This is a genomic window from Rathayibacter sp. AY1C6 (assembly GCF_002931535.1).
In the GTDB taxonomy this organism is placed as follows: Bacteria; Actinomycetota; Actinomycetes; order Actinomycetales; family Microbacteriaceae; genus Rathayibacter.
Window position 1 is genome coordinate 111,182 of record NZ_PSWC01000007.1, and the last position, 42,083, is coordinate 153,264.

The following is a 42,083-nucleotide window of genomic DNA, read 5'->3' on the forward strand; positions in this document are numbered from 1 at the left end:
GGAGCCGCCCCCCGATCCGTCGGAGGGCGGCTCCTCTCGTTGCGGGGCTCCGGTCCGCCCCGGGCGAACACGGGCGACTCCCGCTCCGCCCCGGGCGAACACGGCCGGATCGGCCTGGCGGCGTCCGATAGATTCGCCTCCGAAGCGACAACTGAAACGGAGCAATACATGGCCGACATGGTTATGCCCAACAGTGTTTTCGACCGCCTGCTCAAGGACCGGATCATCTGGCTCGGTTCCGAGGTGCGCGACGAGAACGCGAACGAGATCGCCGCGAAGCTCCTGCTCCTGGCAGCCGAGGACTCCGAGCGGGACATCTACCTCTACATCAACTCGCCCGGCGGCTCCATCACCGCGGGCATGGCGATCTACGACACGATGCAGTTCGTCCCGAACGACATCGTGACCGTGGGCATCGGGATGGCGGCCTCCATGGGCCAGCTGCTCCTCACCGCCGGAACCCAGGGCAAGCGCTACATCACCCCGAACGCGCGGGTGCTCCTCCACCAGCCGCACGGCGGCTTCGGCGGCACGGCCTCCGACATCCAGACCCAGGCGCAGCTCATCCTCGACATGAAGAAGCGCCTCGCCGAGATCACCGCCAAGGCGACCGGCAAGACCGTCGAGCAGGTCAACGAGGACGGCGACCGGGACCGCTGGTTCAGCGCCGAGGAGGCCCTCGCCTACGGCTTCGTCGACCACATCCGCTCGTCGGCGACCGACGTGGCCGGCGGTGGCGGAACCGCCATCGACGAGTAGTCCAGCGAACGCGCCGAGAGATCAGGAACAGACAATGACCACACCCACCTTCGGCGGAACGGCGTTCGGCTCCGGAGCCGCACCGTCCTCGCGCTACATCCTCCCCACGTTCGAGGAGCGCACGGCCTACGGCTACAAGCGCCAGGACCCGTACGCCAAGCTCTTCGAGGACCGCATCATCTTCCTCGGAGTCCAGGTCGACGACGCCTCCGCGGACGACATCATGGCCCAGCTCCTCGTGCTCGAGAGCCAGGACCCGGACCGCGACATCGTCATGTACATCAACTCGCCCGGTGGATCCTTCACCGCGATGACGGCGATCTACGACACGATGCAGTACATCCGCCCGCACATCCAGACGGTCGTGCTCGGCCAGGCCGCCTCGGCCGCCGCCGTGCTCACCGCCGCGGGAACGCCCGGCAAGCGCCTCGCGCTGCCGAACGCGCGCATCCTCATCCACCAGCCCGCCGTGCAGCAGGGCGGGGGCCAGGCCTCGGACATCGAGATCCAGGCCGCCGAGATCATGCGCATGCGCGAGTGGCTCGAGGAGACGCTGTCGCACCACTCGAACCGCTCGATCGAGCAGGTCAAGAAGGACATCGACCGCGACAAGATCCTCGGCGCGAGCGACGCGCTCGAGTACGGGCTGATCGACCAGGTGCTCACCAGCCGCAAGAGCCTCCCGGCTCTCACGGCGTAGGGCGTCCAGGAGGGGCCGGGTGGCGGAGCGATCCGCCGCCCGGCCCCTCTGCGTCCTCCGTCGCCGTAGCAAAGCGCCACACGAGGCGCAAGGCACGGCGAATCCGGCCCGCCTGCCGAGCCCTCGCGGCTCAGCGGCTAGGCTCGGAGCAGTGTCAGGGGGCTCGTCCCGCTCGCACCGGCCGGAGCTCCGGGCTCCGTTGCACGACCGACCGACGCACGACAGACGCACGACAAGGAAGTGGGGCATTCCCGTGGCACGTATTGGCGAAAGCGCCGACCTGCTGAAGTGCTCCTTCTGCGGCAAGAGCCAGAAGCAGGTCCAGCAGCTCATCGCGGGACCGGGCGTCTACATCTGCGACGAGTGCGTCGAGCTCTGCAACGAGATCATCGAGGAGCGCCTCTCCGAGTCGAGCGAGGAGACGAGCCACGAGTTCGACCTCCCGAAGCCGAAGGAGATCTTCGGCTTCCTCGAGGAGTACGTGATCGGGCAGGAGCAGGCCAAGAAGGCCCTCGCCGTCGCCGTGTACAACCACTACAAGCGCGTGCGGGCCCGCAACACCATCACCGCCGCCGACGCGATCCACGACGAGGTCGAGATCGCCAAGAGCAACATCCTGCTCATCGGCCCCACGGGCTGCGGGAAGACCTACCTCGCCCAGACCCTCGCGAAGCGCCTCAACGTGCCCTTCGCCGTCGCGGACGCCACGGCCCTCACCGAGGCGGGCTACGTCGGCGAGGACGTCGAGAACATCCTCCTCAAGCTCATCCAGGCCGCCGACTACGACGTCAAGCGTGCCGAGACCGGCATCATCTACATCGACGAGGTCGACAAGATCGCGCGGAAGGCCGAGAACCCCTCGATCACGCGCGACGTCTCGGGCGAGGGAGTGCAGCAGGCACTGCTCAAGATCCTCGAGGGCACCGTCGCCTCCGTGCCCCCGCAGGGCGGGCGGAAGCACCCGCACCAGGAGTTCATCCAGATCGACACGACGAACGTCCTCTTCATCGTCGCCGGCGCCTTCGCCGGACTCGAGGACATCATCTCGTCGCGGGCGGGCAAGCGCGGCATCGGCTTCGGCGCCCCGCTGCACAACAAGGAAGACGAGATCAACATCTTCAGCGAGGTCCTCCCGGAGGACCTGCACAAGTTCGGGCTGATCCCCGAGTTCATCGGGCGCCTCCCGGTCGTCACGACGGTCACGCAGCTCGACCAGGTCGCGCTCATGCAGATCCTCACCGAGCCGCGCAACGCGCTCGTGAAGCAGTACCAGCGGATGTTCGAGATCGACGGCGTCGAGCTCGAGTTCGACCGGGGCGCTCTCGAGGCCATCGCGGACCTGGCGGTCCTCCGTCAGACCGGCGCCCGCGGTCTGCGCGCGATCCTCGAGGAGGTGCTCGGCCCGATCATGTTCGAGGTGCCCTCCTCGGACGAGGTGGCGCGCGTCGTCGTCACCCGCGCCGCGGTGCTCGACAACGCGGCCCCGACGATCGTCCCCCACGCTCCCCGTCGCCAGGAGAAGAGCGCCTAGTCGCTCCCCGCCCGCTCTGCCAGTTCACCGCGATTGGCCCGGCGGATCGTCGGGCGAGGCGCTCCCGCTTCCCTAACCTGGCGGAGCGCGCCGACGGCGCGTCCGGTCGCCTCGGTGCTGGTCGATCCTCCGGGAGGCTCCGCCATCGTCCAGCCGCTGCTCGCCGGGATCGTCGCCGCCCTGACCGGCTTCTCGAGCTCGTTCGCGATCGTGCTCGCCGGGGTGGTCGCGGTGGGCGCCACCGACGTGCAGGCAGCCTCGGGCCTCCTCGCCGTCTGCGTGCTGCAGGGGGTCCTCTGCATCGTGCTGAGCATCCGCTACCGCGTGCCGATGACCTTCGCCTGGAGCACGCCGGGAGCCGCCCTGCTGGCCGCGACCGCGACGCTCCCCGGTGGCTTCGACCGCGCGGTCGGGGCGTTCCTGGTCGCCTCCGCTCTGCTGGTGGTCACCGGGCTGTGGCCGGCGCTCGGGAGGCTCGTCGCGCGCATCCCGCGGCCGCTCGCGAACGCCATGCTCGCGGGCATCCTGTTCCCGCTCGTCCTGGCGCCGGTGCGCGCGGCGGTCGAGATCCCCGCGCTCGCGCTGCCGGTGATCCTGCTCTGGCTGCTGCTCCTGCGGCTCCTGCCCCGCTGGGCGGTGCCGGCCGCGATCGCCCTGGCGATCGTGCTGCTGATCGTGACGGACGGCGCGGCACTCGCCGGTGCGCCGCTGCTCCCCGTGCCGCAGTTCGTCGCTCCGGTGTTCGAGATCGGAGCGATGGTCGGGATCGGCCTGCCGCTCTACGTGGTCACCATGGCCGGGCAGAACATCCCGGGCATCGCGGTGCTGACGAGCTTCGGCTTCGCGGCCCACTCGCGTCCCGGGATCGTCTCGACCGGTGCTCTCTCCGGGGTCTCGGCGATCTTCGGCGGCGTGCCGATCAACTACGCCGCGCTCAGCGCCGCGCTGACCGCGGGTCCCGAGGCCTCGCCGCGGCCGGAGCAGCGCTGGGTCGCCTCGGTCTCGGCGGGCGCCTCCTACCTCGTGCTGGGCGTGTTCGCCGGAGCGGCCGCCGCGCTGGTGTCCTCCGCGAGCCCGCTGCTGATCGAGGCGGTCGCCGGTCTGGCGCTGCTGGGGGTGTTCGTGTCGGCGGTGCAGGCCGCTGTGGAGGACGCGCGGCTGCGGCTGTCGGCGGCGGCGACGCTCCTGGTCACCGCCTCCGGCACGACCATCGCGGGGATCGGATCGGCGTTCTGGGGCCTGGTCGTGGGACTCGTCCTCCTCGCCTGGCTCGTCCCCCGGCGCCGCTAGAGGAGGCCGCGGCGCGCGAGCAGCGGCTCGGTCCGCGCATCCCGCCCGCGGAACGCGCGGTACGCGTCGAGCGGATCGCGGGAGCCGCCGAGCTCGAGCACCCCGCGGCGGAAGCGCTCGCCCGCCGAGCGGTCGAGGCCGCCGTTCTCCTCGAACCACTCGACCGTGTCCGCGTCGAGGATCTCGCTCCAGATGTAGGAGTAGTAGCCCGCGGAGTAGCCGCCGGAGAAGACGTGCGCGAAGTACGTGCTGCGGTAGCGGGGCGGCACGGCGGGGAGGAGGAGGCCCGCGCCGTCGAGCACGTCGCGCTCGAAGGCGGCCGCGTCGCGCGGCTCGACCGGTGCCGGCAGGGAGTGCCAGGCGAGGTCGAGCAGGGCGGACGCCAGGTACTCGCTCGTCGCGAAGCCCTCGCCCCACAGCGCGGACGCCTCGAGGCGCTCGACGGTCCCCGCGGGCAGGGCCTCGCCGGTCTCGACGTGGCGGGCGTAATCGGCGAGGAGCCCGGGGCGGCGCACCCACGTCTCGTTCACCTGGCTCGGGAATTCGACGAAGTCCCGGAACACCGCGGTACCGGCGAAGCGCGGGTACCGCGTGCTCGCGAACAGGCCGTGCAGGGCGTGCCCGAACTCGTGGAACAGCGTCTCCACCTCGTCGAGGCTGAGAAGGGCGGGCTCGCCCGCGCCCGGAGCCGACAGGTTCAGGTTGTTCACGACGACGGCGGAGTCGCCGAGCAGCGAGGTGCGGCTGGACAGGGAGTTCATCCACGCCCCGCCGCGCTTCGAGTCGCGGGTGAAGGGATCGAGCAGGAACAGGCCCAGCGGCGTCCCGTCCTCCTCGTGCACCTCGAACACGCGGACGTGCTCGCTGTAGCCGGCCAGGTCGCTCCGCTCCGAGAAGCGGACGCCGTAGAGACCGGTGGCGGCGGCGAACACGCCGTGCTGGAGCACCCGCTCCAGCTCGAAGAAGGGACGCAGTGCGCTGGAGTCGACGGAGTAGCTCTCCGACCGCACGCGCTCCTCGTAGTAGGCGCGGTCCCACGCCTCGATCGTGAAGCGCGGCGCTCCGGCGGCGTCGTGCTCGGCGTCGGCGGAGGCCTGCATCCGCTCGAGCTCGATCCTCGCGTTCCGGGCGGCGGGAGCGGCGAGCTCGCGCAGCAGCGACAGGACGCGCTCCGGCGAGCCCGCGGTCTGGCCCGAGATCACGAACTCGGCGTGCGAGGCCGCGCCCAGCAGAGCTGCGCGCTCGGCCCGCAGCGCGACGATGCGCTGCAGGGTCGCGGTGGTGTCGTGCGGCCCGCCTTCCGCACCGCGGCCGACAGAGGCGCGCAGGACGCGCTCGCGGACGCCGCGGTCGCGCAGACGCGCGAGCCAGGGGTGGCCGGAGTAGAGGGGCAGGGTGATCAGCCAGCCGTCGACACCGCGGTCGGCGGCGGCGCGCGCGGCGGCCGAGACGTCGGACTCGTCGAGCCCGTCGAGGCCGGCGACGTCCTCGAGGAGGACCGCCCGGTCGTTCGACTCGGCGAGCAGGTCCTTCTCGAAACGCGTGGTCAGGGTCGAGAGCTGCTCGTTCAGCTCGCCGAGCCGTGCCTTCCCCACGTCGTCGAGGAGCGCACCGGAGCGCTCGAACCCGGTGATCCTCCGCTCGAGGAGGTAGGCCGTCTCGGCGTCGAGGTCGAGCTCCGACGACTGCTCGGCGAGGGTGCGGAGCCGGGCGAACAGGCGCGGGTCGAGGCTGATCGCATCGCTGTGGGCCGAGAGCAGCGGAGCGAGCTCGGCCTCCAGAGCGTCGGTGAGCGGAGTGCGGTCGGAGGCGGCGACGGTGAAGAAGACGGCGCTCACCCGGCGCAGCTCGCGCCCCGCCCGCTCGAGGGCGACGAGGGTGTTCTCGACGGTCGGCGGCTCGGAGGCGCCGGCGATCGCGTCGATCTCGGCGCGGTGCCGGCGGAGGGCCTCGAGGAACGCCGGGCGGTAGGCCTCGGGGTCGACGGCGGCGAAGTCGGGGAGCCCGTGGGGGAGTCCGCTCGGCTCGAGCAGGACGGCGACGGGATCGGGAGCGCTCATCCTGCGAGCCTAGAGCTCGAGCGAGGGAGAGGGCTCCGGCTCAGGATCGCAGGACGCGCGCGCTCACCGGGCTCGGCGACCGCGCCGCGAAGGGGCGTCAGCCCCAGTCGTCGTCGTCCTCGCCCTCCACGCGGCCCTGCGGCTGCGTGATGTAGGCAGCGTCCTCGTCAGGACGGTAGGTGATCGTCGTGCCGTCGTCGAGTTCGAGGACGGGCCTGCCCTCGAGCCAGGTGAGCGTCCAGCGCCAGTCGGCGGTCGCCGTGCCGGCCGCGGTGAGCTCGCCCTCGACGTCGCCGATGGCGGTGACGACGATCTCGGGGAGGGTCTGCGGCGGCACCTGGCCGACCGACCAGCGGGTTCCGAGCTGCATGGGAGGGGTCCTCTCGACGGTGGGGAGGGAGGCGGGACCATTCCCGCCTCCCGGGAGCGGCGCTACGCCTCGGTCTCGAGCTCGATGCCGACCGCGAGGGCGTCGCCCTCGGCGAAGTCGAGCGTCGCGATCCTGCCGACGGCCGCGAGGTCTCCCGCGGCGAGTCGGAGAGACGCGACGAGCTCGGCGGGCGCCGTCACCAGGGCGGAGCGGGCCGGCGTCTTCTGCGAGGCCTTCGCATCGGTCTTCGCGCGCCGGATGGCCGTGAGGACCGAGCTCGCCGCGGCCAGGACGGCGGGGTCGCCGCCCAGGCCCTCGACGGCCGGCCAGGGGCGCAGGTGCACCGAGTCGTCGTGCGACCACGACCAGGTCTCCTCCGTCGCGAACGGCAGGAACGGCGCGAACAGGCGCTGGAGGACGTCGAGCGCCCGGTGCAGGGCGGCCGCGGCGGACGCGCCGTCCTCGCTGTACGCGCGCTCCTTCACCAGCTCCAGGTAGTCGTCGCAGAACGTCCAGAAGAACGCCTCCGTCGTCTCGAGGGCGCGGGCGTGGTCGTAGTTCTCGAGCGCCGTCGTCGCGTCGGCGACCACGGTGTCGAGGGTGGCCAGCATGCTGAGGTCGAGAGGGTCGGTGACCTCGGCGCCCTCGGCGAGAGGGAAGCCGTGGATGAACTTCGCCGCGTTGAGGATCTTGATCGCCAGTCGGCGGCCGATCTTGATCTGCGTCGGGTTCTGCGGATCGAAGGCCGCGTCGGTGCCCAGGCGCGAGGAGGCGGCCCAGTAGCGGACCGCGTCCGAGCCGTGCTGCTCGAGCATCGCGGCGGGAGTGACCACGTTGCCCTTCGACTTCGACATCTTCTTGCGGTCGGGGTCGACGATGAAGCCGGAGACGGTCGCCGTGCTCCACGGGGCGCGGCCGTCCTCGAGCTGCGAGCGCAGGAGGGTCGAGAAGAGCCAGGTGCGGATGATGTCCTGGCCCTGCGGGCGCAGGTCGTAGGGAGCGACCAGCTGCCAGAGCTCGTCGTCCCGCTCCCAGCCGCCCGCGAGCTGCGGGGTCAGCGAGGAGGTCGCCCAGGTGTCCATCACGTCGAGCTCGCCCTGGAAGCCGCCCGCCGCTCCGCGCTGGTCCTCCGTGTAGCCGGGGGCCGGGTCGCTGGAGGGATCCACCGGCAGCGCCGCCTCGTCCGGCACGATCGGGGAGTCGAAGACGGGGTTGCCGTCGCCGTCGAGCGGGTACCACACCGGGATCGGCACGCCGAAGAAGCGCTGGCGCGAGATCAGCCAGTCGCCGGAGAGGCCGTTCACCCAGTTCTCGTAGCGGACGCGCATGAACTCCGGCACGAAGCGCACGTCGCGGCCGAGCTCCAGCAGGCGCTCCTTGAGCACCGCGTCGCGAGCGCCGTTGCCGATGTACCACTGGCGGGTCGACACGATCTCGAGCGGCTTGTCGCCCTTCTCGAAGAACTTGACCTGGTGCGTGATGGGGCGCGGGTCGCCGACCATCTCGCCGGACTCCTTCAGCAGCGCCACGACGGCCTGCTTCGCGGAGAAGACGGTCTTGCCGGCGAGCTGCTCGTAGGCGGCGCGGCCCGCGTCGCTCGTGATCGCGGCGGGAGCCTCCGAGATCAGGCGGCCGTCGAAGCCGATGATCGCGCGGTTGGGCAGGTCGAGCTCGCGCCACCAGACCACGTCCGTGATGTCGCCGAAGGTGCAGATCATCGCGATGCCCGAGCCCTTGTCCTTCTGCGCGAGGTGGTGCGCGAGCACCGGGACCTCGACGTCGAAGAGCGGCGTGCGGACGGTGGTGCCGAACAGCGCCTGGTAGCGCTCGTCGTCGGGGTGCGCGACGAGGGCGACGCAGGCGGGCAGCAGCTCGGGACGGGTCGTCTCGATGAAGACGTCCTCGCCGCCGTCGCGGTGGAAGCCGAGGCGGTGGTAGGCGCCGGGCTGGTCCTTGTCCTCGAGCTCCGCCTGGGCGACGGCGGTCCGGAAGGTGATGTCCCAGAGCGTCGGGGCCTGCGCCTGGTAGGCCTCGCCGCGGGCGAGGTTGCGGAGGAAGGCGCGCTGCGAGGCGGCCTGCGACTCGTCGCCGATGGTCCGGTAGCTCTGCGACCAGTCGACGGACAGGCCGAGTGCGCGCCAGACGTCCTCGAACTGCTTCTCGTCCTCGACGGTGAGGCGCTCGCACAGCTCGACGAAGTTGCGGCGCGAGATCGGCTTCTGGTCGGCGGCCTTGCTGCTCTTGTTGTCGCCGCCCTCGAACGGAGGTGTGAAGCCGGGCTCGTAGGGGAGCGTCGGGTCGCAGCGCACACCGTAGTAGTTCTGCACGCGGCGCTCGGTGGGCAGGCCGTTGTCGTCCCAGCCCATCGGGTAGAACACGCTCTTGCCGCGCATCCGCTGGAACCGCGCGACGACGTCGGTGTGCGTGTAGGAGAAGACGTGCCCGATGTGCAGCGACCCGGACGCGGTGGGCGGCGGGGTGTCGATCGAGTAGACGTCGGCGCGGGTGAGGCCGGTGCGGTCGAACCGGTAGGTCCCGTCGGTCTGCCAGCGGAGGCCCCACGTGCCCTCCAGGCCCTCGAGGGCGGGCTTCGCGGGGAGGCGGTCGGCGAGGGTCATGATGCTCCGGTTCGCTATGGGCGGCACCGTGTCGGTGGTGATGGTGCCTGGATGGGGGCTCCGGGGCGAGTCGCCCGCCGGCCGCGACGATTCTACCGGAGCGGCGGGAGCCGGGTCAGTCGACGACGGGGGCGAAGCCGGCGCGGACGGGCGCGAGCGCCTCGTCGAGGTAGGGCACGAGCTCGCCGCGGGTGGGGCCCGCCGCGGCCCAGGCCTGCACGGCCGCCACCGCGGCTCCGACGCTCGCGTAGGCGATGGCGCGCGAGAGGTGCGAGGGCAGCGGGCGCGCGCTCCGCTCCTCCACGAAGCGGGCGATGACGGCCGCCTGCCGGGCGAGGCGGCCGAGGGCCGACGCTTGCAGCTCGTGGACGCTGCCGATCATGTCGGACTGGGTGAGCACCCACGGCACCGTCGCGGGTCCGAAGCCGGAGCCGATCGCGAGCAGCGCGTCGCCGAGCGCGTCCATCACCGGCGCCTCTGCCGCCGTCTCGGCCAGCGCCTCCGGGAGCTCGGCCAGCCGGTCGTCGACCAGCACCCAGAAGACGTCGCTCTTGGACTCGAAGTAGTTGAAGAAGGTGTTGCGCGAGACGCCCGCGCGCTGGGCGATCTGCTCGATCGTCGTGCCCGCGTAGCTCTGCTCGACGAAGAGGTCCAGTGCGGCGTCCTCGAGCATGGAGCGCGACGACGCGCGGGGCCGTCCGCGCTGCACTCCTCGCACCATGAACCGCTCCTGCTCCGCTTCCCCCGACGCGCTAGGATAGCGCCGGACGACTTCGACCCGGCCATCACCGGTGAGTCTCCGGAAGAACGGCGCCGGCTCCGGCCTGCGCCCAGTAGACCCGGACGGGTGCGGCCCGTGACAGCCGATCGAGTGGGAACGCGTCAGCGGGGGGCGTGTCCCCGTCGCCGCGCTTCCCCGAGATCGAGGAGCGCGTGCTCGCGTACTGGAAGGCGGACGACACCTTCCAGGAGTCGATCCGGCAGCGCGAGGGAGCGCCGGAGTGGGTCTTCTACGACGGCCCGCCCTTCGCCAACGGCCTGCCGCACTACGGGCACCTCCTCACCGGCTACGCCAAGGACGTCTTCCCCCGCTTCGAGACGATGCGCGGACGGCAGGTGCACCGCCGCTTCGGCTGGGACACCCACGGCCTGCCCGCCGAGCTCGAGGCGGAGCGGCAGCTCGGCATCACCGACAAGTCCCAGATCGAGGAGATGGGCGTCGCGGCCTTCAACGCCGCCGCGAAGGAGTCGGTGCTGCGCTACACCGGGGAGTGGCAGGACTACGTCACCCGCCAGGCGCGCTGGGTCGACTTCGACGACGACTACAAGACGCTCGACCCCACCTTCATGGAGTCGGTGATCTGGGCGTTCAAGCAGCTCTACGACAAGGGCCTCGCCTACGAGGGCCACCGCGTGCTGCCGTACTGCTGGCGCGACCAGACGCCGCTGTCGAACCACGAGCTGCGGATGGACGACGACGTCTACAAGATGCGCCAGGACCAGACGGTCACCGTCACCTTCCCGCTGGTCGGCGAGACGGCGGAGGCGCTCCAGCTGACGGCGGTCCGCGCTCTCGCGTGGACGACGACGCCGTGGACGCTGCCGACGAACCTCGCGCTCGCCGTCGGGCCCGACATCGAGTACGCGGTCGTCCCCGCCGGCCCGAACGGCGCGGCCGACGGCAGGGGCGAGCCCGAGGAGCGCGAGCTCTCGGCCGAGTACCTGCTCGCCATCGACCAGGTCGGCGCCTACGCGAAGGACCTCGGCTATCCGGACGCGGAGTCGGCCCTGGCCGCCGTCTCGCGCACCCACCGCGGCTCCGAGCTCGAGGGGATCAGCTACGACCGCCTCTGGGACCACTACGCGGACACCGAGGCCTGGGACACGCAGAACGCGTGGCGCATCCTCGTCGCCGACTACGTGACCACCAGCGAGGGCACCGGCATCGTGCACCAGGCGCCCGCCTACGGCGAGGACGACCAGAAGGTCTGCGAGGCGGCGGGCATCCCCGTCATCATCTCGGTCGACGACGGCGGCCGCTTCCTGCCGCAGATCAGCGAGGTCGCCGGCCTCCAGGTCTTCGACGCGAACAAGCCCCTCACGCAGCTCCTGCGCGCGGGCCACCGTCTGCTCCGCCAGGCGAGCTACGAGCACTCGTACCCGCACTGCTGGCGCTGCCGCAATCCGCTGATCTACAAGGCGGTCTCGAGCTGGTTCGTCCGCGTCACCGCGATCCGCGACCGCATGGAGGAGCTCAACCAGGAGATCACCTGGGTCCCCGAGAACGTCAAGGACGGCCAGTTCGGCAAGTGGCTCTCGGGCGCGCGCGACTGGTCCATCAGCCGCAACCGCTACTTCGGCTCGCCGATCCCGGTGTGGAAGAGCGACGACCCGGAGTACCCGCGGATCGACGTCTACGGCTCGCTGGACGAGCTGGAGCGCGACTTCGGCGTGCGCCCGGACGACCTGCACCGGCCGTTCATCGACGAGCTGACCCGCCCGAACCCCGACGACCCGACCGGGCGCTCGACGATGCGCCGGATCAGCGACGTCCTCGACGTCTGGTTCGACTCCGGATCGATGCCCTTCGCCCAGGTGCACTACCCGTTCGAGAACGCCGACTGGTTCGACACCCACAACCCGGCGGACTTCATCGTCGAGTACATCGGGCAGACGCGCGGCTGGTTCTACACGCTGCACGTGCTCTCCACCGCGCTCTTCGACCGCCCGGCGTTCCGCAACGTGGTCAGCCACGGCATCGTGCTGGGCAACGACGGGCAGAAGATGTCCAAGTCGCTGCGCAACTACCCGGACGTGGCCGAGGTCTTCGACCGCGACGGCTCCGACGCCATGCGCTGGTTCCTGATGTCGAGCCCGGTCCTCCGGGGCGGCAACCTCGTCGTGACGGAGGAGGGCATCCGCGAGGGCGTCCGCCAGGTGCTGCTGCCGCTGTGGAGCACCTGGTACTTCTTCTCCCTCTACGCCAACGCCTCGGCGGGCGGCGGCTACGAGGCGACCAGGCGCACCGGCTCCGAGGACGTCCTCGACCGCTACCTGCTTGCCAAGACCCGCGATCTGGTCGAGACGGTGACCGGCCGGCTCGAGGCGCTGGACTCCACGCTCGCGGCCGCCGCGCTCCGCGACTTCAGCGACGTGCTCACGAACTGGTACGTGCGCCGCTCCCGCGACCGCTTCTGGCAGGGCGTCGACGAGGACGGCCGCGGATCGGAGGCGTTCGACACGCTCTACACGGTCCTCGAGACCGTGTGCCGCGTCGCCGCCCCGCTCCTGCCTCTCGTCACGGAGCAGATCTGGCAGGGCCTGACCGGCGGCCGCAGCGTCCACCTCACCGACTGGCCGGAGGCGGACGAGTTCCCCGCCGACCCGGCGCTCGTGCACGCGATGGACGCGGTCCGCGGCATCTCGTCCACCGCGCTCTCCCTCCGCAAGCAGGCCGGGCTCCGCGTCCGCCTGCCGCTCGCGCGCCTGACCGTGGTGGTCGCCGACGCCGCCGAGCTCGCGCCGTTCGAGGCGATCCTCCGCGACGAGCTGAACGTGAAGGAGGTGTCGCTGGTGCCGCTGGTCGACTCCAGCGCCGCCGACTACGGCGTCACCTCCCGTCTCGCGGTCAACGCGCGCGCCGCCGGGCCCCGGCTCGGCAAGGGCGTGCAGACCGTGATCAGGGCCGCCAAGGCCGGCGACTGGAGCGAGACGGACGGCGTCGTCACCGCCGGCGGCGTCGAGCTGGTCGAGGGCGAGTACGAGCTCACGCTCGAGGTCGGCGGCTCGGCCGGCGACGACCGCGCCATCGCCCTGCTCCCGCGCGGGGGCTTCGTGCTCCTCGACACGGCGACCACCCCCGAGCTCGAAGCGGAGGGGCTCGCCCGCGACCTCATCCGCGCGGTGCAGGACGCCCGCAAGGCGGCCGGGTTCGAGGTCAGCGACCGGATCGTCCTGGAGGTCGTGCTCGACGAGCCGAGCCTGCAGGCGCTCGAGCCGCACGCGCTCTGGATCGCGGAGGAGACCCTCGCGACCGGATGCGCGTTCACTCCGCTCACCACGGCTCTCGAGGGCGGCGAGGGCGCGATCGCCGTCGGCCCCGCGGGCACCGCCATCATCCGCGTCGAGAAGGTCGAGGCCGCCGATGTCTGATCCGTTCGAGCCGGACGACGCCGACCGCGCGGCCGCCGACGCCGTCTACGCCGCGCTGCTGGAGCGCCTGGGCGAGGCGAGCATCCGCCCGCGCCTCGCTCCGACCCGGCGCGCCGTCGAGATCCTCGGCGACCCGCAGCGCGCCTACCCGGTGATCCAGATCGCCGGAACCAACGGCAAGACCTCGACCAGCCGGATGATCGAGAGCCTGCTGCGCGCCCACGGGCTGCGGGTGGGCCTGTTCACCAGTCCGCACCTCGAGCGCTTCAACGAGCGCATCGTCATCGACGGAGAGCCGATCTCGGACCGGAGCCTCGCCGACAACTGGCAGGACGTCGAGCCGTACCTGCGGATGACCGACGCCGAGCTGGCCGAGCAGGGCGAGGCGCCGCTGTCCTTCTTCGAGGCGATCACCGTCCTGGCCTACGCGGCCTTCGCCGACGCGCCGGTCGATGTGGCCGTCGTCGAGGTGGGGATGGGCGGCGAGTGGGACTCGACGAACGTCGCCGACGCGCAGGTCGCCGTCTTCACGCCGATCGCCCTCGACCACACCGACCGCCTCGGCTCGACGATCGAGGAGATCGCGCGCACCAAGTCGGGCATCGTCAAGCCGCTCGCCTCGGTGGTCTCCGCGAGGCAGGTCCCGGAGGCGGAGGCGGTGCTGCGGCACGCGGCCGAGGCCACCGAGTCGACGATCGTCGTCGAGGGGGCGGAGTTCGACGTCGAGTCGACGACCGTCGCCGTCGGCGGCCAGGTCGTCACCGTCCGGGGACTCGTCACCACGTACGAGCAGCTGCTGCTGCCGTTCTTCGGCGACCACCAGGCCGAGAACGCCGCCGTGGCCGTCGCCGCGGTCGAGACGTTCCTGGGAGGCGGGACGCAGGAGCTCACCGGCGACGTCCTCGACGAGGGCTTCGCCGCCGCGACCTCCCCGGGCCGCCTGCAGCTCGTCGGACTCGCTCCGCGCACCGTCGTCGACGCGGCGCACAACCCGCACGGTGCCGCGTCCCTCGCCGCCGCTCTCGGCCGCTACTTCGACTTCGACCGCGTGACGGCCGTCCTCGGCGTGCTGGCCGAGAAGGACGCCGAGGGGATTCTCCGGGAGCTCCGCCCCGTGGTGGACGAGCTGATCGTGACCACGGCGCCGAGCGATCGGGCGATGCCCGCCGAGGAGCTCGCCGCGCTCGCCCGCACCCTGTTCCCGGAGGAGGCGGTCCGCGTCGCCGACGACCCGCTGGGTGCTCTCACGGCCGGTCGCGTCCTCGCGGCGCGCACCGACAAGGGCGCCCTGCTGGTCACGGGCTCGATCACCCTCGTCGGCCGCACGATCACCGCGGCCCGCGACGAGAACTGGCTGGGCGCGTGAGGGCCGGGCGCCCGCGGCGCTCGCGGACCGTCCGGGAGAGCCTCGGCTCGATCGTGCTCGGCTTCGAGGCGGTCATCGTCTTCCTCGCCACCCTGGTGGCCTTCGGGCTGAAGGCGGCCGACCCCGTGATCGTGCTGGTCGGGGGAGCGGTGGTCTGCCTCGCGCTCGTCGCCACTCTGGGCCTGCTGAACCGGCCGGTCGGCTTCCGCATCGGCTGGGTGCTCCAGTTCGTTATCGTGGCCTCGGGCCTGCTGGTCCCGATCATGTACGTGATCGGCGCCGCCTTCGTGGCGCTGTGGACGTACTGCATGGTGACCGGCACCCGCCTCGACGCTCAGACGCGCCGGGCGGCGGAGCCCACCGACCCCACCGAAGGAGACCGCTGAACCATGGCCACTCAGGAGACCCTCGTCCTCGTCAAGCCCGACGGCGTCGCCCGCAACCTCACCGGCGAGATCCTCCGCCGCATCGAGGCGAAGGGCTACTCCCTCGTCGACGTGAAGCTCGTCGAGGCCGACCGCGAGCTGCTCGCCGCCCACTACGCCGAGCACGAGGGCAAGCCCTTCTACGAGCCGCTCGTCGAGTTCATGGAGAGCGGCCCGATCGTCGCCCTGCGCATCGCGGGCGACCGTGTGATCGAGGGCTTCCGCGCCCTCGCCGGCACCACCGACCCGACCACGGCCGCTCCCGGCACCATCCGCGGCGACCTCGGCCGCGACTGGGGCCTCAAGGTCCAGCAGAACCTCGTGCACGGGTCCGACTCCGAGGAGTCGGCCGCGCGCGAGCTCGGCCTCTGGTTCGCCTGAGCCGCTCGGCCGCCTGCCTCTGACGACGTCCGTCAGAGGTAGGCGAGCACGTTCAGCCTCACCTGCGCGATCACCGCGATCAGCAGGTAGCAGAGCAGCGTGATGAACGGGACCCAGCCGTAGGCGGCACCGGCGAAGCGGCGCACCCCGGCGGGGACGGGGAACACGCCCTCACGGAGGTTGCGGAGCGTCACCAGCCAGAAGCCCGGGATGACGACGGCCCAGGTGAGCATGCACCAGGGGCAGAGCGTTCCGAGCGCGAAGACGCTCGTCGCGATGAGCCAGCCCACGAACACCAGGGCCAGCAGGAAGCCGACGTTGAAGGCCGCCCAGAACCACCGGTCGAACCGGGCGCCTGCGAGCAGGCCCAGCCCCACCACGATCGGCGCGATCCAGGCCGCCAGGCCGATGAGAGGGTTCGGGAAGCCGAAGACCGCGCCCTGCGCCGAGTTCAGGTTCGCACTGCACTGCACGAGCAGGCTGAAGTCGCAGCCGAGGCCCGCATCCGGGTTCTCGAGAGCGGCGAACTTGTCGTTCGTGAGGGCGAAGGCGGCGGTCCAGCCGATCACGCCGAGGACGATCAGCAGGACGGCGAAGACGACGGGGCGCTGCTGGGTGGGGGCGTCGCGCACCCCGGGATCGCTGGACACCGGGGGATTATGGCACGCGCCGGATCGGCGCCTCTGGGAATGCGTGCGATAATCGGAGCCGTCGGTCCGGGGGACCCCGCATCGACGCGAAGAAGGTTTACCGGGCGAGTACCGGGCCACAGGAGATCGACAGCGTTCCGCGAATGGACGCGCCGGATCTCCGCTCCGCCGGGAGTCGACCGCAGGTCGCACCGCGGAGGAGCGCGTGTCGGATAGTCAGTTCCGAGAGTGCAGCTGCAACCGGAGTCCCGCGCCACGAGCGCGACGGGACCGGGGGAGCGGAAGGATTCGCGGCGGGCCGAGGCCCCTCGCACGAGAGAAGCATCCGGGAAGACGACGCGGCGGACGACCCGGCCGAGGAGTGCACCAGGAATGGTGGAAGACAACAGTACGAGCGGATCCGATCCGGACCGCGACGGGCCCCGTAGCGGGGCCAGGAAGATCAGCCGCCTCTTCGGTGGCCGTCGGGCGACCCGGCGGACCGAGTCGAGCGCGCCAGCGACAGGGGAGACGATCATCGACAGCAACGAGACCGACCAGGCCGGAGCCGAGGGCACCGAGCTGCCCGAGACCGGGAGCGCCGCGGAGGCGGCCGAGCCGTCGACGTCGACGGGCGCGGTGTTCTTCAACGCCCTCCCGCAGACCCCGGGCGCCGAGCAGGAGGAGCCGCGACGGCCCGCACTGCCGAGCCCGTCGCTGCTGTTCCAGGCGCCGGTCCTGCCCGACTACGTCGAACTGGCTCCGCTGCCTCCCCGCGGTGCGCCGCTGGGCGTCCAGGAGGAGCGCGAGAGCTCGGCCGAGGAGCAGGGCTCCGTCCGCCGCCGCTCGCGCCGCCGCAGCGGCGAGAGCGAGAGGTCCGGCTCCGACGACCCCGAGAACACCGTCGTCCGGGTCCGCCAGCCGCGCGAGCAGCGCGAGGCCCGCGAGCCCGAGCTCATCACCGAGCCGCAGCGCATCAAGGGCTCGACCCGCCTCGAGGCCAAGAAGCAGCGCCGCCGCGACGGCCGCGACGCCGGCCGGCGCCGCACGGTCGTCACCGAGTCCGAGTTCCTCGCCCGCCGGGAGGCCGTCGACCGCGTCATGGTCGTCCGCTCGAAGGAGGACAGCATCCGCATCGGCGTGCTCGAGGACGGCGTCCTCGCCGAGCACTACGTCGCCCGCTCGCAGGAGGCGTCGCTCATCGGCAACGTCTACCTCGGCCGCGTGCAGAACGTCCTCCCGAGCATGGAGGCCGCCTTCGTCGACATCGGACGCGGGCGCAACGCCGTGCTCTACTCCGGCGAGGTCGACTGGGACGCCGCGAACAACGCCGGCGGCCCCCGCCGGATCGAGCTCGCGCTCAAGCCCGGCGACCGGGTCCTCGTCCAGGTCACGAAGGACCCCGTCGGCCACAAGGGCGCCCGTCTCACGAGCCAGATCTCGCTCCCCGGCCGCTACCTCGTCTACGTGCCCAACGGCTCGATGAACGGCATCTCGCGGAAGCTCCCGGACACCGAGCGGGCCCGCCTGAAGAAGATCCTCAAGGAGGTGCTGCCCGAGAACGTGGGCGTCATCGTCCGGACCGCGGCCGAGGGCGCCACGGAGGAGCAGCTGACCGTCGACGTCGAGCGCCTGACCGCGCAGTGGACGGCTCTCAGCGCGAAGGCCGGGACCGGGCAGGCTCCCGCTCTCCTGCACAGCGAGCCGGACCTGCTGATCAAGATCGTCCGCGACGTCTTCAACGAGGACTTCGAGAAGATGGTCATCGCCGGCGACGACGCCCGCGAGACCATCGAGCTCTACCTCAGCCAGGTCGCACCCGATCTGCTCGAGCGCGTCGAGGTCTACACGGGTGAGAAGGACGCGTTCGACGAGTTCCGCATCACGGAGCAGATCGAGAAGGCGCTGGAGCGCAAGGTGTGGCTGCCCAGCGGCGGCTCGCTCGTGATCGACCGCACCGAGGCGATGACGGTGGTCGACGTCAACACCGGCAAGTTCGTCGGCTCGGGCGGGAACCTCGAGGAGACGGTCACGAAGAACAACCTGGAGGCGGCCGAGGAGATCGTCCGCCAGCTGCGCCTGCGCGACATCGGCGGCATCATCGTCGTCGACTTCATCGACATGGTGCTCGAGTCCAACCGCGACCTCGTGCTCCGCCGCCTGGTCGAGTGCCTGAGCCGCGACCGGACGAAGCACCAGGTCGCCGAGGTCACCTCGCTCGGCCTCGTGCAGATGACCCGCAAGAAGCTGGGCCTGGGCCTGCTCGAGACCTTCAGCGAGAACTGCGAGATCTGCGCCGGACGCGGCGTCATCGTCCACCACGACCCCGTGCTCAAGCACCGGTCGACCGCCGCTCCGCAGCAGGAGCAGCGCCGCCGGGGCAAGGGCGGCGAGCAGCAGCCCGCCGCCTCCGGGCGCTCGAACGGCGGGCAGAACGGGCAGGGCGCGCCGGCGACCAAGCCGATCAGCACCCACGCCATCACGGACGACGCGAAGAACGCGCTCGCGCAGATCGCCGCCAGCACCATCCACCCCCAGGCCGTGCGCCAGGCGGCGGAGGAGGCGGCCGCGCTGGTCGAGGACGCCGCCGAGACCGTCGAGGCCATGGCGCCGGAGGAGTCCGCCACGGCACCCGAGGAGCAGCCGTCCGAGCCGAGTCGTCGCGGCGAGCGTCCCGCCCGGGGCGAGCGCCGTCGTCGCAGCCGCGACCGCGAGCCGCGCCAGGAGGCCGCCGAGACGGCGTCCGTCGAGCCGGCTCCCGTCGAGACCCCGGTCGAGAAGGAGATCGAGCCGGCCGCTGCCGCGCCGATCCTCGACATCCCGATCGCGCCGGTCACGCCTCCGCGCCGCGTCCGCAGCGAGGTCGCCGAGCACCTGCTCGACTCCGTGCTCGACGCTCTGCCGGCCCCGAAGCAGCCCGGCCAGGGCCGTGCGAAGAGCCGCCGCGTCACGACGGCCGCGCTCACCGGAGTCGCGGTCATCCCCGAGCAGACCCCGCGCCGCGCCGACCAGTAGCGCGACCCGGTGTCAGGAGGGCCCGGTGCCCGGCGAGAGCCGGCGCCGGGCCCTCTCGGCGTCCCGGTCGCGCCCGCGGACGCGGAGCCCGCTCCGCCTCAGCCGCTCGACCAGCTCCCGCGCGCCGACGGGGACCGCGCCCGCGGCGACGAGCTCGTCGATCCGCTCCTCGGGCACGTCGTAGTGGTCCAGGTCGAAGCCGCGCTCGGGCACGCCGAGACGGCGGGCGAAGTCGTGGAGCTCCTCGAGCGAGACGTCGCTCACGAGGTGCGCCCACAGCCGGCCGTGCGCCGGCCAGCGCGCGGCGTCGACGAGGATGGCCATTCCCCGATCGTAGGCGGCGCGCCGTCCGTCCACGCGCCTCCTCCTCGACTATCGTGACGGGGTCGCCGGTCGGGTGGACACGGCTTCGCAGTCGTGTGCGTTTGACCGTGGAGCGCGGATCCCGTACTCTTGACCGTTGGTGTGGCGCGATCCATGTGCTCACGCAGATTTCCGTTGTCGCTCCGCCCCTCACGGGGCGCGGGCCGCGGTGCCGGTTCCCTCGTGTCGTGAGGAGACGGGTACGAACCGGAAGACCGGGGCTCAGCCCCGTCCCTACAAGCCCCGGACGAGGCCTCCGCTCCGTCCAGACGAGAAACAGGTACGAGAAGTGGTTTACGCAGTTGTGCGCGCCGGCGGTCGGCAGGAGAAGGTCGAGGTCGGCACCATCGTGACGATGGACCGCGTCAAGGCCGACGAGAACGGCACCGTGCAGCTTCCTGCCGTGCTGCTCGTCGACGGTGAGTCGATCACCTCGGACGCGGCGACCCTCGCGGGCGTCACCGTCACCGCCGAGGTGCTCGAGGACCTCCGTGGTCCGAAGATCATCATCCAGAAGTTCAAGAACAAGACCGGTTACAAGAAGCGCCAGGGGCACCGTCAGGACCTCACGCGCGTCAAGGTCACTGGCATCAAGTAGTCCTGCAAAGGAATTGAGCTGACCTGCGGAGCGAGCCATCGCCCTGCAGGGCAACAGCACGGGGCTGCGGCCCCCCGGTCTCGAGGAGATGAGAAATGGCACACAAGAAGGGCGCGAGCTCCACTCGCAACGGTCGCGACTCGAACGCGCAGCGTCTCGGCGTCAAGCGCTTCGGCGGCCAGGTCGTGAACGCGGGCGAGATCATCGTCCGTCAGCGCGGCACGCACTTCCACCCCGGCGCGAACGTCGGACGCGGTGGCGACGACACCCTGTTCGCCCTCTCGGCGGGCGCTGTCGAGTTCGGCAGCAAGGGCGGCCGCAAGGTCGTCAACATCGTGGCGGCCGCCCAGTAGGGTCGACCTCCTCGGCCGCACAGGCACAGGACGCAAGGGGCGGGCTTCGGCTCGCCCCTTGCGCGTTTACCGGGGCACAGCCCCCCGGCGCCGGCATCCCGGCGCCGCACGCACTCACGGACGGATTCACACCATGGTCACCTTCGTCGACAACGTCACGCTGCATCTGCGTGCCGGCCACGGCGGCAACGGCTGCGTCTCCGTCCGTCGCGAGAAGTTCAAGCCGCTCGCCGGCCCCGACGGCGGCAACGGCGGGCACGGGGGCGACATCGTCCTCGTCGCCGACCCGCAGACGACGACGCTGCTCGCCTACCACCGCCACCCGCACCGCAGCTCCGAGAACGGCGGTCCCGGCATGGGCGACCACCGCGCGGGCGGGAACGGCGAGCTCATGGAGCTCCCCGTCCCGGTCGGCACGGTCGTCAAGTCGCCGGACGGCGACCAGCTGATCGACATGGACGAGCCCGGCCTCCGGTTCGTCATCGCTCCGGGCGGGCAGGGCGGGCTCGGCAACGCCTCGCTCGCCACCACGAAGCGCAAGGCGCCCGGCTTCGCGCTGCTCGGCACGCCGGGCTGGGAGGGCGACGTCGTCCTCGAGCTGAAGACCGTCGCGGACGTCGCGCTCGTCGGGTTCCCCTCGGCGGGCAAGTCGAGCCTCGTCGCGGCGATCTCGGCGGCCAAGCCGAAGATCGCGGACTACCCGTTCACGACCCTCGCGCCCAACCTCGGCGTCGTGCAGGCGGGGGAGTCGCGGTTCACCGTCGCCGACGTGCCCGGTCTCATCGAGGGCGCGAGCGAGGGCAAGGGCCTGGGCCTGGAGTTCCTCCGCCACGTCGAGCGCTGCACCGCGCTCGTCCACGTGCTCGACTGCGCCACGCTCGAGCCCGGCCGCGACCCGCTGACCGACCTCGACATCATCCTCGGGGAGCTGGCGGCGTACCCCGTCGGCGACGGACAGGTGCCGCTGATCGAGCGCCCGCAGCTGATCGCGCTCAACAAGGTCGACGTGCCCGAGGCCCAGGAACTGGCCGACTTCGTCCGGGCCGACCTCGAGGGCCGCGGCTACCGCGTGTTCGAGATCTCGACGGTCAGCCACTCGGGACTCCGCCAGCTGACGTTCGCCCTCGCCGAGATCGTCGAGAAGCACCGCCTCGAGCTGGCCGCTGTGCCGCGGGTGGAGCGCATCACCATCCGGCCCCGCGCCGTGGACGAGAAGGACTTCGAGATCCGCGTCGAGGGCGGCTCCTACGGCAACGTCTACCGGGTCCTGGGCACCAAGCCCGTGCGATGGGTGGCGCAGACCGACTTCACGAACGACGAGGCCGTCGGCTTCCTCGCCGACCGCCTGGCCAAGCTCGGAGTCGAGAACGGCCTCTTCTCGGCCGGAGCGGTCGCCGGCTCCACCGTCGTCATCGGCCCCGGCGACGGCGTCGTCTTCGACTGGGAGCCGACCCTCACCTCGACGGCCGAGCTCATCACCGCGCCCCGCGGAACGGACCTCCGCCTCGAGGACAACCGGCGCAAGACGCGCAACGAGCGTCGCGAGGACTACTTCGAGCGGATGGACGCCAAGGCCGAGGCCCGCGCGGAGCTCGAGCGCGAGCGCCAGGGCGGCGTCTGGCGCGTCGCCGACGAGGGCGACGGCACGGAGGCCGTCGAGGAGAGCTGACTCCCGCCGCCGGGGTCGTCTGCCTCTACACTGGCCGGATGCCGCAGACGACCCCCGACAGCAGTGCGCTGACCGAGCGGTTCGCCGCTTCCCGCGTCGCGTCGCGCTCCCTCCGCAGTGCGACCACCGACCTCAAGAACCGGGCTCTGCTCGCCATCGCCGACGCGGTGCGCTCGAGCGCCGAGCGCGTCGTCCCGGCGAACGAGCTCGACCTCCAGCGGGGTCGCGAGAGCGGCATGAGCGCGGGCCTGCAGGACCGCCTCCGCCTCGATGCGGTGCGCCTGGGGTCCCTCGCCGACGCCGTCGTCGCGGTCGTCGGGCTCACCGATCCGGTCGGGCAGACGGTGCGGGGATCGAACCTGCCCAACGGCGCCTCCCTCACCCAGGTGCGGGTCCCGTTCGGCGTGGTCGGAGCGATCTACGAGGCGCGCCCGAACGTCACCATCGACATCGCGGCGCTCGCCCTCAAGAGCGGGAACGCCGTGATCCTGCGCGGAGGCTCGGCCGCGGAGAACACGAACCGCGTCCTGGTGGAGCTGCTGCAGGAGGCCGTCGCCTCCGTCGGCCTGCCCGCCGAGCTGGTGCAGACGGTCGACGACCACGGCCGCGAGGGCGCGAAGGCCCTCATGCGAGCGCGCGGCTACGTCGACGTCCTGGTGCCGCGGGGGAGCGCGGGCCTCATCGAGTCGGTCGTGACCGAGTCGACCGTCCCTGTGATCGAGACGGGCGCCGGAGTCGTCCACGTCTTCCTCGACGCCAGTGCCGACGAGCAGTGGGCCGTGGACATCGTCCACAACGCCAAGGTGCAGCGTCCGAGCACCTGCAACGCCCTCGAGACCCTCCTCGTCCACCGCGACGCCGCCGAGCGCCTCCTCCCGCCCGTCCTCGGCCGGCTCGCGGAAGCGGGAGTGACCGTGCACGGCGACGAGCGCGTCGCGGCGCTCTGGCCCGACGCGGTGCCCGCCACCGATGAGGACTGGTCCGCGGAGTACTACTCGCTCGACGTCGCCGTCGCGATCGTCGACGACCTCGACGCCGCGATGGCCCACATCGACCGGTACTCCACCCACCACACCGAGTCGATCGTGACGAACGACCTCCGGAGCGCCGAGCGCTTCCTCGCCGAGGTCGACTCCGCGGTCGTGATGGTCAACGCCTCCACCCGCTTCACCGACGGCGGGGAGTTCGGGTTCGGCGCCGAGGTCGGCATCTCGACGCAGAAGCTGCACGCTCGGGGCCCCATGGGTCTTCCCGAGCTGACCAGCACGAAGTGGCTGCTGCGCGGCGCGGGACAGGTCCGCGCCTAGCGCCCGGACCGGCGATCCGGCGTCGAGCGGCGTCCGGGTAGACTCGTCGGAGCCCCGCCGGGGCGACCACGACCTCCAAGGAGCACTGCATGTCCCTCGCGACGACCGTCCTCGCCGAAGCAGCGGCCCACACGGAGCTGCCGTTCCCCCCGATCGTCTTCGGCCTGATCGCCGCCGTCGCCTTCACGGCCCTCGGCTTCGTCACCTGGAGCTACCGCGACGTGGCGAACCGCCACTCGCACAAGACCGGCGCCGGCTCCCACGACCAGCACGGTCACGGACACTAGGCGGGGAGCCCAGCGATCGTGACGTCCGCCGCGAGCGGAGGCCCGCGGCGTCCGCGCATCGGCGTGATGGGCGGCACCTTCGACCCGATCCACCACGGTCACCTGGTCGCCGCCTCCGAGGTGGCCCAGTCGTTCGACCTGGACGAGGTCGTCTTCGTGCCCACCGGCCAGCCGTGGCACAAGAAGACGGTGACCTCCGCCGAGCACCGGTACCTGATGACGGTGATCGCGACGGCGTCGAACCCGCGCTTCACCGTCAGCCGCGTCGACGTGGACCGGATCGGCACGACCTACACGATCGACACCCTGCGCGACATCCACGCCGCGCACCCCGACGCCGAGCTGTTCTTCATCACCGGCGCGGACGCGGTCGCTCAGATCCTGAGCTGGAAGGACTACGACGAGCTGTGGGAGCTGGCCCACTTCGTCGCCGTCAGCCGGCCGGGGCACGTCCTCAACGTTTCGGGATTGCCGGCCCAGGACGTATCCTTGTTGGAGATTCCGGCACTGGCGATCTCCTCGACCGACTGTCGGAGCCGCGTCAACCGGGGTCATCCGGTCTGGTACCTGGTTCCCGACGGTGTCGTCCAGTACATCTCGAAGCACCACCTGTATCGGAGCACGTCATGACAGTTCAGCCCGAGGAGAAGCCGCTCACCCGGCGCGAGATCCGCGAGCGCGAGAGGCGCGAGGCCGGTGCGGCCACGACCGCCGCCGTTCCGACGACGTCCCGCCGAGCTGCCACCGCGACCGCCACCACCGCCGGCGACATGCCGGTGCTGACCCCCACCCAGGCCCTGCGGATCACCCCCGTCGAGCCGAACCCCGCGAGCGAGCCCGACCTGCGCACCTCCTCGATGGAGATCGTCGCCACCGAGAACGCCACGGGCCGCCAGCTGACCCGTCGGGAGCTGCGCGCACTGCTGGCGCAGCAGCAGGCGGAGAAGGTCGCCGCTGCCCCGGAGGCGGAGCCGCCCGCCGACGAGGAGCGCTCCGACGACGAGCGATCCGACGACGTCGAGGGCGCCCTCGAGCGCGCCTCGGCGCTCCCGCCGACCGGGGCGGTCCCCGTGATCGAGGCGGCCGACGAGTCCCGCGACGCGGAGCCGGTGCCCGAGGGTGCAGCGGAGCAGGAGCCGGAGGGCGACGAGGACGTCGTCACCGAGGACGCCCCCGAGGCGTCCGAGGAGGAGGCGGACGAGTCCGCCACCGATGCGACCGCGGACGCCGACGAGGCCGACGCGGCCGAGGTGCACGAGGCCGAGATCGAGAGCTCCTCCTCCGACGGCGAGACGCCATCCGCGGACGCCTCCGACGAGCGGGACGCGGACGACGAGCAGCCGACGGCCGGCGAGCAGCCCGAGCAGCCGCACCTGAACACCGCGCTCTTCGCGTCGGTGGGCGGATCCCTCGACATCGCCGACGAGAAGGCCACCGAGATCACCGGGAGCTTCGAGCCGCCGATCGAGCACCTCGCCATCACCGAGGAACTCGACAGCAAGTCGAAGGAGGAGGTGGACGCCTCGTTCGACTCCCTCATCGCGAGCGGAGTCGCCGCCACCGGTGCCGTCACCACCACCAACGCGCTGATCCTGCCGACCACGGGCCCCGGCGCGACCGTCGGCACGGACACGGGGGAGATCCTCGTCACCGGCTCGTTCGACCTCCCGCGCAGCCTCGGCTCCACGGGCCAGCACCCGAACCTCTACGACTCGCCCGATGTGGACCGCTACGTCGACCGCATCGACCGCGAGCAGCCCGCCGGCGAGTCCGAGCCGGTCCGGGCGTCCAGCGCCGTCTCCACGCACGCCGCCGGCACCTCGATGATCGCGCCGCAGAAGCGCGCCGGCGTGAGCGTCCCGGTGGTCCTCGCGATCACCGCGGCCGTCCTGCTGGTCGGCGCGATCGCGCTGTTCATCGGCGGCTTCGTGCTCAACATCTTCTGATCTCCACCACCGACACTGAAGGCTTCATGACTGCGACCGATTCCGCCCGCGCCCTGCTCCAGCTCGCGGCCACCGCCGCCGACTCCAAGGGCGGTGAGGACCTCGTCGCCCTCGACGTCTCGGGGCCGCTGCCGCTGGTCGACATCTTCCTCCTCGCCACCGGCCGCTCCGAGCGCAACGTGGTCGCGATCGCGAACGAGGTGGAGGACCGCCTGAACGACTCCGGCGCCAAGTTGCTGCGCCGCGAGGGCCGTGCGGAGGGCCGCTGGATCCTCCTCGACTTCGGCGACCTCGTCGTGCACGTCTTCCACGAGGAGGACCGCATGTACTACTCGCTCGAGCGCCTCTGGAAGGACTGCCCGACGGTGCCGTTCACCCTCGAGCAGCCCGTCGCCGTCGACTCGTCGACGTCCTCGAACTGACGAACACGCCCGGCGACAGCGCTCGATTTCACTTCACGCGAATCGTGTTGTAGTTTATTCGAGTTGCTTCCGCCGGGCGGAGACAGCGCAGGACAGTACGAAGCAAGACAGAACACAACATGGGTCCGTGGCGCAGCTGGTAGCGCACCTGCATGGCATGCAGGGGGTCAGGGGTTCGAATCCCCTCGGATCCACCGAACAGGTCCGCACTCCTCCGGGAGTGCGGACCTTCGTCGTTCCCGGCGTTATAGGGTCTGGCGTCGTCCTGTCCGGCGCCGTCCTGTCCGGCTCAGGCCGGTCAGGCCAGCCAGGACCGTGCCCGTCCGGCCACCGGATCCCCCTGCTGGTCACGCACGGGTCGGCCCGACCGGCTCCACATGGCCGCCGCATCCGGCGAGGAATCCGGAGAGCTCGCTCCAAGCGTCCTCCCCGATCGTGGTGCCCGGGCGCCGTGCGAGATCGGCCAGAGCGTCCGTCAGCTCGTCGACTCCCGTCACGATCCTCGTCCGTGCCGCTCCCGTGCCCTGCCATCCGGGCGCGTACGTCCTGACGTCGGGGTGGCTGTAGAGCACGGCCGTCTCGAACCACGGCGTGGGCAGTCCGCGCAGGGCCAGGTACTCCTTGAGCCTCGCGGCCTGGATCCGGACCTGCCGGGCGGGGACGTGCTGCTCGACATGCGTGCGCACCGTCCACCGCGACACCGTCCCCGGTGCGATCTGAACCGCGAAGGCCTCGGGCAGGGCGTCCTCGTCGAGGAGGACGCCGTAGGAGGGGTGGACGGTACCGGGTCGCACGCCGTCGAAGACGACCCCCTGCCAGTACTTGGCCTCGATGATGAGCGCGCCGTGCCGGGTGAGCAGCAGATGGTCGATCTGCGCGAGGAAGCGGCGCGTCGTGCGCGCCTCGACCGGTACGAAGACGACGTTCGTGGCGAGGACGCCGGACAGCCCCGCCGAGGCGCACGCCTCCCGGATCAGGGTGTGCGAGACGGCCTCGCTGCTCCAGGTCCTGGCGAGCGCGTCACGGGTCTGCTCGGCCTCCTCCTGCGCCGTCTCGAGCTCGGTACGACTGAGGTCGCGCTCGGCGTCGCGCGCGCGCGTCAGTGCCTTCAGCGCCGCCTCGTGGCTCCGGTCGCGCTCGGCGATCGTGCGCTGGTGCTCCTCCGAGGCCTCCTTCGCGGTCTGCTCCGCCGCCGCTCCCGCCGCAGTGCGCCGTCGGCGGCCGACGACGACCGTGATGAGGAGGGCCAGGAGCAGGGCGGCCGCGACGGCCCAGGGCAGGTACTCGTTCATGGTCCCCAGGCAAGCACGGACCACCGACCGTGCGCCGCGACGGCTCCCGATCGCGCCGCTCGGCAGACTGGCCGCAGTGCGCTCGCTCGTGCCCTGTCCGGACGTCTTCGTCGGTGTCCGCCTGCGCGCGCAGGCGGAGACGCCGACCCTGCGCCGGCCGATCGCGCAGGCGGAGCCCTACCGCCGCCTGGCGGACGCGATGCGCGACCAGCACGAGGTCCGGCTGACCGGCGTCGAGGGCACGCTGCTGGGCCCCGTCGGCCGGCAGCCGTTCCAGGGGATCAGCGTCGCCGGCCTGCACACGCACGTCGTCGACGCCACCGGCGGGACCGGCGGCCACATGCTCGCCGCCTCCGGAGTCGCGGGCCTGCTCGAGATCGAGCAGTACGGCGGCATCACCGTCCGCCTGCCGGAATCGGACGACCCGCCGCGAGCCGACCTGGACGCGGCGGCCAGCGCCGAGATCCGCGCCGTGGAGACCGACCACCCGCCCTGAGCGGCCCTACCCTGGACGCATGCCCTCACTGCGCGACGTCCACGCCGTCATCGACCGTCTCTGGCCCGAGGCGGCCGCCGAGAGCTGGGACGCGCCCGGCCTGGTCACCGGCGACCCCGACGCCGCGGTGGAGCGGATCCTGCTCACGGTCGACGTGGTCTCCGACACCGTCGCGGAGGCCGTCGACGGCGGCTACCAGCTCCTGGTCGCGCACCACCCGCTGCTGCTGCGCGGCGTCACCTCGATCGCCGAGGACGGCTACAAGGGCCGCCTGCTCGCGGACCTCATCCGGGGCGGCTGCGCACTGATCTCGGCCCACACGAACGCCGACATCGTCGCGGACGGCGTCTCGGACGTGATCGCGACCCGCCTCGGCCTGACCGGCACGACGCCGCTCGTCCCGGGCGCCGACCCGTCGATCGGGCTCGGCCGAGTGGGCGACCTGCCCGAGGAGGTGACGCTCGGACGCCTGGCCGGAGCCGTGGCCGAGCTCCTGCCGGCCACCGCAGGGGGAGTGCGGGCCGCGGGCGCCTACGAGACGCCCGTGCGCCGCGTGTCGCTCTGCGGGGGAGCGGGGGACTCGCTCCTGGACGCCCCCGCCGTCCGCACGAGCGACGTCTTCATCACCGCCGACCTCCGGCACCACCCGGCCTCCGAGGCGCGCGAGAAGGCCCTGCACGGCACCGGGCCCGCCCTCATCGACGTCTCGCACTGGGCGAGCGAGTGGCTGTGGCTCGACGTCGCCGCGACCGCGCTGCGGGAGGCCCTGCCCACGGTCACCGTCGAGGTGAGCGAGACCCGCACCGACCCGTGGGATTTCGCGATCGTGCACTGACCCGCCGCGGGCACGGGAGAATGGACGCGGCGCGCCCGTACTGCGCGCCGGGAACGAGGACCGCCACGTGAAAGCCAGCCCCGCACACCAGCGCGAACTCCTGACTCTGGCGAGTCTGGACACGAGGGGCGCGCAGCTGCGCCACGCCCTCGCGACGCTCCCGCAGATCGCGCGGATCCAGGCGATGCAGGCCCGCGACAACGAGACCCGCCGCTCCCTCGCCGAGCGCACAGGGCGCCTCGAGGACGTGCGCACCGAGCTCGGGCGCATCGAGTCCGACGTCAGCGTGGTCGAGAAGCGGCTCACCCGCGATCGCGACCGCCTGCAGACCGCATCCGCGGCCAAGGACATCGCCGCGCTCGAGAGCGAGATCACCTCCCTCGTGAAGCGACGGGGAGACCTCGAGGACATCGAGCTGACCCTGATGGAGCGGATCGAGGGCATCGAGTCCGAGGTCGCCGCGGCTCAGGCCGAGCGCGACGAGGTCGTCGCCTCGCTCGGGACCCTCGCCGAGGAGCGCGACGCGCAGGCCGAGAAGCTCCGCGACAAGCAGGAGGCGCTCGCCCGGGACCGGGCGGACCTGGTGACGACCCTTCCGGAGGACCTGGTCGAGCTGTACGAGAAGCAGCGCGCCCGCTACGGAGTCGGCGCGGCCCTCCTCCGCGGGAAGGTGTCGGAGGGGAGCGGCGTGGCCCTCACCGAGTCGGACCTCTCCTGGATCCGCGCCTCCGCTCCCGACGAGGTCGTCCTCTGCCCCGACAGCGGCTGCATCCTGGTGCGCGGCGAGGAGTCCACCCTCGCCTGAGCCGTACACTGGACGGGCGAACGGGCCGGCAAGACGGTCGCGTCACCGCGGCGAGAGCCGTGGTGCCGAGGAACGTCCGGGCTCCGCAGAGCAGGGCGGTGGGCAACACCCACCCGGGGCGACCCGCGAGACAGTGCCACAGAGAACAGACCGCCGTCGGCTCCGGCCGGCGGTAAGGGTGAAACGGTGGTGTAAGAGACCACCAGGGGCCGGAGTGATCCGGTCCGCTCGGTAAACCTCGCCCGGAGCAAGGTCAGACAGAGGACGATGCGGCTGCTCGTCGGGTCCTCGGGTAGACCGCTGGAGGGTCACGGCGACGTGGCTCCGAGAGAGATGGCCGTCCAGCGCCCGCCGAGAGGCGCGGCGTGAACAGAACCCGGCGTATCAGCCGACCCCTTCGCCACGAGATGCCCCGCCCCGGCGGGGCATCTCGCGTCTCCGCCGGTCGCCGAGCTCGCGCTCCCGCCCGCAGGCAGCGCGACGGCCTGCCGTGGCGGTTCCCGGGTCTCGATACATCCTTGCGCCGCCACTCGACAGGACTGGCGCGGTCCATCTCTCGCGCTGCCTCCTGCGGACGAAGCGCTGCAGCACGACGTCCGGCAGGCGCCGATCCCGGAGGACGGTCCTGAGACGCCGCTGCGGATCGCCGCCGAGGACCAGGTGCCCCCGCCCCGTCGTGGCTCACCGCGACCGCTGGACCCCGAAGGTCCGATCACGTCCGTGCGCCACGGCGCCACGCACCACGCGAACCGGCGAAACGCGTGCCGGCGTTTCGCCGTAGCCGTCCGCACCCCGGAACGCGTCACCTCCCGAGGCCGACCGCGCCTCGGCGGGCGGGGACCGCCGAGGAAAAAGACTCAGCCCCGCCCTGCGAGCGCGGCCGCGCCGAGGATGCCGGCGTTGTTGCGGAGCGCCGCCGGAATGATCGGGGTGCGCAGGTCGAGCAGCGGGAGGAACTCGTCGTGGTGCTTGGAGATGCCGCCGCCGACGATGAAGAGATCGGGCCAGAGCAGCGCCTCGAGGTGGGAGTAGTAGCGCTGCAGGCGCTTCGCCCAGTGCTTGTAGTCGAGGTCGTCGCGCTCCTTGGCGGCGAACGAGGCCTTCTTCTCGTAGTCGCCGCCGTGGATCTCGAGGTGGCCGAGCTCAGCGTTGGGGATGAGGATCCCGTCGTGGATCTGCGCCGTCCCGATGCCGGTGCCGAGGGTGGTCATGATGACCAGGCCCTCCTTGTCCTTCGCCGCTCCGAAGCGCGACTCGGCGTAGCCCGCCGCATCGGCGTCGTTGACGAAGAAGATGTTCCGGCCGATCGCGTCCTCGAACAGCTTCTCGGCCTCGAGGCCGATCCACTCGTCCGACACGTTCGCCGCCGACATCGTCCGTCCGTGGACGACGACGGCGGGGAAGCAGATGCCGACCGGGGTGTCCGAGGGCAGGTCCGGGATCTTCTCGAGGATCTGCTGGACGGTGGCGACGATGTCCTTCGGCGTGCCGCCCGGGGGAGTGGCGAGCTTCATCCGGTCGCTGAGCAGAGTGCCCGCGGCCAGGTCCACCGAGGCCCCCTTGATGCCCGTTCCCCCGATGTCGATCCCGATGGCGGTCGCCGCAGCAGTCATAGCGGCCATGCTAGCGAAGGGCGGGGGTGCGGACCGACGCGGGCTGCGGCGTAGGATCGCGGCATGGCTGACGGCGACGCGAACTCCTGGTGGTACAACCTCAAGGCCGGCACGGTGGAGCAGGGCTTCGTGTCCCCCTCCGTCGACCGGGTGGGCCCCTTCTCCTCTCGCGAGGAGGCGGAGCACGCCCTCGAGCGGCTGCACGAGAACAGCCGCAAATGGGCCGAGGAGGACGCCGCCGAGGACCGCTGACCGCGGCTACTCGTAGCTGTGCTCGGCGCCGGGGTAGGCGCCGGACTCCACGTCGTCCCGGTACGCGGTGACCGCTCCGGTGAGCACGCCGCGCAGATCCGCGTACTGCTTCACGAAGCGGGGGATGCGGCCGGTGGTGAATCCGGCGAAATCCGTCCACACGAGCAGCTGTCCGTCGACGTGCGGTCCCGCTCCGACTCCGATCGTCGGGATGCGCAGCTCCTCCGTCACCTGACGTGCCGCGTCCGCGGGCACCATCTCGAGGACGACGGCGAACGCCCCGGCCTCCTGGACGGCTCGCGCGTCGGCGAGCAGCTGCTCGATGCCCTCGCCGCGCCCCTGGACCATGTGGCCGCCGAGCCCGTGCTCGCTCTGCGGCGTGAAGCCGATGTGCGCCATCACGGGGATGCCCGCCTCGACGATGCGCCGGATCTGCTCAGCGGAGCGGACCCCGCCCTCGAGCTTCACCGCGTGCGCGTGCGTCTCCTTCATGAAGCGGAACGCCGTGTGCAGCGCGTCGTCGGCACCCGACTCGTAGGAGCCGAAGGGCATGTCGGCGACGACGAAGGCGCGCTCGACGGCTCCGGCGACGGCGCGCGCCAGCGGGATGAGCTCGTCGACGGTGACGGGCAGAGTGGTGTCGTAGCCGAGCACCGTGTTGCCGGCGGAGTCGCCCACGAGGAGGAAGTCGATCCCGGCGTCGTCGAAGATCTTCGCCGTCAGCTGGTCGTAGCTGGTCAGCCCGGTGATGCGGACACCGGAGTCCTTCGCGTTCTGGAAGTGGCGGGTTCGAACGCGTTTCACGGGCTGCGCTGACATGGGCGCCAGTCTACGGCGCGCCTCGGGCGCCCCGCGGGCCCCGGTCGGAGGCAGTAGCCTGAGGGTCGAAACAGGAGGGGTCTGGATGGACAAGCAACGGGACTTCGTTCTTCGCACCATTGAAGAGCGAGGGATCAAATTCGTTCGCCTCTGGTTCACCGACGTCGTCGGCACGCTGAAGTCGGTCGCGATCGCGCCGGCCGAGGTGGAGGGCGCGTTCGCGGAGGGGCTCGGCTTCGACGGCTCCGCCATCGAGGGCCTCACCCGCTCCTTCGAGGCCGACGTCCTCGCGCATCCGGACCCGTCGACCTTCCAGATCCTCCCGTGGCGCGGAGAGATCGACCCGACGGCGCGGATGTTCTGCGACATCACCACGCCGGACGGCCAGCCCGCCGTCGCCGACCCGCGCAACGTGCTCAAGCGCACGCTGGCGAAGGCGGCCGAGCGCGGGTTCACCTTCTACACGCACCCCGAGATCGAGTTCTACCTTCTCAAGTCGTCGTCCTTCGGCGCCGAGGGTCCGGAGCCGGTCGACTCCGCCGGGTACTTCGACAACGTCCCCGGAGGCACGGCGCACGACTTCCGCCGCCGCTCCGTGCGCATGCTGGAGGATCTGGGCATCTCGGTCGAGTTCAGCCACCACGAGGCGGGCCCCGGCCAGAACGAGATTGACCTCCGCTATGCGGACGCGCTCACCACGGCCGACAACATCATGACCTTCCGCACCGTGATCAAGGAGGTGGCGATCGAGCAGGGCGTCTACGCGACGTTCATGCCGAAGCCGCTCTCCGGGCACCCCGGCTCGGGCATGCACACGCACCTCTCGCTCTTCGAGGGCGACGTGAACGTGTTCTACGAGCAGGGCGCCCAGTACCAGCTCTCGAAGCTCGGCCGCCAGTTCATCGCGGGCCTGCTCAAGCACGCCCCGGAGATCACCGCCGTGACGAACCAGTTCGTCAACTCCTACAAGCGGCTCTGGGGCGGGGACGAGGCGCCCAGCTACGTCTCGTGGGGCCACAACAACCGGTCCGCCCTCGTACGCGTCCCGCTCTACAAGCCCAACAAGGGGCAGTCCTCCCGCATCGAGTACCGGGCGCTGGACTCCGCGGCGAACCCCTACCTGGCGTACTCGCTGCTCCTGGCAGCCGGGCTGAAGGGCATCGAGGAGGGCTACGAGCTCCCGGCCGAGGCCGAGGACAACGTGTGGGCCCTGTCGGACGCGGAGCGCCGGGCGCTCGGCTACGGCGCCCTGCCCGCCAGCCTCGACCGCGCCATCTCGCTGATGGAGGAGTCCGAGCTCGTGGCCGAGACGCTGGGCGAGCAGGTGTTCAACTTCGTGCTGCTCAACAAGCGGAAGGACTGGGCCGAGTACCGCGCCCAGGTCACGCCGTACGAGCTGCGCAGCAACCTCGAGATGCTCTGACGCCTCGGCCATGCCCCGCGAACGCTCCCTCCGCGATGTCGCACGTCTCGGCTTCGCCGCGCTCGGCGAGACCGGGGCACGGCTGGCCGAGGCGGAGGAGCTGGCCGGGCGGCAGCTCGAGTCGGTGCTGCCCTCCTTCGCCCGGGTGGCGGACCCGGACGAGGCGCTGCTCGCTCTGATCGACCTGCTGCGACGGCACCGCGACAGCATGGACGCGGTCCTCGCCGACGACGAGGCCCTGACCCGGCTGCTTCTGGTGGTGGGGGCCTCCTCCGGCCTCGCCGACTTCCTCCAGCGTCGGCCCGACGAGCTGGCCAGCGTGCTCGAGCCGGTGCGCACGCTCCCCGGGCGCGCTGAGATGAAGGCCGAGCTGCTCGAGTCGGTCGGCGCCGTCGACGGCTTCTCGTCGCTCCGGGAGGAGGCGGGCTGGACGGCGCTGCGCGTGCGGTACCGCCGCCTCCTCACCAGGATCGTCGTCCACGACCTGAGCCAGGCCGACCCCGTCGCGGCGATCGACCGGGTGACGAGGGCGCTGGCCGACCTCGCCGGAGCCGCGCTGGAGGCGTCCCTCGCCGTGGCGCGGACCGAGCTGGTCGAGGGCACGGGCCCGGGCCGCTTCGGCCGGGACGAGGTCGCCGCCACCCGCTTCGCCGTCATCGGCATGGGCAAGGCGGGAGCGTCCGAGCTCAACTACGTCAGCGACGTCGACGTGATCTTCGTCGCCGAGGGCGACCCGGAGAAGGAGCTGACGAACGCCCGTGCGATCGACGTCGCCACCCGGCTCGCCGTGCTCCTCATGCGCGGAACCTCTGCGCTGGCGATGGAGCCGGAGCTCTGGGAGGTCGACCCGAACCTGCGCCCGGAGGGCAAGCAGGGCGCGCTCGTGCGCACCCTCGAGTCGCACATCACCTATTACGACCGGTGGGCGAAGAGCTGGGAGTTCCAGGCGCTGCTCAAGGCGCGTCCGCTCGCCGGCGACCAGGAGCTGGGGCGGGCGTACGTCGACGCGGTCGCGCCCAAGGTCTGGTCGAGCGCCTCCCGCGAGAACTTCGTCGAGTCGGTGCAGCGGATGCGGGAGCGGGTCACCGAGAACATCCCGCAGAACGACGTCCACTACCAGATCAAGCTCGGGCCCGGCGGCCTGCGCGACATCGAGTTCACGGTGCAGCTGCTCCAGCTCGTCCACGGGCAGACCGACGACGAGATCCGCATGCCCGGGACCCTCCTCGCCCTGGGCGCCCTCGCCGACCGCGGGTACATCGGCCGCTCCGCCGCCGAGGAGTTCGCGCAGGACTACCGGGCACTCCGGCTGCTCGAGCACCGCCTCCAGCTGCGGCGCCTTCGGCGTACGCACCTGATGCCGCGGGACGAGCACGAGCTGCGGACCCTCGCCCGCTCCAGCGGGCTCGCCCGTACGGCGGAGGAGCTGCTGAGCGTCTGGAACGGGATCAAGCACCGCGTCCGGGGCCTGCACGAGCGCCTGTTCTACCGTCCGCTGCTCTCCGCGGTCGCCGCGCTCTCCGACGGCGGCGCCGAGCTGTCCACCGGCCAGGCGGAGGCGCGCCTCGCCGCCATCGGCTTCGCGGACGCCCGAGGGGCGCTCGGCCACATCGCCGCGATGACCTCGGGCGTCTCGCGCCGCGCGAGCATCCAGCGCCACCTCGTGCCGGTGATGCTGCAGTGGTTCGCCGACGGGCCGGACCCCGACTACGGCCTGCTCGCGTTCCGGCGCCTCAGCGACGCACTGGGCGGGACGCCCTGGTTCCTCCGGATGCTGCGCGACTCGTCCGGAGCCGCCAAACGGCTCACCACGGTGCTCTCCGGATCGCGCTTCGTCGGCGAGCTGCTCGACCGCATCCCGGAGTCCGCGGCCTGGCTCGAGGACGACGACGCCCTCCGCCCCCGCAGCGCCGCCCAGCTCGCCGAGGAGGTGCGCGCCGTGCTCGCCCGGCACGAGACGCCCGACGCGGTCGCCTCGGTCCTCCGCTCGATGCGCCGGCGCGAGGTGCTGCGGACCGCCATGGGGGGCGTGCTCGGCCTCAGCTCGATCGAGGAGATCGCGACCAGCCTCACCGACATCATCAGCGCACTGCTGGGCGGCGTGCTCGCCGCCATCCGGCGCGGCAGTGCGACCCGGCCCGGCGCCGACGCGGAGTTCGCGATCATCGGCATGGGCCGGTACGGAGGGGCGGAGCTGGGCTTCGGCTCCGACGCCGACGTGATGTACGTCCAGCGACCCGGCACCGCGGAGCCGCACCAGGCCCAGCTCTACTCGCAGTTCGTCGTCGCCGAGCTGGTCCGGCTCACGGAGGACTCCCGCCTGCCGCTCGACCTCGACGCCGACCTGCGGCCCGAGGGCAAGAACGGGCCCCTCGTGCGCTCCCTCGACTCCTACCGCGCCTACTACGCCCGCTGGTCGCTGACCTGGGAGGCGCAGGCGCTGCTCCGGGCGCGGGGAGTGGCGGGGGACCAGGCGCTCATCGAGGACTTCGAGGAGCTGGCCGACGGGGTCCGCTACCCGGGAGCGGTCTCCGACCGCGACATCCGCGAGGTGAAGCGGATCAAGGCACGGGTCGAGAGCGAGCGTCTGCCGCAGGGCGCCGACCCCCGCCGTCACCTCAAGCTCGGCCGTGGATCGCTGAGCGACGTCGAGTGGCTGGTGCAGCTCCTCCAGCTGCAGCACGCGCGGCGGACCCCGGCGCTGCGGACCACCTCGACCCTCACCGCCCTCGCGGTCGCGGAGGAGGAGGGCATGATCGGCCCGCAGGACGCGGAGCGGCTGCGCGCCGCGTGGATCCTCGCGTCCCGTGTCCGCTCGGGCACCACGCTCTGGGGCAACCGCACCAGCGACGTCCTCCCGACCGACCGCCGGCAGCTCGAGGGCGTCGCGCGCCTGCTGGAGTACCCGGCCGGGTCCGCGACGGCGCTCGAGGACGACTACCTCGGCGTGACCCGCCGCTCACGCGCGATCTTCGAGCGCCTGTTCTACGGGCCGGCCGCGGGAGACGCTCCCTCCTACCGCTGACGCCCGCGCGCCGGGGACGGCGAAGGGCCGCCCCTCCGAGGAGGAACGGCCCTTCGGCAGTGCTGCGGGATCAGACCCCGTAGTACAGCTCGAACTCGAACGGGTGAGGACGCTGCGCGAGGGGCTTGATCTCCTTCTCGCGCTTGTACTCGATCCAGGTGTCGATGAGCTCCTGAGTGAACACGCCGCCCTGGAGGAGGAAGTCGTGGTCGGCCTCGAGGGCGTCGAGAGCCTCGCCCAGGGTCGCGGGGACCTGCGGGATGAGCTTCGCCTCCTCGGGGGGCAGCTCGTAGAGGTCCTTGTCGACCGGCTCGTGCGGCTCGATGCGGTTCTTGATGCCGTCGAGGCCCGCCATCAGCTGCGCGGCGAACGCGAGGTACGGGTTGCCGGAGGCGTCGGGCGCACGGAACTCGATGCGCTTGGCCTTCGGGTTCGTGCCCGTGATCGGGATGCGGATGGACGCGGAGCGGTTGCCGGCCGAGTAGACCAGGTTGACCGGCGCCTCGAAGCCCGGGATCAGGCGGTGGTACGAGTTGACCGTCGGGTTCGTGAACGCGAGGACGGCGGGGGCGTGCTTGAGCAGGCCGCCGATGTACCAGCGCGCGAGGTCCGAGAGACCGCCGTAGCCGTTCTCGTCGTAGAAGAGCGGCGTGCCGTCGTTCCACAGCGACTGGTGGGTGTGCATGCCCGAGCCGTTGTCGCCGAAGAGCGGCTTCGGCATGAACGTGGCGGTCTTGCCCCACTGCTCGGCCGTGTTCTTGACGATGTACTTGAACTTCAGGATGTCGTCCGCCGCGTGGACCATCGTGTCGAAGCGGTAGTTGATCTCGGCCTGGCCGCCGGTGCCCACCTCGTGGTGCGAGCGCTCGAGGATGAGGCCGGCGTCGATCAGCTTGAGGCAGATGTCGTCGCGGAGGTCGGCCTGCTTGTCGACGGGGCTCACCGGGAAGTATCCGCCCTTGTAGGGCGTCTTGTTGCCGAGGTTGCCGCCCTCCTCGACGCGTCCCGAGTTCCAGGCGCCCTCGACCGAGTCGACGGAGTGGAACGCGGAGTTCTGCGTGATCTCGTAGCGGACGTCGTCGAAGATGTAGAACTCCGCCTCGGGGGCGAAGAACGCGGTGTCGGCGATGCCGGTCGACGCGAGGTACTTCTCGGCCTTCTTCGCGACCTGACGCGGGTCCTTGGAGTAGATCTCGCCGTTGCGCGGGTTGTAGATGTCGAAGACGAGGATCAGCGTGCGCTCGACGCGGAACGGGTCCACGTAGGCGGTGGTCACGTCAGGGATCAGCTGCATGTCCGATTCGTGGATGTTCGCGAATCCGCGGATCGAGGACCCGTCGAAGAGCTGACCGACGGAGAAGAACTCCTCATCGACAGTCGAGGCGGGGATGTTGAAGTGCTGCTGGACACCGGGGAGATCGGTGAACCGGATGTCGAGGAACTTGACGTCCGTGTCCTTGATGAACGAGAGCACCTCGGAAGAATCTTTAAACATGCAAAGGTCTCCAATGGCGTAACGGGGTGCTGCAGAGCGCAGCCGTTCCAGGGTAGTGACGGGGGGTTTCCCCACCGTGTCCCTGTTGTTTCCGACATGTTACGGGGCCCGTCCGGGGTCGGGCTCCACGTCGCCTGCCGGACCACCCGCTCCTCGGTCCGCTCCGAGACGCCGCGGATAGGATCGGAGGATGCCAGCCGCCGACCGCAGGACCTTCGCCGACGCCGCCCCGAGCTCGTACCCGGGGGAGCGTCTCGGCCTCCCCCGAGAGGGTCGCCTCTCGGTCGGACGGTCCGGCCGCCGCATCGCCGCCCTGGCCGTCGACTTCGCCGTCGCCGCTCTGCTGTCGCTCGCGTTCTTCGACTACGACCGCTGGGCGAGTCTGCTGCTGTTCGTCCTGCTGCAGGTCGTCTTCATCCCCACCATCGGCGGCAGCATCGGGCACCGCCTGCTCGGGATGCGCGTCATCCGTCTCGGCGGGGGCTGGGTCGGTGTGTGGCGCCCGATCGTGCGCTCGGTGATGCTGGCCGTGCTGGTGCCGGCGCTCGTCTGGGACTCGGACCAGCGCGGCTTCCACGACAAGGTGGCCGGGACGGTTCTCGTCCGCTACTGACGGGCGCCGCCGACGGAGCAGGCCGGCCGGGAGAGATCCCGACCGGCCTGTCGTGTCGTGCGTCAGCGCGATCGCTGAGGGCGAACCTTGAAGGGGTCGACGCCCTTCGGGATGGGCAGCGACGTGTTGAGCGAGGAGAGCCGGTTCTTCACCGCGAGGACCTCGGCCTTGGTGAGGACCTTCTTCGTCTTCGAGAGGCGGCTCGGCACCTTGTGCAGCGGAGTCGCATCCGCGTCGGATCCGACGTGCACGAAGGTGACGGGGACGTTCGGCAGGATCCGCGACACCTTGCGCCGCTCGTCCTCGAGCATGCGCTTGGTGCGGGAGGCGGGGCCCTCCGCGATCAGCACGACGCCTCCGCGGCCGACCGCGCGGTAGACGGCGTCCTGGGTCTTGCCGTTGACGGCGACGGGCATCTCCCCGCCGGTCCAGGTGCCGCGCAGTCCGCTTCGCAGGACGGCGCCGACCGCGCCGGGCTGCCCGGCGATCTGCCCGTAGGCGGCGCGCTCGGCGCGACGCGAGAGCACGGCGAGTCCGGCGACCAGGCCGGCCATCACGCCCACGATGATCCACAGCGCGATCACGAAGCCGTTGCCGTTGCCGAGCAGGATGCCGAGGAGCACGCCGAGCAGGATCGGGAGCAGGAGCGCGAGGAGGATGATCCAGACGGCGCTGCTGTCGTAGCGGCGGGTCATCTGGAACACCTGCCACATCTGCTTGAGACGTCCGGGTTCCTTGACCGCCTTCGTCGACGGTTCCGTGCTGCGTGCCATGACGTCAAGGATACCGAGCGGGAGCGCGGCGGCGGACCCCGGACGCGGATCCGACTCCTCCACAGAGGACCCGTGCGCCGATCCGTCCACCGATCGGGATCGACGGGCGTCCTCCGCCCCGGCCTGCGGTCAGGCTCGCCTCATGACGAGCAGCGGGACGGTCCAGGGCCGGAGGATCGGCGGAGTGCGGACGGGGAGGCGGCGGACGCCTGCGCCGGACGCCGCACCGCCGACCGAGCGGACGATGCGGCCGCGGGAGGCCGACTCGCTGCAGGCGTCGCCGGTGGCTCGGCTCGCCGAGCACCGCCACCGCGAGCGCATCGTCCGGGTGGAGTCCTCTCCGAGGAGGCGCATCGTCTCGACCGCCCCTCCTGTCGTCGCCACACTCGAGAGGTTCCTGCGGGTCGAGCGGGGGATCGGACTCGGCGCCGCGGTCACCCTCCTCGCCCCCGTGGTGGGCGCGGTCCGGTCGGCCGCGCTCGAGGGAGCGTGGCTGGCTCCGACGACGGACGACATCGGCCTGACGGAGGAGGGTCGGCCGCTGCTGCTGCTGACGACGCCCGCCGTCGACACCCCGCGTGCGGCGCGCGACGCGCTGCAGCGGGTCCTGGAGCGCCTCGGGATGCTCTGCCCGGAGCTGCCGGTCGCCGCCCTCGCGCGGCACCGCGACCTGCTGGCGCTGGAGGGCAACCTCTACGGACTCACTGATCCGCAGGGGATAGGCGAGGCGGTGCGGGCGCTGCCGACGTCCGGCGCGGATGCACGGGGTCGGGAGGCGGTGCCTGCTCCGGCTGCCCGGCACAGGCGGGTCCATCCGCTCGACGGCTGGCAGGACCGCCTCCGGGCGTTCGTCGTCCGGCGTCGGGGACCGCTCTCCGTCGGGACGGCGATCGTGCTGGGAGCGGTGCTCGCCGGTTCGCTCGCGGGCGGGCCCGGTCGGCAGGTGCAGGATGCGGAGGCGTCGACCGCAGCCGCGCCCGTTCCGGCTCGGTCGGCTCCGCCGGCTGTGGCGACCGCGGCGCCGCCGGCTCCGGTCGCGGCGGCCTCGCTCGACGCCGAGCAGGCGGCGGAGGTGCTGATCGACGCGGTGCGCGCGTGCGGGGATCGGGAGTGCGCCCGCGGGCTGGTCACGGCGGACTCGCCGCTCGGCGACGCAGCGGACGGCCCCTCCTCCATTGTCCCGGAGACGGGGGAGGCATCGGCCGTCCTCGTCGACGTGAACGGGGCATCGGCGGTCGTGCACCTCCGGACGGCCCCGGGGACGACAGCGGCCTCCGTCCTGATCATCAGGACGGAGGCCGGCTGGCTCATCCGCGACGTCTACACCGGAGCGGCCTCGTGAGAGGCGCGCTCAGGGGGAGCGTCTCAGATGCCGAGGTCGTTCTCGAACGAGCCCTCCTCGAGGCGCTCCTTGATCGCGACCAGGAAGCGCGCCGCGTCGGCTCCGTCGACCGTGCGGTGGTCGTACGAGAGCGCGAGGAAGACGGTCGAGCGGATCGCGATGGCGTCAGCACCGTCCACCTGCACGACGGCCGGCTTCTTGGTGACGATGCCGGTGCCGAGGATCGCGGTCTGCGGCAGGAACACGACGGGAGTGTCGAACAGGGCCCCGCGCGAACCGGTGTTGGTCAGCGTGAAGGTGCCGCCGGCGAGCTCGTCGGGCTTCAGCTTGTTGTTGCGGGTGCGCTCGGCCAGGTCTCCGATGGTGGAGGCGATCTGCGCGAGGTTCAGCTCGGACGCGTTCTTGAGGACCGGGGTCAGCAGGCCGCGCTCCGTGTCGACGGCGATGCTGATGTTCTCGTGGTCCGGGTAGACGATCGACTCGCCGTCGAGGGTCGAGTTGATCACCGGGTAGGCCTTGAGCGCCTCGGCCGCCGCGAGGGCGAAGAACGGGAGGAAGGACAGCTTGGCGCCGGTCTTCTCCTGGAAGCTCTTCTTGACCGAGTCGCGGAAGCGGGCGACCGCCGTGACGTCGACCTCGATGACCGAGGTGAGCTGGGCGCTCGTCTGCATCGACTCGACGGCGCGCTGCGCGAGGACCTTGCGCAGGCGCGACATCGGCTGCGTGGTGCCGCGGAGCGGCGACGTCTCGAGCGGGGTGCGCGCGGCCTTGGCGGCTGCGGCGGCGGGCGCCGAGACCGGGGCGGCCGGAGCCGACTTGGCGGCCTCGACCGCGTCGAGGACGTCCTGCTTGCGAATGCGGCCGCCGACTCCGGTTCCCGTGAGGGTGGAGAGGTCGATGCCGTTCTCGCCGGCGAGCTTGCGCACGAGCGGGGTGACGTAGCCGGGGTTGGAGTCGGTGGGCTCCGGCCGCCCCGGTCTCGGCGCCCGCCGCCGCAGCCGCCAAGGCCGCGCGCACCCCGCTCGAGACGTCGCCGCTCCGCGGCACCACGCAGCCGAT

At 71.6% G+C, this 42,083-nt stretch carries 37 protein-coding genes, 1 tRNA gene and 1 other RNA gene; 27 read left to right on the forward strand and 12 right to left on the reverse strand.

What is annotated here, in order from left to right:
* Nucleotides 1–168: 168 nt before the first annotated feature.
* The 4 genes from C5D36_RS06655 to C5D36_RS06670 all read left to right on the forward strand — a co-directional run bounded on the left by C5D36_RS06655 (nt 169) and on the right by C5D36_RS06670 (nt 4,280).
* Nucleotides 169–759, forward strand: coding sequence for an ATP-dependent Clp protease proteolytic subunit (locus C5D36_RS06655; RefSeq protein ID WP_097165884.1), 591 nt, complete (start codon nt 169–171; stop codon nt 757–759).
* 34 nt (nt 760–793) lie between these two features.
* Nucleotides 794–1,459 carry an ATP-dependent Clp protease proteolytic subunit gene (locus C5D36_RS06660; RefSeq protein WP_068253282.1) on the forward strand — a complete coding sequence of 222 codons (666 nt, stop codon included), beginning with the start codon at nt 794–796 and terminating at the stop codon, nt 1,457–1,459.
* A 253-nt stretch (nt 1,460–1,712) separates the two neighbouring features.
* Nucleotides 1,713–2,990: an ATP-dependent Clp protease ATP-binding subunit ClpX gene (clpX, locus tag C5D36_RS06665; protein ID WP_104223693.1), complete on the forward strand. Its 1,278-nt coding sequence runs from the start codon at nt 1,713–1,715 to the stop codon at nt 2,988–2,990.
* Between the two features lie 114 nt (nt 2,991–3,104).
* Nucleotides 3,105–4,280 carry a benzoate/H(+) symporter BenE family transporter gene (locus C5D36_RS06670; RefSeq protein WP_104295476.1) on the forward strand — a complete coding sequence of 392 codons (1,176 nt, stop codon included), beginning with the start codon at nt 3,105–3,107 and terminating at the stop codon, nt 4,278–4,280.
* On the opposite strand, the gene C5D36_RS06675 is transcribed toward C5D36_RS06670, so the two are convergent.
* The 4 genes from C5D36_RS06675 to C5D36_RS06690 all read right to left on the reverse strand — a co-directional run bounded on the left by C5D36_RS06675 (nt 4,277) and on the right by C5D36_RS06690 (nt 10,049).
* The gene (locus C5D36_RS06675) at nt 4,277–6,340 is read right to left on the reverse strand and encodes a M3 family metallopeptidase (RefSeq protein WP_104295477.1); all 2,064 of its coding nucleotides are present in this window, start codon (nt 6,338–6,340) and stop codon (nt 4,277–4,279) included. The genes C5D36_RS06670 and C5D36_RS06675 overlap by 4 nt on opposite strands.
* Nucleotides 6,341–6,437: 97 nt before the next feature.
* Nucleotides 6,438–6,710 (reverse strand): hypothetical protein, encoded by a 273-nt coding sequence (locus tag C5D36_RS06680; RefSeq protein WP_104261275.1) that lies wholly within the window; start codon nt 6,708–6,710, stop codon nt 6,438–6,440.
* Nucleotides 6,711–6,772: 62 nt separating this feature from the next.
* On the reverse strand, nt 6,773–9,328 hold the full coding sequence (gene valS, locus C5D36_RS06685; protein WP_104226723.1) for a valine--tRNA ligase: 2,556 nt from the start codon (nt 9,326–9,328) through the stop codon (nt 6,773–6,775).
* Between the two features lie 115 nt (nt 9,329–9,443).
* A complete protein-coding gene (locus C5D36_RS06690) occupies nt 9,444–10,049 on the reverse strand; it encodes a TetR/AcrR family transcriptional regulator (RefSeq protein WP_104254919.1) in 606 nt (201 codons plus the stop codon).
* Between the two features lie 173 nt (nt 10,050–10,222).
* Between C5D36_RS06690 and ileS the strand changes: the two genes are divergently transcribed.
* Genes ileS through ndk form a run of 4 tightly spaced genes read left to right on the forward strand, consistent with a single transcriptional unit; the run spans nt 10,223 to nt 15,652 of the window.
* Nucleotides 10,223–13,480: an isoleucine--tRNA ligase gene (gene ileS / locus C5D36_RS06695; protein WP_104295478.1), complete on the forward strand. Its 3,258-nt coding sequence runs from the start codon at nt 10,223–10,225 to the stop codon at nt 13,478–13,480.
* Nucleotides 13,473–14,846 carry a folylpolyglutamate synthase/dihydrofolate synthase family protein gene (locus C5D36_RS06700; RefSeq protein WP_104295479.1) on the forward strand — a complete coding sequence of 458 codons (1,374 nt, stop codon included), beginning with the start codon at nt 13,473–13,475 and terminating at the stop codon, nt 14,844–14,846. The genes ileS and C5D36_RS06700 overlap by 8 nt, the downstream gene beginning before the upstream one ends.
* Nucleotides 14,843–15,232, forward strand: coding sequence for a DUF4233 domain-containing protein (locus C5D36_RS06705; RefSeq protein WP_258060376.1), 390 nt, complete (start codon nt 14,843–14,845; stop codon nt 15,230–15,232). Before C5D36_RS06700 ends, C5D36_RS06705 begins: the two co-directional genes overlap by 4 nt.
* Before the next feature lie 3 nt (nt 15,233–15,235).
* Nucleotides 15,236–15,652, forward strand: coding sequence for a nucleoside-diphosphate kinase (gene ndk / locus C5D36_RS06710; protein WP_104223686.1), 417 nt, complete (start codon nt 15,236–15,238; stop codon nt 15,650–15,652).
* A gap of 32 nt (nt 15,653–15,684) precedes the next feature.
* Here the strand turns inward: ndk and C5D36_RS06715 are convergent, their stop codons facing one another.
* Nucleotides 15,685–16,302, reverse strand: coding sequence for a vitamin K epoxide reductase family protein (locus C5D36_RS06715; RefSeq protein WP_258062881.1), 618 nt, complete (start codon nt 16,300–16,302; stop codon nt 15,685–15,687).
* Nucleotides 16,303–16,674: 372 nt separating this feature from the next.
* Between C5D36_RS06715 and C5D36_RS06720 the strand changes: the two genes are divergently transcribed.
* The gene (locus C5D36_RS06720) at nt 16,675–19,296 is read left to right on the forward strand and encodes an Rne/Rng family ribonuclease (RefSeq protein WP_104295481.1); all 2,622 of its coding nucleotides are present in this window, start codon (nt 16,675–16,677) and stop codon (nt 19,294–19,296) included.
* A gap of 12 nt (nt 19,297–19,308) precedes the next feature.
* On the opposite strand, the gene C5D36_RS06725 is transcribed toward C5D36_RS06720, so the two are convergent.
* On the reverse strand, nt 19,309–19,620 hold the full coding sequence (locus C5D36_RS06725) for a DUF4031 domain-containing protein (protein WP_104226718.1): 312 nt from the start codon (nt 19,618–19,620) through the stop codon (nt 19,309–19,311).
* A gap of 328 nt (nt 19,621–19,948) precedes the next feature.
* Here C5D36_RS06725 and rplU point away from each other — a divergent pair, with 328 nt between their 5' ends.
* From rplU to C5D36_RS06770, 9 genes are all read left to right on the forward strand, one after another.
* Nucleotides 19,949–20,257: a 50S ribosomal protein L21 gene (gene rplU, locus C5D36_RS06730; protein WP_104223682.1), complete on the forward strand. Its 309-nt coding sequence runs from the start codon at nt 19,949–19,951 to the stop codon at nt 20,255–20,257.
* A 95-nt stretch (nt 20,258–20,352) separates the two neighbouring features.
* Entirely contained in the window at nt 20,353–20,610 is a 258-nt protein-coding gene (gene rpmA, locus C5D36_RS06735; RefSeq protein WP_068209107.1) for a 50S ribosomal protein L27, read from the forward strand.
* A gap of 133 nt (nt 20,611–20,743) precedes the next feature.
* Entirely contained in the window at nt 20,744–22,279 is a 1,536-nt protein-coding gene (gene obgE / locus C5D36_RS06740) for a GTPase ObgE (RefSeq protein WP_104295482.1), read from the forward strand.
* 38 nt (nt 22,280–22,317) lie between these two features.
* Nucleotides 22,318–23,586, forward strand: a complete 1,269-nt coding sequence (locus C5D36_RS06745) for a glutamate-5-semialdehyde dehydrogenase (protein ID WP_104295483.1) — start codon at nt 22,318–22,320, stop codon at nt 23,584–23,586.
* Between the two features lie 89 nt (nt 23,587–23,675).
* Nucleotides 23,676–23,873 carry a hypothetical protein gene (locus C5D36_RS06750; RefSeq protein ID WP_104223679.1) on the forward strand — a complete coding sequence of 66 codons (198 nt, stop codon included), beginning with the start codon at nt 23,676–23,678 and terminating at the stop codon, nt 23,871–23,873.
* Nucleotides 23,874–23,891: 18 nt separating this feature from the next.
* A complete protein-coding gene (nadD, locus tag C5D36_RS06755; RefSeq protein WP_104223678.1) occupies nt 23,892–24,503 on the forward strand; it encodes a nicotinate-nucleotide adenylyltransferase in 612 nt (203 codons plus the stop codon).
* The gene (locus C5D36_RS06760; RefSeq protein WP_104295484.1) at nt 24,500–25,819 is read left to right on the forward strand and encodes a hypothetical protein; all 1,320 of its coding nucleotides are present in this window, start codon (nt 24,500–24,502) and stop codon (nt 25,817–25,819) included. Before nadD ends, C5D36_RS06760 begins: the two co-directional genes overlap by 4 nt.
* Nucleotides 25,820–25,845: 26 nt before the next feature.
* Entirely contained in the window at nt 25,846–26,241 is a 396-nt protein-coding gene (rsfS, locus tag C5D36_RS06765) for a ribosome silencing factor (RefSeq protein WP_104223676.1), read from the forward strand.
* A 121-nt stretch (nt 26,242–26,362) separates the two neighbouring features.
* Nucleotides 26,363–26,435 (forward strand) — tRNA-Ala (locus tag C5D36_RS06770).
* A gap of 153 nt (nt 26,436–26,588) precedes the next feature.
* Here C5D36_RS06770 and C5D36_RS06775 read toward each other — a convergent pair.
* Nucleotides 26,589–27,533 (reverse strand): nuclease-related domain-containing protein, encoded by a 945-nt coding sequence (locus C5D36_RS06775; RefSeq protein WP_104295485.1) that lies wholly within the window; start codon nt 27,531–27,533, stop codon nt 26,589–26,591.
* A 76-nt stretch (nt 27,534–27,609) separates the two neighbouring features.
* Here C5D36_RS06775 and C5D36_RS16785 point away from each other — a divergent pair, with 76 nt between their 5' ends.
* From C5D36_RS16785 to rnpB, 4 genes are all read left to right on the forward strand, one after another.
* On the forward strand, nt 27,610–28,029 hold the full coding sequence (locus C5D36_RS16785; RefSeq protein ID WP_181072797.1) for an acetolactate decarboxylase: 420 nt from the start codon (nt 27,610–27,612) through the stop codon (nt 28,027–28,029).
* 19 nt (nt 28,030–28,048) lie between these two features.
* Nucleotides 28,049–28,864, forward strand: a complete 816-nt coding sequence (locus C5D36_RS06785) for a Nif3-like dinuclear metal center hexameric protein (protein ID WP_104257395.1) — start codon at nt 28,049–28,051, stop codon at nt 28,862–28,864.
* Nucleotides 28,865–28,931: 67 nt separating this feature from the next.
* On the forward strand, nt 28,932–29,669 hold the full coding sequence (locus tag C5D36_RS06790; RefSeq protein WP_104226713.1) for a zinc ribbon domain-containing protein: 738 nt from the start codon (nt 28,932–28,934) through the stop codon (nt 29,667–29,669).
* A 21-nt stretch (nt 29,670–29,690) separates the two neighbouring features.
* Nucleotides 29,691–30,069: RNase P RNA component class A (gene rnpB / locus C5D36_RS06795), an RNA gene on the forward strand.
* A 457-nt stretch (nt 30,070–30,526) separates the two neighbouring features.
* Here the strand turns inward: rnpB and ppgK are convergent.
* Nucleotides 30,527–31,282 carry a polyphosphate--glucose phosphotransferase gene (gene ppgK / locus C5D36_RS06800; RefSeq protein WP_104239180.1) on the reverse strand — a complete coding sequence of 252 codons (756 nt, stop codon included), beginning with the start codon at nt 31,280–31,282 and terminating at the stop codon, nt 30,527–30,529.
* Between the two features lie 63 nt (nt 31,283–31,345).
* Between ppgK and C5D36_RS06805 the strand changes: the two genes are divergently transcribed.
* Nucleotides 31,346–31,534: an SPOR domain-containing protein gene (locus tag C5D36_RS06805; protein ID WP_104223671.1), complete on the forward strand. Its 189-nt coding sequence runs from the start codon at nt 31,346–31,348 to the stop codon at nt 31,532–31,534.
* 6 nt (nt 31,535–31,540) lie between these two features.
* On the opposite strand, the gene panB is transcribed toward C5D36_RS06805, so the two are convergent.
* Nucleotides 31,541–32,353, reverse strand: coding sequence for a 3-methyl-2-oxobutanoate hydroxymethyltransferase (gene panB / locus C5D36_RS06810; protein WP_104226711.1), 813 nt, complete (start codon nt 32,351–32,353; stop codon nt 31,541–31,543).
* An 85-nt stretch (nt 32,354–32,438) separates the two neighbouring features.
* Here panB and C5D36_RS06815 point away from each other — a divergent pair, with 85 nt between their 5' ends.
* Both C5D36_RS06815 and C5D36_RS06820 read left to right on the forward strand, forming a co-directional pair.
* Nucleotides 32,439–33,776 carry a glutamine synthetase family protein gene (locus C5D36_RS06815; RefSeq protein ID WP_068253236.1) on the forward strand — a complete coding sequence of 446 codons (1,338 nt, stop codon included), beginning with the start codon at nt 32,439–32,441 and terminating at the stop codon, nt 33,774–33,776.
* 10 nt (nt 33,777–33,786) lie between these two features.
* On the forward strand, nt 33,787–36,801 hold the full coding sequence (locus tag C5D36_RS06820) for a bifunctional [glutamine synthetase] adenylyltransferase/[glutamine synthetase]-adenylyl-L-tyrosine phosphorylase (protein WP_104295486.1): 3,015 nt from the start codon (nt 33,787–33,789) through the stop codon (nt 36,799–36,801).
* A 70-nt stretch (nt 36,802–36,871) separates the two neighbouring features.
* On the opposite strand, the gene glnA is transcribed toward C5D36_RS06820, so the two are convergent.
* Nucleotides 36,872–38,296 carry a type I glutamate--ammonia ligase gene (gene glnA / locus C5D36_RS06825; protein WP_104223668.1) on the reverse strand — a complete coding sequence of 475 codons (1,425 nt, stop codon included), beginning with the start codon at nt 38,294–38,296 and terminating at the stop codon, nt 36,872–36,874.
* A 190-nt stretch (nt 38,297–38,486) separates the two neighbouring features.
* Between glnA and C5D36_RS06830 the strand changes: the two genes are divergently transcribed.
* Nucleotides 38,487–38,909 (forward strand): RDD family protein, encoded by a 423-nt coding sequence (locus tag C5D36_RS06830; protein WP_104295487.1) that lies wholly within the window; start codon nt 38,487–38,489, stop codon nt 38,907–38,909.
* Nucleotides 38,910–38,971: 62 nt separating this feature from the next.
* Here C5D36_RS06830 and C5D36_RS06835 read toward each other — a convergent pair whose 3' ends face one another.
* Nucleotides 38,972–39,682, reverse strand: a complete 711-nt coding sequence (locus tag C5D36_RS06835) for a DUF4191 domain-containing protein (protein WP_104223728.1) — start codon at nt 39,680–39,682, stop codon at nt 38,972–38,974.
* Nucleotides 39,683–39,824: 142 nt separating this feature from the next.
* Between C5D36_RS06835 and C5D36_RS06845 the strand changes: the two genes are divergently transcribed.
* Nucleotides 39,825–41,024: a hypothetical protein gene (locus C5D36_RS06845; protein ID WP_146083719.1), complete on the forward strand. Its 1,200-nt coding sequence runs from the start codon at nt 39,825–39,827 to the stop codon at nt 41,022–41,024.
* 23 nt (nt 41,025–41,047) lie between these two features.
* Here the strand turns inward: C5D36_RS06845 and sucB are convergent.
* The coding region (sucB, locus tag C5D36_RS06850) for a 2-oxoglutarate dehydrogenase, E2 component, dihydrolipoamide succinyltransferase (protein WP_104295494.1) at nt 41,048–42,083 on the reverse strand (1,036 nt) is incomplete at its 5' end.

Bases quoted from the DNA above. Each gene is read 5' to 3' on its own strand.
- C5D36_RS06655 (WP_097165884.1), top strand. From the start codon at position 169: ATGGCCGACATGGTTATGCCCAACAGTGTTTTCGACCGCCTGCTCAAG.
- C5D36_RS06660 (WP_068253282.1), top strand. From the start codon at position 794: ATGACCACACCCACCTTCGGCGGAACGGCGTTCGGCTCCGGAGCCGCA.
- C5D36_RS06675 (WP_104295477.1), bottom strand. From the start codon at position 6,340: ATGAGCGCTCCCGATCCCGTCGCCGTCCTGCTCGAGCCGAGCGGACTC.
- C5D36_RS06680 (WP_104261275.1), bottom strand. From the start codon at position 6,710: ATGCAGCTCGGAACCCGCTGGTCGGTCGGCCAGGTGCCGCCGCAGACC.
- valS (WP_104226723.1), bottom strand. From the start codon at position 9,328: ATGACCCTCGCCGACCGCCTCCCCGCGAAGCCCGCCCTCGAGGGCCTG.
- C5D36_RS06690 (WP_104254919.1), bottom strand. From the start codon at position 10,049: ATGGTGCGAGGAGTGCAGCGCGGACGGCCCCGCGCGTCGTCGCGCTCC.
- C5D36_RS06700 (WP_104295479.1), top strand. From the start codon at position 13,473: ATGTCTGATCCGTTCGAGCCGGACGACGCCGACCGCGCGGCCGCCGAC.
- ndk (WP_104223686.1), top strand. From the start codon at position 15,236: ATGGCCACTCAGGAGACCCTCGTCCTCGTCAAGCCCGACGGCGTCGCC.
- C5D36_RS06720 (WP_104295481.1), top strand. From the start codon at position 16,675: ATGGTGGAAGACAACAGTACGAGCGGATCCGATCCGGACCGCGACGGG.
- C5D36_RS06725 (WP_104226718.1), bottom strand. From the start codon at position 19,620: ATGGCCATCCTCGTCGACGCCGCGCGCTGGCCGGCGCACGGCCGGCTG.
- rpmA (WP_068209107.1), top strand. From the start codon at position 20,353: ATGGCACACAAGAAGGGCGCGAGCTCCACTCGCAACGGTCGCGACTCG.
- obgE (WP_104295482.1), top strand. From the start codon at position 20,744: ATGGTCACCTTCGTCGACAACGTCACGCTGCATCTGCGTGCCGGCCAC.
- C5D36_RS06745 (WP_104295483.1), top strand. From the start codon at position 22,318: ATGCCGCAGACGACCCCCGACAGCAGTGCGCTGACCGAGCGGTTCGCC.
- C5D36_RS06750 (WP_104223679.1), top strand. From the start codon at position 23,676: ATGTCCCTCGCGACGACCGTCCTCGCCGAAGCAGCGGCCCACACGGAG.
- C5D36_RS06760 (WP_104295484.1), top strand. From the start codon at position 24,500: ATGACAGTTCAGCCCGAGGAGAAGCCGCTCACCCGGCGCGAGATCCGC.
- rsfS (WP_104223676.1), top strand. From the start codon at position 25,846: ATGACTGCGACCGATTCCGCCCGCGCCCTGCTCCAGCTCGCGGCCACC.
- C5D36_RS06775 (WP_104295485.1), bottom strand. From the start codon at position 27,533: ATGAACGAGTACCTGCCCTGGGCCGTCGCGGCCGCCCTGCTCCTGGCC.
- C5D36_RS06785 (WP_104257395.1), top strand. From the start codon at position 28,049: ATGCCCTCACTGCGCGACGTCCACGCCGTCATCGACCGTCTCTGGCCC.
- ppgK (WP_104239180.1), bottom strand. From the start codon at position 31,282: ATGACTGCTGCGGCGACCGCCATCGGGATCGACATCGGGGGAACGGGC.
- C5D36_RS06805 (WP_104223671.1), top strand. From the start codon at position 31,346: ATGGCTGACGGCGACGCGAACTCCTGGTGGTACAACCTCAAGGCCGGC.
- panB (WP_104226711.1), bottom strand. From the start codon at position 32,353: ATGTCAGCGCAGCCCGTGAAACGCGTTCGAACCCGCCACTTCCAGAAC.
- C5D36_RS06815 (WP_068253236.1), top strand. From the start codon at position 32,439: ATGGACAAGCAACGGGACTTCGTTCTTCGCACCATTGAAGAGCGAGGG.
- C5D36_RS06820 (WP_104295486.1), top strand. From the start codon at position 33,787: ATGCCCCGCGAACGCTCCCTCCGCGATGTCGCACGTCTCGGCTTCGCC.
- glnA (WP_104223668.1), bottom strand. From the start codon at position 38,296: ATGTTTAAAGATTCTTCCGAGGTGCTCTCGTTCATCAAGGACACGGAC.
- C5D36_RS06830 (WP_104295487.1), top strand. From the start codon at position 38,487: ATGCCAGCCGCCGACCGCAGGACCTTCGCCGACGCCGCCCCGAGCTCG.
- C5D36_RS06835 (WP_104223728.1), bottom strand. From the start codon at position 39,682: ATGGCACGCAGCACGGAACCGTCGACGAAGGCGGTCAAGGAACCCGGA.
- C5D36_RS06845 (WP_146083719.1), top strand. From the start codon at position 39,825: ATGACGAGCAGCGGGACGGTCCAGGGCCGGAGGATCGGCGGAGTGCGG.